This window comes from Rhodoferax ferrireducens T118, from assembly GCF_000013605.1.
GTDB lineage: Bacteria > Pseudomonadota > Gammaproteobacteria > Burkholderiales > Burkholderiaceae_C > Rhodoferax > Rhodoferax ferrireducens.
In genome coordinates this window covers 1-56,556 of sequence record NC_007908.1, presented here as the reverse complement: position 1 = coordinate 56,556, position 56,556 = coordinate 1, and the positions used below count along the sequence as shown (strand labels likewise).

The 56,556-nt window shown below is 59.9% G+C and carries 53 protein-coding genes and 1 pseudogene (1 of these 54 only partly in view); 32 read left to right on the top strand and 22 right to left on the bottom strand.

Translation table 11 applies throughout. The annotated features are described in order from the left end of the window. From RFER_RS00270 to mnmG, 5 genes are all read right to left on the bottom strand, one after another. On the bottom strand, positions 1–386 hold the 5' end (the start) of the coding sequence (locus tag RFER_RS00270) for a ParB/RepB/Spo0J family partition protein (RefSeq protein WP_011462388.1). Its footprint begins 556 nt before the window's first position; only the first 386 of its 942 coding nucleotides appear in the window; its start codon is at positions 384–386; its stop codon lies off the left edge, out of view. A gap of 18 nt (positions 387–404) precedes the next feature. Next, the gene (locus RFER_RS00265) at positions 405–1,040 is read right to left on the bottom strand and encodes an RBBP9/YdeN family alpha/beta hydrolase (protein WP_011462387.1); all 636 of its coding nucleotides are present in this window, start codon (positions 1,038–1,040) and stop codon (positions 405–407) included. Positions 1,041–1,115: 75 nt separating this feature from the next. Further along, positions 1,116–1,901 carry a ParA family protein gene (locus RFER_RS00260; RefSeq protein WP_011462386.1) on the bottom strand — a complete coding sequence of 262 codons (786 nt, stop codon included), beginning with the start codon at positions 1,899–1,901 and terminating at the stop codon, positions 1,116–1,118. A 253-nt stretch (positions 1,902–2,154) separates the two neighbouring features. Further along, complete coding sequence (rsmG, locus tag RFER_RS00255) at positions 2,155–2,829, bottom strand: 16S rRNA (guanine(527)-N(7))-methyltransferase RsmG (protein ID WP_011462385.1); 675 nt, start codon at positions 2,827–2,829, stop codon at positions 2,155–2,157. Continuing rightward, the gene (mnmG, locus tag RFER_RS00250) at positions 2,829–4,868 is read right to left on the bottom strand and encodes a tRNA uridine-5-carboxymethylaminomethyl(34) synthesis enzyme MnmG (RefSeq protein ID WP_011462384.1); all 2,040 of its coding nucleotides are present in this window, start codon (positions 4,866–4,868) and stop codon (positions 2,829–2,831) included. Before mnmG ends, rsmG begins: the two co-directional genes overlap by 1 nt. A 202-nt stretch (positions 4,869–5,070) precedes the next feature. Here mnmG and RFER_RS00245 point away from each other — a divergent pair, with 202 nt between their 5' ends. After that, positions 5,071–6,522 carry a coniferyl aldehyde dehydrogenase gene (locus tag RFER_RS00245; RefSeq protein WP_011462383.1) on the top strand — a complete coding sequence of 484 codons (1,452 nt, stop codon included), beginning with the start codon at positions 5,071–5,073 and terminating at the stop codon, positions 6,520–6,522. A 187-nt stretch (positions 6,523–6,709) separates the two neighbouring features. Continuing rightward, complete coding sequence (gene gstA / locus RFER_RS00240; RefSeq protein WP_011462382.1) at positions 6,710–7,318, top strand: glutathione transferase GstA; 609 nt, start codon at positions 6,710–6,712, stop codon at positions 7,316–7,318. Between the two features lie 103 nt (positions 7,319–7,421). On the opposite strand, the gene RFER_RS00235 is transcribed toward gstA, so the two are convergent. After that, complete coding sequence (locus RFER_RS00235; RefSeq protein WP_011462381.1) at positions 7,422–7,892, bottom strand: hypothetical protein; 471 nt, start codon at positions 7,890–7,892, stop codon at positions 7,422–7,424. Between the two features lie 290 nt (positions 7,893–8,182). Between RFER_RS00235 and ccmA the strand changes: the two genes are divergently transcribed. The 21 genes and pseudogenes from ccmA to RFER_RS00130 all read left to right on the top strand — a co-directional run bounded on the left by ccmA (position 8,183) and on the right by RFER_RS00130 (position 28,773). Continuing rightward, positions 8,183–8,815: a cytochrome c biogenesis heme-transporting ATPase CcmA gene (gene ccmA, locus RFER_RS00230; protein ID WP_011462380.1), complete on the top strand. Its 633-nt coding sequence runs from the start codon at positions 8,183–8,185 to the stop codon at positions 8,813–8,815. After that, entirely contained in the window at positions 8,812–9,495 is a 684-nt protein-coding gene (ccmB, locus tag RFER_RS00225; protein WP_011462379.1) for a heme exporter protein CcmB, read from the top strand. Before ccmA ends, ccmB begins: the two co-directional genes overlap by 4 nt. After that, a complete protein-coding gene (locus RFER_RS00220; protein WP_011462378.1) occupies positions 9,492–10,232 on the top strand; it encodes a heme ABC transporter permease in 741 nt (246 codons plus the stop codon). Before ccmB ends, RFER_RS00220 begins: the two co-directional genes overlap by 4 nt. Then, a complete protein-coding gene (gene ccmD, locus RFER_RS00215; RefSeq protein ID WP_011462377.1) occupies positions 10,219–10,398 on the top strand; it encodes a heme exporter protein CcmD in 180 nt (59 codons plus the stop codon). Before RFER_RS00220 ends, ccmD begins: the two co-directional genes overlap by 14 nt. Further along, on the top strand, positions 10,395–10,838 hold the full coding sequence (gene ccmE, locus RFER_RS00210) for a cytochrome c maturation protein CcmE (RefSeq protein WP_011462376.1): 444 nt from the start codon (positions 10,395–10,397) through the stop codon (positions 10,836–10,838). Before ccmD ends, ccmE begins: the two co-directional genes overlap by 4 nt. 10 nt (positions 10,839–10,848) lie before the next feature. Then, positions 10,849–12,822 (top strand): heme lyase CcmF/NrfE family subunit, encoded by a 1,974-nt coding sequence (locus RFER_RS00205; RefSeq protein ID WP_011462375.1) that lies wholly within the window; start codon positions 10,849–10,851, stop codon positions 12,820–12,822. Continuing rightward, on the top strand, positions 12,819–13,343 hold the full coding sequence (locus RFER_RS00200) for a DsbE family thiol:disulfide interchange protein (RefSeq protein WP_011462374.1): 525 nt from the start codon (positions 12,819–12,821) through the stop codon (positions 13,341–13,343). Before RFER_RS00205 ends, RFER_RS00200 begins: the two co-directional genes overlap by 4 nt. Beyond that, a complete protein-coding gene (locus RFER_RS00195; RefSeq protein WP_011462373.1) occupies positions 13,340–13,807 on the top strand; it encodes a cytochrome c-type biogenesis protein in 468 nt (155 codons plus the stop codon). Before RFER_RS00200 ends, RFER_RS00195 begins: the two co-directional genes overlap by 4 nt. Beyond that, complete coding sequence (gene ccmI / locus RFER_RS22845; protein WP_011462372.1) at positions 13,804–15,204, top strand: c-type cytochrome biogenesis protein CcmI; 1,401 nt, start codon at positions 13,804–13,806, stop codon at positions 15,202–15,204. The genes RFER_RS00195 and ccmI overlap by 4 nt, the downstream gene beginning before the upstream one ends. Before the next feature lie 833 nt (positions 15,205–16,037). Continuing rightward, positions 16,038–16,823 carry a septum site-determining protein MinC gene (minC, locus tag RFER_RS00185; RefSeq protein WP_011462371.1) on the top strand — a complete coding sequence of 262 codons (786 nt, stop codon included), beginning with the start codon at positions 16,038–16,040 and terminating at the stop codon, positions 16,821–16,823. A 75-nt stretch (positions 16,824–16,898) separates the two neighbouring features. Then, entirely contained in the window at positions 16,899–17,714 is an 816-nt protein-coding gene (minD, locus tag RFER_RS00180; protein WP_011462370.1) for a septum site-determining protein MinD, read from the top strand. Between the two features lie 4 nt (positions 17,715–17,718). Then, positions 17,719–17,979 carry a cell division topological specificity factor MinE gene (minE, locus tag RFER_RS00175; protein ID WP_011462369.1) on the top strand — a complete coding sequence of 87 codons (261 nt, stop codon included), beginning with the start codon at positions 17,719–17,721 and terminating at the stop codon, positions 17,977–17,979. A 229-nt stretch (positions 17,980–18,208) separates the two neighbouring features. After that, the gene (locus tag RFER_RS23230) at positions 18,209–18,484 is read left to right on the top strand and encodes a hypothetical protein (RefSeq protein WP_011462368.1); all 276 of its coding nucleotides are present in this window, start codon (positions 18,209–18,211) and stop codon (positions 18,482–18,484) included. Then, complete coding sequence (locus tag RFER_RS00165) at positions 18,447–20,081, top strand: type I restriction-modification system subunit M (protein ID WP_011462367.1); 1,635 nt, start codon at positions 18,447–18,449, stop codon at positions 20,079–20,081. The genes RFER_RS23230 and RFER_RS00165 overlap by 38 nt, the downstream gene beginning before the upstream one ends. A 53-nt stretch (positions 20,082–20,134) precedes the next feature. Beyond that, positions 20,135–21,265: a PDDEXK nuclease domain-containing protein gene (locus RFER_RS00160; protein WP_011462366.1), complete on the top strand. Its 1,131-nt coding sequence runs from the start codon at positions 20,135–20,137 to the stop codon at positions 21,263–21,265. Next, on the top strand, positions 21,258–22,601 hold the full coding sequence (locus tag RFER_RS00155; RefSeq protein ID WP_011462365.1) for a restriction endonuclease subunit S: 1,344 nt from the start codon (positions 21,258–21,260) through the stop codon (positions 22,599–22,601). Before RFER_RS00160 ends, RFER_RS00155 begins: the two co-directional genes overlap by 8 nt. Beyond that, on the top strand, positions 22,598–23,731 hold the full coding sequence (locus RFER_RS00150) for an SIR2 family NAD-dependent protein deacylase (protein WP_011462364.1): 1,134 nt from the start codon (positions 22,598–22,600) through the stop codon (positions 23,729–23,731). Before RFER_RS00155 ends, RFER_RS00150 begins: the two co-directional genes overlap by 4 nt. A gap of 12 nt (positions 23,732–23,743) precedes the next feature. Next, on the top strand, positions 23,744–26,884 hold the full coding sequence (locus RFER_RS00145) for a type I restriction endonuclease subunit R (protein WP_011462363.1): 3,141 nt from the start codon (positions 23,744–23,746) through the stop codon (positions 26,882–26,884). A gap of 196 nt (positions 26,885–27,080) precedes the next feature. Next, positions 27,081–27,427: pseudogene (locus RFER_RS00140) on the top strand (PPC domain-containing DNA-binding protein). A gap of 81 nt (positions 27,428–27,508) precedes the next feature. Next, positions 27,509–28,054, top strand: a complete 546-nt coding sequence (locus RFER_RS00135; RefSeq protein ID WP_011462361.1) for a hypothetical protein — start codon at positions 27,509–27,511, stop codon at positions 28,052–28,054. Further along, on the top strand, positions 28,051–28,773 hold the full coding sequence (locus RFER_RS00130) for a nucleotidyl transferase AbiEii/AbiGii toxin family protein (RefSeq protein ID WP_011462360.1): 723 nt from the start codon (positions 28,051–28,053) through the stop codon (positions 28,771–28,773). The genes RFER_RS00135 and RFER_RS00130 overlap by 4 nt, the downstream gene beginning before the upstream one ends. 66 nt (positions 28,774–28,839) lie before the next feature. Here the strand turns inward: RFER_RS00130 and RFER_RS00125 are convergent, their stop codons facing one another. Next, entirely contained in the window at positions 28,840–31,113 is a 2,274-nt protein-coding gene (locus tag RFER_RS00125) for a heavy metal translocating P-type ATPase (RefSeq protein WP_011462359.1), read from the bottom strand. Between the two features lie 116 nt (positions 31,114–31,229). Here RFER_RS00125 and RFER_RS00120 point away from each other — a divergent pair, with 116 nt between their 5' ends. The 4 genes from RFER_RS00120 (at position 31,230) to RFER_RS00105 (ending at position 32,923) form a co-directional block, all read left to right on the top strand. After that, on the top strand, positions 31,230–31,427 hold the full coding sequence (locus RFER_RS00120; RefSeq protein ID WP_041789950.1) for a heavy-metal-associated domain-containing protein: 198 nt from the start codon (positions 31,230–31,232) through the stop codon (positions 31,425–31,427). Next, a complete protein-coding gene (cueR, locus tag RFER_RS00115; RefSeq protein WP_244095771.1) occupies positions 31,424–31,879 on the top strand; it encodes a Cu(I)-responsive transcriptional regulator in 456 nt (151 codons plus the stop codon). The genes RFER_RS00120 and cueR overlap by 4 nt, the downstream gene beginning before the upstream one ends. A gap of 61 nt (positions 31,880–31,940) precedes the next feature. Beyond that, positions 31,941–32,630 carry a Crp/Fnr family transcriptional regulator gene (locus RFER_RS00110; protein WP_011462357.1) on the top strand — a complete coding sequence of 230 codons (690 nt, stop codon included), beginning with the start codon at positions 31,941–31,943 and terminating at the stop codon, positions 32,628–32,630. Between the two features lie 95 nt (positions 32,631–32,725). Further along, positions 32,726–32,923, top strand: a complete 198-nt coding sequence (locus tag RFER_RS00105) for a YgaP family membrane protein (protein ID WP_011462356.1) — start codon at positions 32,726–32,728, stop codon at positions 32,921–32,923. Positions 32,924–32,972: 49 nt separating this feature from the next. On the opposite strand, the gene RFER_RS00100 is transcribed toward RFER_RS00105, so the two are convergent. The 7 genes from RFER_RS00100 to RFER_RS00070 form a co-directional block, all read right to left on the bottom strand. Next, positions 32,973–34,049, bottom strand: coding sequence for an AI-2E family transporter (locus tag RFER_RS00100; protein WP_011462355.1), 1,077 nt, complete (start codon positions 34,047–34,049; stop codon positions 32,973–32,975). 73 nt (positions 34,050–34,122) lie between these two features. Next, positions 34,123–34,815 (bottom strand): type 1 glutamine amidotransferase domain-containing protein, encoded by a 693-nt coding sequence (locus tag RFER_RS00095; protein WP_011462354.1) that lies wholly within the window; start codon positions 34,813–34,815, stop codon positions 34,123–34,125. 54 nt (positions 34,816–34,869) lie between these two features. Further along, on the bottom strand, positions 34,870–35,904 hold the full coding sequence (locus RFER_RS00090; protein ID WP_011462353.1) for an NADP-dependent oxidoreductase: 1,035 nt from the start codon (positions 35,902–35,904) through the stop codon (positions 34,870–34,872). A gap of 38 nt (positions 35,905–35,942) precedes the next feature. Further along, positions 35,943–37,103, bottom strand: coding sequence for an iron-containing alcohol dehydrogenase (locus RFER_RS00085; RefSeq protein ID WP_011462352.1), 1,161 nt, complete (start codon positions 37,101–37,103; stop codon positions 35,943–35,945). 102 nt (positions 37,104–37,205) lie between these two features. Further along, on the bottom strand, positions 37,206–37,826 hold the full coding sequence (locus RFER_RS00080; RefSeq protein WP_011462351.1) for a TetR/AcrR family transcriptional regulator: 621 nt from the start codon (positions 37,824–37,826) through the stop codon (positions 37,206–37,208). A gap of 397 nt (positions 37,827–38,223) precedes the next feature. Beyond that, positions 38,224–39,651 carry a DASS family sodium-coupled anion symporter gene (locus tag RFER_RS00075; protein ID WP_011462350.1) on the bottom strand — a complete coding sequence of 476 codons (1,428 nt, stop codon included), beginning with the start codon at positions 39,649–39,651 and terminating at the stop codon, positions 38,224–38,226. A 37-nt stretch (positions 39,652–39,688) separates the two neighbouring features. Continuing rightward, the gene (locus RFER_RS00070; protein WP_011462349.1) at positions 39,689–41,041 is read right to left on the bottom strand and encodes a class-II fumarase/aspartase family protein; all 1,353 of its coding nucleotides are present in this window, start codon (positions 41,039–41,041) and stop codon (positions 39,689–39,691) included. Between the two features lie 189 nt (positions 41,042–41,230). On the opposite strand from RFER_RS00070, the gene RFER_RS00065 reads away from it, so the two are divergent. Next, the gene (locus RFER_RS00065; RefSeq protein ID WP_011462348.1) at positions 41,231–41,986 is read left to right on the top strand and encodes a GntR family transcriptional regulator; all 756 of its coding nucleotides are present in this window, start codon (positions 41,231–41,233) and stop codon (positions 41,984–41,986) included. Positions 41,987–42,185: 199 nt separating this feature from the next. Here the strand turns inward: RFER_RS00065 and RFER_RS00060 are convergent, their stop codons facing one another. After that, the gene (locus tag RFER_RS00060; protein WP_041791116.1) at positions 42,186–43,082 is read right to left on the bottom strand and encodes a recombination-associated protein RdgC; all 897 of its coding nucleotides are present in this window, start codon (positions 43,080–43,082) and stop codon (positions 42,186–42,188) included. 186 nt (positions 43,083–43,268) lie between these two features. Here RFER_RS00060 and RFER_RS00055 point away from each other — a divergent pair, with 186 nt between their 5' ends. Then, entirely contained in the window at positions 43,269–43,814 is a 546-nt protein-coding gene (locus RFER_RS00055) for a Spy/CpxP family protein refolding chaperone (protein ID WP_011462346.1), read from the top strand. A 69-nt stretch (positions 43,815–43,883) separates the two neighbouring features. Here RFER_RS00055 and RFER_RS00050 read toward each other — a convergent pair whose 3' ends face one another. Continuing rightward, positions 43,884–44,249, bottom strand: coding sequence for a glutaredoxin domain-containing protein (locus RFER_RS00050; protein ID WP_011462345.1), 366 nt, complete (start codon positions 44,247–44,249; stop codon positions 43,884–43,886). Between the two features lie 92 nt (positions 44,250–44,341). Here RFER_RS00050 and RFER_RS00045 point away from each other — a divergent pair, with 92 nt between their 5' ends. Then, positions 44,342–45,193 carry a DUF2189 domain-containing protein gene (locus RFER_RS00045; protein WP_011462344.1) on the top strand — a complete coding sequence of 284 codons (852 nt, stop codon included), beginning with the start codon at positions 44,342–44,344 and terminating at the stop codon, positions 45,191–45,193. After that, complete coding sequence (locus RFER_RS00040) at positions 45,193–45,405, top strand: DUF2788 domain-containing protein (protein ID WP_011462343.1); 213 nt, start codon at positions 45,193–45,195, stop codon at positions 45,403–45,405. Before RFER_RS00045 ends, RFER_RS00040 begins: the two co-directional genes overlap by 1 nt. Here the strand turns inward: RFER_RS00040 and RFER_RS00035 are convergent. The 3 genes from RFER_RS00035 to RFER_RS00025 are packed head-to-tail and all read right to left on the bottom strand — an operon-like array spanning position 45,398 to position 50,248. Continuing rightward, positions 45,398–48,070: a bifunctional acetate--CoA ligase family protein/GNAT family N-acetyltransferase gene (locus RFER_RS00035; RefSeq protein WP_011462342.1), complete on the bottom strand. Its 2,673-nt coding sequence runs from the start codon at positions 48,068–48,070 to the stop codon at positions 45,398–45,400. The two genes, RFER_RS00040 and RFER_RS00035, sit on opposite strands and share 8 nt — an antisense overlap. A gap of 20 nt (positions 48,071–48,090) precedes the next feature. Then, positions 48,091–48,669 carry an NnrU family protein gene (locus RFER_RS00030; RefSeq protein WP_011462341.1) on the bottom strand — a complete coding sequence of 193 codons (579 nt, stop codon included), beginning with the start codon at positions 48,667–48,669 and terminating at the stop codon, positions 48,091–48,093. Between the two features lie 16 nt (positions 48,670–48,685). After that, entirely contained in the window at positions 48,686–50,248 is a 1,563-nt protein-coding gene (locus RFER_RS00025) for a GGDEF domain-containing protein (RefSeq protein ID WP_011462340.1), read from the bottom strand. A gap of 483 nt (positions 50,249–50,731) precedes the next feature. Here RFER_RS00025 and RFER_RS00020 point away from each other — a divergent pair, with 483 nt between their 5' ends. After that, positions 50,732–51,160, top strand: coding sequence for a CBS domain-containing protein (locus tag RFER_RS00020; protein WP_011462339.1), 429 nt, complete (start codon positions 50,732–50,734; stop codon positions 51,158–51,160). Positions 51,161–51,221: 61 nt separating this feature from the next. On the opposite strand, the gene gyrB is transcribed toward RFER_RS00020, so the two are convergent. From gyrB to dnaA, 3 genes are all read right to left on the bottom strand, one after another. After that, the gene (gyrB, locus tag RFER_RS00015; protein WP_011462338.1) at positions 51,222–53,834 is read right to left on the bottom strand and encodes a DNA topoisomerase (ATP-hydrolyzing) subunit B; all 2,613 of its coding nucleotides are present in this window, start codon (positions 53,832–53,834) and stop codon (positions 51,222–51,224) included. A 104-nt stretch (positions 53,835–53,938) separates the two neighbouring features. Next, complete coding sequence (dnaN, locus tag RFER_RS00010; protein ID WP_011462337.1) at positions 53,939–55,042, bottom strand: DNA polymerase III subunit beta; 1,104 nt, start codon at positions 55,040–55,042, stop codon at positions 53,939–53,941. Between the two features lie 95 nt (positions 55,043–55,137). Beyond that, positions 55,138–56,550, bottom strand: coding sequence for a chromosomal replication initiator protein DnaA (gene dnaA, locus RFER_RS00005; protein WP_011462336.1), 1,413 nt, complete (start codon positions 56,548–56,550; stop codon positions 55,138–55,140). Between the last annotated feature and the right edge of the window lie 6 nt (positions 56,551–56,556).

Here is a 56,556-nt window from a genome sequence, read left to right as displayed (position 1 = left end):
ATGGCAGCGGCGTCTTCATTGGCCACGTCACGCACCAGCACCGGCACGCTGTCGAGCCCCGCCAGTTTGGCGGCGCGAAAGCGGCGCTCACCGGCAATGATCTCGTACTTGCCCTGGCTGACGCCGTCCAGGAGTTGGCGCACCAGAATCGGCTGCATGATGCCCTGCGCCTTGATGGATTCGGCCAGTTCGTACAGGGCCCCCTCGTCCATGCGGGTGCGGGGTTGGTACTGGCCCGGCACCAGGTCGATGAGCAGCAAGGTGGTCGGCAAGCCGGCATTGCCAGCGCCGGGAACCGAGCCGTCCAGCGCAGCTGACTCAGCCACTTTGGGTCCCAGCAGGGCATCGAGTCCGCGCCCCAGGCCTTTGGGTTTCTTGGTAACCATGGTGTTCTCTTTCCTTTTTTAATAGTGGGCGGCGCAGACCGTCAGCCCGGCACTTGACTCGCCTGTTTTCACCTGGGACAGACCTTGCGTTCTGCCCTCTACCAACTGCAACAAAGCATGCCCTTGCGGCCAATCGCCCAGACCCGACTCAGCGTTGATCTGCCCGTGCGGACCGCCGTCGATGAACTCAGCCCCCCAGGCGTGAGCGAACGCCTGCGCGCGCTCGAAACTGCAATCAGGATCGTCACGGCTGCCAAGCAGCATGCTGCTGAACGGCAGGGGCTGCCAGGGGATCGGTGACCAACTCGCCAGCAGCGCCCGCAAGGCTTCGCGCTCGACATCGGTCGGCGCCACCAGCAGCGCCGCTTTCACCAGGTGGGTGTGGCGCGAGTGCGTGGCCCACGCCGCCACCAGCAGGCAGCCCAGGCCGTGGGCGACCAGCGTCAAACCCGGCCCTGGCGCCGACTTTGACCGCAGCACCGCTTCTTCAAGCTGCATCAACCAGTCGCCGCGCAACGGGCGCAACCAGTCGTGCTGTTCCACGCGCCGATAGCCGTGCGCCGCCTGCCACCGGCTCAGCCAGTGTGCGGGGCCCGCATTTTGCCAGCCGGGGAGCAGCAAAACTTGCGGAGTCGGCAGGTCATGGGTCATCATTTGCTACTATTTAAATAGCTATCTACGCAGTGATGACGGGGGCTAGAGGCCAATTCGACATATAAAAGACGGCGATTACAGGGTTTCAATGCGCGCCACCATCTCCTGGGCAAATGCAACATACGCTTGCGCGCCTTTGGCCAAGGGGTCAAACACAACGCCTGGCACGCCGTAGCTGGGCGCTTCTGCCAGCCGCACATTGCGGGGAATCACGGTGTTGAACACCTTGTCGGCAAAATGCGCCTTCAGCTGCTCGCTGACTTGCTGCTGCAGCGTGATGCGCGGGTCAAACATGACACGCAACAGGCCGATGATGGCCAGGTCTTTGTTCAGGTTGGCGTGCACCTGCTTGATGGTGTTGACCAGGTCCGTCAAGCCCTCCAACGCAAAGTACTCACACTGCATCGGCACGATCACACCGTGGGCGCAGCACAGGCCGTTGAGCGTCAGCATCGACAAACTGGGCGGGCAATCGATCAGGATGAAATCGTAATCTTTCTCCACCTCGGTCAAAGCTTCTTTCAGTCGCCTCTCGCGTCGCTCCATGGCCACCATCTCGACCTCGGCACCCGTCAGCTCACGGTTGGCGCCCAGAATATCGTAACCACAGCCGGCCTCGATCAAACGGTCGCTTTTGACCCGGGCCTCTGCCACCGAGGCCGCTTCGAGCAAGACGTCATAGATCGTGAGTTCAAGCTGGCGCTTGTCAACGCCGGAGCCCATGGTGGCATTGCCCTGCGGGTCCAGATCCACCATCAACACACGCTGCCCCACCTTGGCCAGACCGGCGGCCAGATTGACCGTCGTGGTGGTCTTGCCGACGCCACCTTTTTGATTGGCAACACAGAAAATTTTAGCCATGGAGTGCGTGCTGAAGTTGGAGTGAGTTGGTGGACATTATTGCGGTGGCACTTGAGGTGTTTCACGTGAAACAGCGGGCTTCAATCCAGATGGCTTCGGCCGGGACGCCGCAACAAGACGATGATGGCACCTGTACAGACGCCGCAATCAGCCATGTCGGACATAGGAGCGCTCTGGTTGGAAAGGTCCGAGTTTACGTTAGCTTATTGGCAGAATACTTTTTCCGCCGCCAAAAAGTTCCTGCGACACGCCCTCAAACCGCCGATTGACGCATCCAGACAATGCACCGATCAGCACCCAGCCCGGGCACCACCAGGTGTTCCACGTGGAACACCTTAACCGTTGCAGGCAGGGCCGCCACCTCTTCCGCAGGGTCCTTGGCCTTCATGGCCAGCCAGAGCCCCTGCGGCGCCAGCGCGGCCGAGGACAGCCGAGTGAAATCCGCCAGCGAGGCAAAGGCGCGCGAACAGATGACGCGGTACGGGCCGGTCAAGCTTTCCACCCGCGCATGCAGGCCGTGCAGATTGGCCAGCTTCAAGGTCGCCGCCACCTGTCGAATAAACGCCACTTTTTTGGCCACGGTATCAACACAGTCAACAGTGATCTCGGGGCAACAAATCGCGATCACGACCCCCGGCAAGCCGGCGCCGGAGCCAACATCCAGCAGTCGCACGTTGGCGGTATCCGTGTCCGGCGTCTGGTCACGCAGCCCGGCCAGCTGCCTGCGCAGGGGCTGGATCACCGCCAGACTGTCCAGCAAGTGGTGCGTCAACATCTCAGCCGGCTCACGGACCGCCGTCAAGTTATAGACCTGGGTCCATTTTTGAATCAGGGCCAGGTAGTCGAGTAGCAGGGCAATTTGCCTGTCTTCCAGCACCAGTGCAAGGTCCGCCAAGCCACCTCGCAAAGCCTGTTCCAGCTCGCGCATCAGATGACCCCCTGCTGAACATCCCCCGACTCACTGGGCGCAGTCACTTTGCCTGCAGCCGCAAAGCCTTTGAAGTTGCTTTTCTTCAAATGCACCAGCAAGAGAGAAATGGCGGCCGGGGTAATGCCCGACAGGCGCGAGGCTTGGCCCAGGGTTTCTGGCCGATGTTTGGACAACTTCTGCCGGGCTTCAAAACTCAAGGCCGATACCTGCAAATAATCCAGTTCCAGCGGCAATTTGAGATTTTCGTAGTGCGCAGCGCGCCCGACCTCTTCTATTTGCCGATCAATGTAGCCCGCGTACTTGGCCACGATCTCCACCTGCTCAATCACGACAGCGGCAAACACAGCCTCCGGCAATGGCACGGCCGGTGTTTCACGTGAAACAGGGATATTCAATTCTGCGCTGGCATATTTGCCACCCTCCAGCGACATCAGGTTGGCGTAATTCACATCCGGGCGCCGCAACAAATCCGCCAGACTGTATTCGTGCTCAATCGACTTGCCGAGTACCCGCTCCGACTCGGTCGCCGTCAGATTCTTGGGGCTGACCCAGAGCGAGCGCAGGCGCTCTGTTTCACGTGAAACAGCCTCGCGCTTGCGACTGAAAGCCTCCCAGCGCGCGTCATCGACCAGACCCAGCCGGCGCCCAGTCTCGGTCAAACGCATGTCGGCATTGTCTTCACGCAGCTGCAAGCGGAACTCGGCTCGACTGGTGAACATGCGGTAAGGCTCGGTCACACCCTTGGTGATCAGGTCGTCCACCAGCACCCCCAGATAGGCCTCGTCGCGGCCCGGCACCCAGGTCTCTTGCTGCCAGCTGGTCTGGGCGCCGGCCTGCAGCGCCGCATTGACACCGGCAAACAGGCCTTGCGCCGCGGCCTCTTCATAACCCGTGGTGCCATTGATCTGGCCGGCAAAGAACAGGCCGCCAATCGCCCTGGTCTCGAAGCTGCTCTTGAGTTGCTGCGGGTCAAAGTAGTCATATTCAATGGCGTAACCGGGGCGCAGGATGTGGGCATTTTCCAGGCCCGCCATGGAGCGCACCAGGGCGTACTGAATGTCAAACGGCAAACTTGTCGAGATGCCGTTGGGGTAATACTCGTTCGTCGTCAGGCCTTCGGGCTCCAGAAAGATCTGGTGACTGTCCTTGTCGGCAAAGCGATTGATCTTGTCTTCCACACTCGGGCAATAGCGCGGCCCCACGCCCTCGATCTTGCCGGTGAACATGGGGCTGCGGTCAAAGCCACTGCGAATGATCTCGTGCGTGCGCTCGTTGGTGTGAGTGGTCCAGCACGACATCTGGGGCGGGTGTTGCTCGACCCGGCCCATGAAACTGAACACCGGCATGACCGGGCTCATGCCCCCCGGCATGCCGTCACCCGGTTGCTCGCCACATTTACTGAAGTCAATCGAGCGGCCATCCAGGCGCGGCGGCGTTCCGGTTTTCAAGCGCCCTTGCGGCAGCTTCAACTCCTTCAGGCGCGCCGACAGACGCACTGCGGGCGGGTCGCCGGCCCGGCCGGCGGCGTAGTTGTTCAAGCCCACATGGATCTTGCCGTCCAGAAATGTGCCGGCCGTCAACACCACCGTTTTGGCGCGAAACTTGATACCGGCCTGTGTCACCGCCCCCACCACCCGGTCGCCCTCCACCATCAGGTCATCCACCGCCTGCTGGAACAGCCACAGATTGGGCTGGTTTTCGAGCCGGCGGCGGATGGCCGCCTTGTACAGCAGCCGGTCCGCCTGCGCACGGGTGGCGCGCACGGCCGGTCCCTTGCTGGAGTTGAGAATCCGGAACTGGATCCCGCCTTCATCGGTGGCGGCCGCCATGGCCCCCCCCAAAGCGTCCACCTCCTTGACCAGATGGCCTTTGCCAATGCCACCGATGGATGGGTTGCAACTCATCTGCCCCAGCGTCTCAATGTTGTGACTCAGCAGCAGCGTCTTGCAGCCCATGCGGGCGGCGGCCAGGGCGGCCTCGGTGCCGGCATGGCCGCCGCCGACGACGATCACGTCGAAATGTTGGGGATAAAGCATAGCTATGACTCGAAAATGGGGGCGAAATGAGAAGGCGCACGCCCTGGCGCCCGATGAACTGCAGCGTGTGATTTTACCGGGCAGCCAAAAGTCTGGCAGTGCGCCCTGAATAAGGCCTGGCCGGTCGGTTGGAACGAGTTCCCTATTCACCCCGATGAATAGGCTTGATAATGATATTTGGCACTATTGAGGAAGTCAGAAGATGAACACCAATCCCTTGTACCGCGCCGCGCCGCCCACCGATCTCAACCCACTCGACAACGGACTTGAAGCCACGCTCAAGCTCCAGCGTGCTGCCTACTTTGCGCATCCCTACCCCAGCTTTTCAGAGCGCAAAGCTGACCTGCTCCAACTGAAAGCCCTCATCCGTGACAACCGCGACGCCATCGTGGCGGCCATCAGCGCGGACTATGGCAACCGCTCGCGCCATGAAACCCTTTTCGCCGAGATTTTCAGTGTGATGGACGGGGTGGATCACACCCTCAAACACCTGAAACAGTGGATGAAACCGCAGCGCCGGGGCGTCGACTGGAAGAATTTCTTTGGCGCCAGCAACCGCGTCATACCACAACCCCTGGGCATTGTGGGTGCCATCGTGCCCTGGAATTTCCCGATCAATCTCAGCTTCAGCGGCCTGATTGCCACCTTCGCCGCCGGCAACCGCTCCATGGTGAAAATGTCGGAGAATTCCCGCCACTTGGCAAAACTGCTGATTGAAAAATGCCCGGCCTATTTCCCCCGGGAAAAGCTCGCCTTCTTCGACGAAACCGGCGGCGTCGGCATCGAGTTTTCCAAGCTCAAGTTCGACCACCTGCTGTTTACCGGCTCCGGGCTGACGGGCCGCGCCGTCATGGCAGCAGCAGCCCCCAATCTGTGCCCGGTGACACTGGAAATGGGTGGCAAATCTCCCGCCATCATCTGCGACGACTACCCCTTGCGCAAGGCGGCTGAACGCCTGCTGTTTGTGAAGTGCTTCAACGCGGGACAAATTTGCACCACCGTCGACCACGCGTACATCCCCACTGCCAAGGTGAACGAATTTGCGGCCATGGCCAAAGAAATTGTGAGCATGCGCTACCCCACATTGGACACCCCTGACTACACCTCCATGATCGATGAACGCTCGTTCAACCGCGTGGTTGCCGCCCTCGAAGAAGCGCAAGAACGCGGCGCCACCCTGGTGCAACTCATCCCGGGCAAACAGTGGGACAGTGCCAGCCGCAAGATTGCCCCTCATATCGTGCTCAACGCACCCCCAGACTGCGCCTTGCGCACCCGGGAAATCTTTGGCCCGGTGCTGCCGATCATTGCCTACACGTCCATGGAAGAACCCATTCAGGCCATCAATGCCGGACCCCGTCCACTGGCTCTGTACCCTTTCAGCAACGACAAGCCCTTGGTGGAGCACCTGTTGCGCCACGTCATATCGGGCGGTGTCAGCGTGAACGATGGGCTATTCCATGTCGGCCAGCACGATCTCCCTTTTGGCGGCGTGGGCGACAGCGGCATGGGCCACTACCACGGTCACGACGGTTTCGTCACCTTCTCCAAAATGCGCCCGGTGTTCTACCAGGCACCGTTCAGCGCCATCAAGTTCCTGTGGCCGCCCTATGGCAAATTCGCCACCCGCTACCTGGACTTCCTGACCCGCTAGCCCTTGTCCTGCGTTGACATTTAGCTACGTTTTTTATAGCACGCCAACCTGATAGCGATCGGCAATGGCATCCGCAGCGCCTTCCAGCCCAAAGTCTCATACACTCCGGCCCACGCAACGGCGGCCAGCATCGGCGCTGCACCCATTTTTTTCAACCCGTTCACCCGAACATCCACCAAGACCTGGCATGAAACTCTACTACTCCCCGGGCGCCTGCTCGCTATCGCCCCACATTGCACTGCAGGAGGCCGGCCTGGCTTTTGAAGCCATTCGCGCGCCAACCAAAACCCACCAGCTGGCTGACGGAACCGACTACTACACCATCAACCCACTCGGTTACGTGCCGCTGCTGGCACTCGATGACGGCACCCAGCTGCGTGAAGGCCCCGCCATCGTGCAGTACATCGCCGACCAGGTTCCGGCCAAACAACTGGCGCCAGCCAACGGCACGTTTGCGCGCTACAAACTGCAGGAATGGCTCAACTTCATTGGCACCGAACTGCACAAAGGCTTTTCGCCGCTGTTCACCCCCGGCATGCCCGAGGAGGCCAAAACCATCGCCAAGACCCGTCTGAACTCGCGCCTGCAATGGGTCGACGGCGAGCTGGCCAAGACGCCTTATTTGATGGGTGACACGTTCACGGTCGCCGACGGCTATCTGTTCGTGGTGGCGGGCTGGACTAAACATGTCGGCATCGATATCTCCGCCCTGGCTAACCTGGGCGCCTTCATGAGCCGCGTTGGTGAACGCCCCGCCGTGCAGGCCGCCCTGCGTGCCGAAGGCTTGCTCAAATAGCTGGCGCCAACACCTCCATCGCGTCGGGGCGGGCGTAAAAAAGCCGCTGGCTTGCAGCGGCTTTTTTGCAGCGCCCGGTCTGCCCGGGCGACCATGGGCTAACTCAATACTTCAATTGGAGCTTGTCGAGTTGCTCTTTGGTGATGGCAGGAACATCGCCCCGTGCCGTCCAGCGATTGGGGTTCCAGCCGCCTTCGCCCACCCAGGCCTTGATAACCTTCAGATTGGCGGCGCGCTGTCCATCGGTTTCACCCAGATGTTTGTACATATTGCCCGGCTTCTTGTCGGCACTGCCGCTGCCATCGTCAAGGCGGCGCATGAAGGCCCCCGAATCCGGATAGGCAATCAGCTGCAGCAGTGTTTCATACGTGCTCAGACGCGGGCCGGACTTTTCCTTGGTGTATTTTTCCTTGGCCAAATCGAATTCCTTGAGCGTCGGCGCTTCAGCCCCGTGACAGTCATCACACTGGGCTTTGAGAATGGGTTGAACGTCAGCCCGATAGGTAACGTCCGCGGCGAGTGCGGGCAAGGCCATCGTGGCGCAAGCCAGGATTCCCAGAACTTTAAATTTCATGCTGTGCTTCCTTTTTAGTTTGAAGAGGTGGTTGAATATAAAAATTGGAAATCGCTGCCGAATACCATTCGACTCCAATGACCTGCCAACTTTGCAAAGACTTTACTCTTGCCACCTTAAGGCGCCGCGTAAAGAATTGTTAAGAATGTTCATAAGAAACGCCCGTTTAGGGGCGTTTTGTCTCTGAGAGCGTCGGCCATCCACGGGGGGGCTGTTGCCAATCCGCGGCTCACCCGCCGGCGCGTGACCATACCGTAAAATTCCCGCAATCGAATTCACGGCACCACGAATTGAAAACTGTTCCGACCCTGTCCTTTTCCAAGCTCGGCTGCAGCCGGGGCGGTCGGCAACTCTTTCAGAATATTGACTGCGTCCTGGAATCCGGGCACTGGCTTTATGTGGCCGGGGCCAACGGTGTCGGCAAAACCAGCCTGCTGCGCATGGTGTGCGGTCTGGCGCCGATCGAATCCGGTGAAATTTTCTGGAATGGCACCCCCATTCATGCCCAGGCCGATGCCTACCGGCAAGACCTGTGCTACCTGGGTCACCTCAATGCCCTGCAGGAATCCATGACCGTGCACGAGAACCTGGCGTTCACTGCGGCGCTGGGCGGCATGGCCCCAGACATGGCGCAAACGCAGTCGGTTCTGGCGCATTTTGGCGTTGCCGGTCGCGACCGCCAGTTGGTGCGCCATCTGTCGCAAGGTCAAAAGCGGCGCGTCGCCCTGTCCCGACTTGCTTTGAGCCAGGCCCGTTTGTGGGTGCTGGATGAGCCTTTTGTCGCCATGGACGAGGCCGGGGTGCGCATGTTGGCCGACCTGATCGCAGCGCATTTGACCCAAGGCGGCTTGGCGGTACTGACCAGCCACCAACAGGTGGACATCGGCGCCATACCGGCCCAACTGCTGGAGCTGCGCGCATGAAGAAGCTGGGATTAGGCTCGGTCCTGCTGGCCGTGCTGCGGCGCGAGGTCTCCCTGGCATTGCGGCAAAAAGGCGAGGTATTGACGCCGCTGGTATTTTTTGTCGTCATTGCCAGCCTGTTTCCGCTGGGCGTGGGGCCAGAATCAGCACTCTTGTTGCGCATGGCGCCCGGGGTGCTGTGGGTCAGTGCCTTGCTCGCAGCCATGCTGTCGCTGCAACGCCTGTTTGCCACCGATTACGCCGACGGTTCGCTGGAGCAGATGGCGCTGTCCAGCACACCACTCGGTCTGCTGGTGCTGGCCAAGGCGCTGTCCCATTTTTTGCTGTCAGGCCTGCCCCTGGTGCTGATGGCACCCGTGCTCGGCCTGCAGTTCGGTCTGGATGGTCGGGCGCTGGGCATCTTGATGCTGACCCTGCTACTGGGTACCCCCACCTTGAGCCTGATTGGCAGCATCGGCGCGGCCCTGACCTTGGGCGTGCGTGGTGCAGGGGTATTACTGTCGCTGTTAATCTTGCCGCTCTATATTCCGGTGCTGATCTTTGGCGCCGGCGCGGTAGAGGCCGATGCCGCCGGTCTCGGCATGGGCGGCCACCTGTCACTGCTGGCGGCATTGCTGGTGCTGTCGATATTTTTTGCGCCTTTGGCCACCACCACCGCCTTGAGGATTTCCCTGGAATGAATACCCGCGTGATTCACTGGTTCAAATTTGCCTCGCCGCAAAACTTTTATGTGCTGGCCGGGCGCATGCAACCCTGGTTTACCGCCCTGGCCATCGTGCTGATGGCCGTCGGCTTGTGGATTTCGTTCTTTGTCGCCCCGACCGACGCGCAGCAAGGCGAGGGCTACCGCATTATCTTTGTGCATGTGCCGGCGTCGCAAATGTCGATGTTCATTTACCTGGTGATGGCCGCCTGGGCCGGCTTTGGCCTGGCTTTTAATACCCGGCTCTCGGGCATGATGGCCTCGGCGCTGGCGCCCACTGGCGCCCTGTTTGCGTTTCTCTCGCTGATCACCGGCTCCCTGTGGGGCAAGCCGATGTGGGGCGCCTGGTGGGTCTGGGATGCACGCCTCACGTCCGAGCTGATCCTGTTGTTTTTGTACCTGGGCTTTTTGGCGCTGCAATCAAGCATCGACGACCCGCGCCGCGCCGACAAGGCCTGTGCCGTGCTGGCGCTGGTGGGCGTGGTGAACGTGCCCATCATCTATTTTTCAGTCAAGTGGTGGAACACCCTGCACCAGGGAGCGTCGGTGTCCTTGACCCGTTCCCCAACCATGGCCAGCACCATGCTGGCCGGCATGCTGATCATGGTCGTCGCGTTCTGGATGTACACCATAGCGACGACGCTGGCACGCGTGCGCAACATCATTCTCGATCGTGAACGTCATACGGAGTGGGTCAAAAATGCAGTGGAATAGTGTTTCCGAATTTTTTGCCATGGGTGGCTACGCCTTCTATGTCTGGGGCAGCTTTGGGGTAACAGCCGCGGTGATGGGCATTGAGACACTGGTCATTCGCCGCCAGCGCCAGGAACTTCTGCGCAATCTTCGCAACGAATTACTTTCCGAAGGAGCATCTTCATGAAACCTCGTCACAAACGCGCGGCCATCATTGCGGGTGGCTTGGCTGCTTTGGGCATCGCGGCCTACCTGGTCCTGAATGCCTTCCAAAGCAACCTGGTCTTTTTCTTCTCGCCAACACAGGTTTTTGCCGGCGAGGCGCCCAAAAATAGGGCGTTTCGCATTGGTGGCCTGGTCAAGGAGGGTACGGTCAAGCGTGACAACCTGACGGTGGCCTTTGTGGTGACCGATACCGCCAAGGAGGTGCCAGTCTCCTACACCGGCATCCTGCCGGACCTGTTCAAGGAGGGCAAAGGCGTGGTGGCACAAGGCAAGCTGGACGAGAACGGCCACTTTACGGCCACCGAGGTGCTGGCCAAGCACGATGAAAACTACATGCCGCCCGAGGCCAAGGCGGCGCTGGATCAGGCTCAAATCCAGAAAACCATCAAGTCACTCAAGTAGGAAACACATCATGATTCCTGAAATTGGTCATTTTTCGCTCATTCTTGCCCTTTTTGTGGCGCTGGCCCTGGGTACTTTAAGCGTCGTGGGTGGACAGCAGGGGCGCGCCGACTGGATGGCAATGGCACGCCCCGGTGCACAAGCGCTGTGGTTGCTGACGGCACTCTCCTTTGGCTGTCTGACCTATGCTTTTTTTACCAATGACTTTTCCGTCTCTTACGTCGCGCAGCATTCCAACACCAAACTGCCCGATATCTACCGCATTGCCGGCGTTTGGGGTGGGCACGAGGGCTCGCTGCTGCTGTGGCTGATGATGTTGTGCACCTGGATGATGGCGGTGTCGCTTTTTTCCCGCCAGTTGCCCGAGGTGATGGTATCGAGAGTGCTGGGTGTTTTGGCTCTGGTGGCGGTTGGTTTCCTGCTGTTCATGTTGATCACCTCCAATCCGTTTCTGCGCCTGAGCGACATTCCGGCCGATGGGCGCGATTTGAATCCGCTGCTGCAAGACCCGGGCCTGGTGTTTCACCCGCCCATGCTGTACATGGGTTACGTCGGTATGTCGGTACCGTTTGCTTTTGCCATCGCCGCACTGCTCAACGGCCGGCTTGACGCCGCTTGGGCGCGCTGGTCGCGGCCCTGGGCCACTGCGGCCTGGATTTGCCTGACGATCGGCATTGCGATGGGTTCCTGGTGGGCGTATTACGAACTGGGCTGGGGTGGCTGGTGGTTTTGGGACCCGGTCGAAAACGCATCCTTCCTGCCCTGGCTGGTCGGCACCGCGCTGATCCATTCCTTGGCCGTGACAGAAAAGCGTGGACTTTTTCGCAACTGGACCATCATCCTGGCCATCACGGCGTTCTCCCTCAGCCTGCTGGGAACGTTCCTGGTCCGCTCCGGTGTGTTGACCTCAGTCCACGCCTTTGCGACCGACCCCAAGCGCGGCGTGTTCATCCTGCTCTTCTTGTCCGTTGTGGTCGGTGGTTCACTCACCTTGTTTGCCATGCGCGCCAGCAAAGTCCGCGCTGGCGGCGCTTTTGCACTGGTGTCGCGCGAGACTTTTCTGCTGGTTAACAACGTCTTGCTCACCACCGCCGCGGCAGCGGTGTTGCTGGGAACCTTGTATCCGCTGATTGTGGACGCGCTCAACCTGGGCAAGCTGTCGGTCGGGCCACCGTACTTCAACTCGGTGTTTGCACCCATCATGCTGCCGGTATTGTTTTTTATGGTGCTGGGTTCGTTTGCGCGCTGGAAAAATGACAGCGTGGCGGAACTCACGAAAAAGCTGCGCCCGGTGGCCATTCTCTCGGTGCTCCTGGGCTGCAGCGCCCCGTTTCTTGCCGGCGAGTGGTCGCCTTTGGTGGCGCTCAGTTTGACGCTGGTGTTCTGGATTGTGCTGGCATCGATACAACAAATTTACCGTCAGCTCAAGGACACCGTCAACTGGAGATCCACCCCGATATCGTTCTGGGGCATGCATGTGGCGCACATTGGCATTGCCGTTTTTGTGGTCGGTGTCACCATGGTCAAGGCTTATGAGAACGAAAAAGACGTGCGCATGGTGGTGGGCGACACGGTGGAAGTGGCTGATTACACCTTCCGCCTGACGGGTATTCGTGAGGTGCCGGGTCCCAATTACACCGCCGACCAGGGTGATGTGGAAGTGCTCCGTGGCGGCAAGCTGCTCAAAACCCTGCATCCCGAGAAGCGCACTTATTTCTCATCCACCATGCCGATGACGGAGACCGCGATTGACAGCAATTTGCTGCGCGATGTCTATGTATCGCTGGGTGAGCGTCTTGAAGGCGGCGACAAACCGGCCTGGGCGATGCGGGTCTACCACAAGCCCTTTATCGTCTGGATCTGGCTCGGCAGCCTGATGATGGCCTTGGGCGGCGGCATGGCCGCGTTGGACCGCCGTTATCGCCGCAAAGTGACCGCCAGCGCGGGCGCCGTCAATCCAAAAATCAAGGGCGTTGCAGCATGAAGAAGAAGCTGATTCCGCTGGGGATCTTTGCTGTTTTGGTCGTGTTTCTGGCGATTGGCCTGACGCGGGACCCGCACGAGATTCCATCACCGCTGATCGGCAAGGCGGCGCCGATGTTCAACGCCCCGCTACTGCAGACGCCCGAGCAGCAGTTTTCTGCCAAAGACATGCTGGGCCAGGTCTGGCTGCTCAATACCTGGGCGTCCTGGTGCGTCGCCTGCCGGCAGGAACACCCCATCTTGATGGAATTTGCCAAGACCAAAACGCTACCTATCGTCGGCCTGGACTACAAAGACCAGAACCCGGAGGGCCTGAAATGGCTGGCCCGCTTTGGCAACCCTTACGACCACGCCATTACCGACAAAGATGGACGCATTGGCATTGACTTTGGCGTCTACGGCGTACCCGAAAGCTTTCTGATCGACAAGGCCGGTGTGATTCGCTATAAGCAGATCGGCCCGGTCACCGAAGAAGCCTTGCGGGACAAGATCGTGCCGCTGATACGGGAGCTACAAAAATGAAATACTGGTTGGCGCTTGTCCTGGCGCTGCAATGTGCACTTTCATCCTATGCGGGAGAAGCCACGCCGTTGGCCGAAGACCCGGTGGTGGAGCAACGCATGATCGCCATTTCCGAAGAACTGCGCTGCCTGGTCTGCCAGAACGAGTCGCTGGCCGGCTCCCGCGCCGATCTGGCGCAGGACTTGCGCCGCGAGTTGCGCGAATTGATCAAGGCCAACAAGACCGATGCCGAAATCATGGAATACATGGTCAGCCGCTACGGCGACTTCGTGCGTTACCGCCCGGCCGTCAAACCGATTACCTGGCTGCTGTGGTTTGGTCCTTTCTTGCTCCTGATCGGTGCCATCGTGATGCTGGTGCGCATGGTGCGCCGCAATCAGCGCAGCGCTGAATCGCCGGTGCTCGACGCCGCCCAGCGCAAAAAAGCACAGTCTCTTCTCAAAGATTCGGAAACTCCCTCATGACCGTCTTTATTGCAATCGCAGTGCTTTTGACACTGTTGGTAATGGCCTGGATCGTGCGTCCCTTGCTGCGCCCGGCGCCGGCGGCGGGCGTCTCCAGCGAGCGCCTGAACGCTTCCATTTATCGCGATCAACTCGATACGCTGGAGCGCGATCTGGCGCGCGGCGTCATCAGTCCGGCGGACTGTGAAGCCACCCGGGACGAATTGCAGCTGCGTCTGCTCGACGACACCGAGGAACCGGCGCCAATTCAGCACACCAGCGGCACCAGCATCTGGACCGGGCGATTGACCGCCGCGCTGATTGTTGTGCTGATGCCGCTCGGCTCTGCAGGCATGTACTGGCTGCTGGGCACGCCTGCGGCCATAGATCCGGCAGCGTCACAAAAAGCCAACGAAGATCAGGCCATGAAAATGGTTAACAGCCTGGCCGCTCGCTTGCAGGCCAACCCCGACAACCCCCAGGGTTGGGCCATGTTGGCGCGTTCCTACAAAGTGATGGGCCGCTTTGACGAGGCCGAACAGGCCTTCAAGAAGGCCGGTGACTTGGTCAATACCAATCCGGACCTGATGGTGGACTACGCCGACCTGTTGGCTGTACGCGCCAACAACAACATCGAAGGCAAGTCGCTGGAGCTGGTGAATAAGGCTTTGAGCATAGACCCACAGCATCCCATGGGTCTGATGATGGCCGGTGTGGCGGCCTATCGCCGCTCCGACTTCAAGGGCGCCGTGAATCGCTGGGAAACATTGCTGACGCTGCTTGAGCCCGGGTCACCCGATGCGCAGCAAGTGGAAACCGACATTGCCGATGCGCGCGCCAAAGCCGGCCTGCCAGCGGCACAAAAAGTAACTGCACCACCGGTGACCCCTGCGGCTGGGCCCGGCGCTGAAGCGGGCAAGCTGCCGCCGGTCGATCCCGCGGCGGCGGCGGCCATGACCCCGGAAATGATCAATCAAATGGTGGATCGCCTGGCTGCGCGCCAGAAAGCCAATCCGGATGACCTGCCGGGTTGGGTCCGGCTCGCACATGCCTACAAGGTGCAGGGCCGACTGGCAGATGCAGAACAAGCCTATGCCAAGGCCAGCAAACTGGTGGACAGTGATCCCGACTTGTTGACCCAATATGCCGATGTACTGGCCACACGCGCCGACAACAAGATTGAAGGCCGTCCACTGGCCCTGGTGAACAAGGCACTGGCCTTGAACCCCAAGCACCCGACGGCTTTGATGATGGCCGGTACCGCCGCTTACCGGCGTGCTGACTATGCCCAAGCCGTGGCCCACTGGGAAAAAGTGTTAAGCGTACTGCCGCCCGGTTCCAGTGACGCGACACAGGTACAGGCTGAAATCGCCGATGCACGAGCCAAAGGCGGGCTGGGCTTGCTGGCCAAACCCTAATTGCTATAAATTAGATAGTTGCTTCCCAAATAAATACGGAGGCTAGCGGCCAGTTTTCTATAAATTTTCGGCGCTCTTGACGTTCAAAATGCAGGAGGCGAGCGCCTCACCTTGCGGCCGGACCCTCATCCACACACTGGATCGCACGGGTCTTTGCCGGCCACCAGGCCGATGTAGGACGTCAAAGCGTCTGACGCCTTTCCATCGGCATCCCCCACGACACTTTTTTTGCGCGGCCACCAACCCCAGGGGCTCGTGACTTGCGCACCGCTGCCGCAGCACGTCCATGGTTGCGTTTCAGCCCCCTTGTCCCCTCACTGCGCTCCGGCACCAGCGCAGCATGCTCGGCGCAGACAAGCTGGTCACGCACATCCACTGTCATTTATCAACTTCTGTCAAAGGATAAAGCTGTGCATAGTGTTGGCACAATTACCGACTTATCCACATCAATATTCACATCCAGAAGTTATCCAGATCCCGGGTACAAAACAAAAGCACAGTCACCCACATGGGTCGACCACATCCAAGTATTTGATTTACTTACATAAAATTCGCTTATCCCCATGTCGACCCAATCCCTATCTACTACTACTATTTATAAACAGTAGAAAGATAGAAGATAAGAGTGAAGAAAATATTCTGTGCCTCCTGATCCAACCCGGACGCAAGCACTCCAACTTTTGTTCCGCTTGGCGTAACGCACGGGCCGAACCAGTCAATCAAGTAAAATTCAGGCTCGCCACATGCTGTTTCTCAATCTCGGATCGTGTCGGCACTGCCGCTCTTCGAATCGTCCTCAACTGATAAAAAGTTTTCCTTAGCCATTGCCTTTCATGTCTGTTTCTTCCGCAGCCAATCCACCCAGCTCCGTACCGGCGTCTTTTGAAATCAAAAGTGCCCAATTACCGCTGGTAGCACTGCTGCTCAAGACCCCTGACTGGGACCTGCTGGCTTCTGATCTGTTGAAGCAATTTGGCCCACAGGGCGAAAGTCCCGATTTTTTTGACAACGACCCCCTGGTGCTTGATTTCTCATCTCTGCCGCCAGACAGCCCCGTGCAGGACCTCAAACCCCTGCTGCAGACCTTGCGGGCTTGTCGCCTGCTGGCAGTGGCGGCGCGTGGCGCCGGCGCCGTGTGGATGCAAGCAGCGCTGGCGCTGGGTTTGGTGGAGGCGCCGCTTGATTTGCCGCGTGTGCGCCCGGCGCGTGCCGAGCCCGTGCGGCAGGCGGCCGCTGTAGAGCCGGTACGCGAGGCGGCGCGTAAAGTCCCCGGCCCGGCCACACTGGTGATCGACAAACCGCTGCGATCCGGCCAAAAAGTTTATGCCCGCGGGGGTGACCTGGTGGTGCTGGCCATGGTCAACCAAGGGGCCGAGGTGGTGGCCGACGGCAATATCCATGTTTATGCGCCCTTGCGTGGCAAGGCCATGGCGGGCGCCAGTGGCAACACCCAGGCCCGCATATTTTCTTTGTGCCTTGAGCCCGAGCTGATCTCGATTGCCGGGGTCTACCGCACCAGTGAGAATCCGCTGGCACCTGACATCCACGGCAAGCCGGCGCAAGTGCGTTTGAGCAACGACGGGCAGGACAAGTTACTGTTTGAAGCACTAAACACCTGAGCGTCACGCGCGTGCCATCACGCAAGCAGCGCTGACAATGTTTTAATTTGAATTTTCGTGAAAGACAGCTTTCCCATGGCAAAAATAATCGTAGTGACCTCCGGCAAGGGCGGCGTGGGCAAGACCACCACCAGCGCCAGCTTTGCAACCGGTCTGGCCTTGCGCGGACACAAGACGGCCGTGATCGACTTCGACGTCGGCCTGCGTAACCTGGACTTGATCATGGGTTGCGAGCGCCGCGTGGTGTATGACCTGATCAACGTCATCCACGGTGAAGCCAACTTGAACCAGGCGCTGATCAAAGACAAACAGTGCGACCACCTGTATGTGCTGGCCGCCTCGCAAACCCGCGACAAAGACGCCCTGACGCAAGACGGCGTCGAAAAGGTGCTGAGCGATCTGACTGCCATGGACTTTGAATTCATCGTCTGTGATTCACCGGCGGGTATTGAAACCGGCGCTTTGATGGCGATGCACTTTGCCGACGAAGCTCTGGTGGTGACCAACCCCGAAGTGTCTTCGGTGCGCGACTCGGACCGCATTCTGGGCATGCTGTCGAGCAAGACCCGGCGCGGCATGGAGGGCCTGGAGCCCGTCAAGGAGCATTTGCTCATCACCCGCTACAACCCGGCCCGCGTCGACCAGGGCCAGATGCTGTCGCTGGAGGACATCCAGGACATTTTGCGCATCAAACTGATTGGTGTCATTCCCGAAAGTGAAGCCGTGCTGCAGGCGTCCAACCAGGGCGTGCCGGCGGTACACATGAAGGGCAGCGATGTGTCAGAAGCCTACAAGGACGTGATTGACCGCTTTTTGGGTGAAGAAAGACCCATGCGCTTTACCGACGCACCCAAACAAGGGTTTCTAAAGCGGCTCTTTGGGGGGAAATAGCATCATGTCTTTTTTCTCATTTTTTGTTGGCGAGAAGAAAAAATCCGCCAGCGTCGCCAAGGAACGGCTGCAGATCATCCTGGCGCATGAGCGCAGCGGCCGCAACGCCGCCGAGCCCGACTACCTGCCCGCTTTGCAACGCGAGTTGATGGCGGTCATCAGCAAATACGTCAAGATCAATCTGGAAGACATCAAGGTCAACGTGGAGCGCCAGGACGACCTGGAGGTGCTCGAAGTCAAAATCGAGCTGCCCGACTCGCGTTAACCAGCCCAAGCGCCGCTACGCCGTCATCGCCGCCTGTCATGCCTGGCGCACACGCGATTGGAAGGCGGTGCGCGGCAACTTTCTGCTCTACGGGTCGCACTGATCCGAAGCGAAATTAATACAGAATTGATAGCTACTAAAGCCTAGTAGACGGGGGCTACAGCCCGATTTTGTCAATATTTCTGGTGATTTGGCACAGGCCCTAGAATGGTTGCCAAAGGGAGACGGCATGTCGCCAGAGCAAAAAGCCAGGGTCAGTATTGACGCGCTGCTGCAGCAAGCAGGCTGGCACGTCTGCCACATGGCGGACGCCAACATCCACGCCGCCCGTGGTGTGGCCCTGCGCGAATTCCCGCTCAACACCGGCTACGGCTTTGCCGACTACCTGCTCTACATCGACGACAAAGCCGCTGGTAGCAGCCAAATAGCCAGCAGGCCGAGATCAAAACGCCAGTCACATCAAAAATATGAACGACGAAGAACAACAATATCTCAACAACCTTGACAAGCAACTCTGGGCCGCCGCCGACCGCCTGCGTGCCGCCGTCAACCCCAGCGAATACATGCACGTCGTCTTGGGGTTGGTGTTCCTCAAGTACATCTCCGACGCCTTCAAGGAACGCCGCCTTGAGCTGCAAGCCGCCTTCCAAGACCCCGCCAACGACTATTACCTGGGCACTGATGCGGATGAGCTAATTGCGCAAGAGCTGGAAGCGCGCGATTACTACACCGAGACCAACGTCTTCTGGGTGCCCGCCCTGGCCCGCTGGGACTTTCTCAAAGACAACGCCAAGGTCGCCATCGACACCGTGCTCACCGTCAAAAACGGCAAAACCTTTGAATACAAGTTCAAAGGCATCGGCCGCCTGCTGGACGACGCGTTGGAGGCGGTGGAAAAGGACAACCCCAAGCTCAAAGGCGTGCTCGACAAAAGCTATGCCCGCTGGCGCGTGGACGAAGCCTTGCCCGGCCTGATTGACGAGTTTTCCAAAATCCCGTTCAACCACGGCGCGCTCAAGGCCAAGGACATCTTGGGCCACATCTACGAATACTTTTTGGGTGAGTTCTCCATTGCCGCAGGCAAACGCGGCGGCGAGTTCTACACCCCCAAAAGCATCGTCAGCGTCATTGTGGAAATGCTGGAGCCGTTTGAAGGTCGCGTCTACGATCCGTGCTGTGGCTCGGGCGGCTTCTTTGTGCAAAGCGAGCGTTTTGTGCTGGAGCACGGAGGCAAGATCGGCCAGCTCAGCATCTACGGCCAAGAGTTCAACCCCACCACCTGGCGCCTGGCCAGCATGAACATGGCCATTCGCGGGCTGGACTTTGACTTTGGCAAAGAGCCCGCCAGCACCTACACCCGCCCCCAGCACCCCGATCTGCGCGCCGACTTCATCATGGCCAACCCGCCCTTCAACATGAAGGCCTGGAAAGAAGGCGTGAAAGACGACGATCCGCGCTGGAAGTATGGCGTGCCGCCCGACGGCAACGCCAACTTTGCGTGGATGCAGCACATGATCCACCACCTGGCCCCCCACGGCAGCATGGCCCTGCTGCTGGCCAATGGCTCCATGAGCAGTAACACCAATAACGAGGGCGAGATTCGCAAAGCCTTAATCGAGGCTGACCTCGTGGAATGCATGGTGGCGCTGCCCGGACAGCTATTCACCAACACGCAAATCCCCGCCTGCATCTGGTTCCTTACGCGTAGCAAGGCCGAGCGCAAAGCCAAACGCAGCCGCCATGGCGAAGTGCTGTTCATCGATGCCCGCCAACTGGGCTACATGAAAGACCGCGTGCTGCGCGACTTCAAACCCGAAGACTTGGCCAAAGTCGCCGACACCTTCCACGCCTGGCAGCGCGGCGTGGGCTATGCCGACGAAGCAGGGTTTTGCAAGGCCGCCACACTGGCGGACATCGGCAAGGCGGACTACGTGCTCACACCCGGCCGTTATGTGGGTGCCGCCGCACAAGAAGCGGACGCCGAACCCTTTGAGGACAAGATGGCCCGCTTGACCGCTGCCTTAGGCGACCAGTTTAAGGAAAGCGCTCGCCTGGAGGCAGCCATTCGAAAAAACCTGGCGGGGCTGGGTTATGAAGTTTGATGCGCGCACTTGTGCAATGACCCATTGCACAACCTCGGCTCTGGATTGATGCCATGAACACAGATACCGCCTTCAACTTCTCCAGCCTGGTGGAGTCCATCCGGCAGGCTGACACCGCCCTGGCCGAGCAGGCCAGCCGTGCTGTCAACATCAGCCTGACCCTGCGCAACTGGTTCATTGGCTACTACATTGCCGAATTCGAGCTACAAGGCGCAGACCGTGCCAACTACGGCGACAAGCTGCTGACCGAACTGGCCAAGGCCTTACGCGGCCAGGCCATCAGCAATAGTGGCCGACGCCAACTCTATGGCTATTTGGCCTTTTACCGGGCCTACCCGCAGATAGTGCGGACAGCGTCCGCACTATCTGCCCAGGTGGTGCCTCACCCGCTGCTGGAGCAAAAAGTGCGGACACTGTCCGCACCATCCTCCAGCATTGCAGGCACAGACCCGGAAACGCTGATCGCTCGCCTGTCTTATAGCCATATGGAAAAACTGGTGGAGCTGGGCGACCCACTACAGCGCGCCTTTTACGAAGGGGAGGCCCTGCGCGGCAACTGGTCGGTGCGCGAACTCAAACGCCAAATCGCCACCCAGTATTACCAGCGCACCGGCCTGTCAACAGACAAGGCAGCCATTGCCGCATTGGCACATGGCACCGCCGAGCAGGCCAAGAGCAGCCAGATCATCCGCGACCCCTATGTGTTTGAATTTTTGGGCCTCAAACCCCAAGAGGTAATGAGCGAAGGGCATTTGGAAGATGCCTTGCTCGACAAACTGCAAACCTTTTTGCTGGAGCTGGGCCACGGCTTTTGCTTTGAGGCGCGGCAAAAGCGCCTGCTCATTGGTGGCGAGCACTTCTTTGTGGACCTGGTTTTTTACCACCGCGTGCTCAAGTGCCATGTGCTTATTGAGCTAAAGAACGACGCCTTCAAACACGAAAACCTGGGCCAGCTCAACAGCTATGTCAGCTACTACAAGCAGCACCACATGACCGAGGGCGATCAGCCTCCCATCGGCATCTTGCTGTGCACGCGCAAAAACGCCGAGCTCGTGCAATACGCCCTGGCCGACATGAGCAACCAGCTCTTTGTGTCGCGCTATCAGGTGCAACTGCCGGGCAAGGCCGAGATGGCGGCCTTCTTACACAAGGCGGTGGAAGAATTGGGGGGCGGGGATGAGTGAGTGGATCGAAACCACAGTTGGCGAAATTGCAGCAAGTTCACGCAACGCTCTAGTCGGCGGCCCATTTGGCTCCAATCTCGTGTCTAAAGACTATGTTGATCAAGGTGTGCCCGTTATTCGTGGGCAAAACATGGGCGGACGTTGGGTAGCTGGCGATTTTGCGTGTGTGTCCACTGAGAAAGCGGCAGCACTGTCTGCAAATACGGCTCGGCCGGGCGATATCGTCTTTACACAGCGTGGCACATTGGGGCAAGTGGCGTTAGTTCCCGACAGTCCATACGAGACATATGTTGTGTCACAGAGCCAGATGAAGCTGACCGTTGACCCGGAGAAGGCCGATTCCCTGTTCCTCTATTACCTGTTTAGTTCACCGATTCAACAGGAGTACATTCGCCAGAACTCGATACAAGTTGGCGTGCCTCACACCAATCTTGGAATCTTGCGAGATACGCCTGTCGTCCTTCCGAAGTCGGTTGATGTTCAGAAGGACATTGCTCGGCAACTCGGCACCCTCGACGACAAGATCGAACTCAACCGTCGCATGAACGAAACGCTGGAAGCCATGGCCCGCGCCATCTTCCAGTCCTGGTTCGTCGATTTCGACCCCGTGCGCGCCAAGGCCAGCGGCGAGAGCGCCGATTCCATCTGCCAACGCCTCGGCCTCACCCCCAAACTCCTCGCGCTGTTTCCCGATAGCTTTGAAGACTCGGAGCTTGGGGAGATTCCGTCTGGCTGGATGATCGGATCCATTGGCACTTTGGCAAATGTGACGGGTGGAAGTACGCCCAACACCAAAGAGCCCAAGTATTGGGATGACGGTGTCCATTGCTGGGCTACTCCAAAAGATCTTTCGCGCTTGTCATCCCCAGTCTTGCTGGAGACTGAACGCAAGGTTTCTGATGACGGGCTTGCTCAGATTGGCTCTGGGTTGTTGAAGCCTGGTGCCGTCTTGCTGTCTTCTCGCGCACCCATTGGGTATCGCGTCATCAATGAAGTCCCGGTGGCGGTGAATCAGGGTTTTATTGCGATGACCCCTAATTCGGGCGTATCCAAATATTTTTTGTTGTATTGGGCTGAGTGGGCGCATGACGAAATCGTGAGCCGGGCAAATGGATCAACTTTTTTGGAAATCAGCAAGGCGAACTTCCGACCTATTCCTGTCGTGCGCCCCACAGATGCGCTGTTTGAAAAATTCGACCAGTACGTGGGGCCACTCTACAAGCGGATCGTCTCCAATGAGCAGGAGAAGCAGCTTCTGGTGGCACAAAGAGATTCCCTATTGCCAAAACTTCTTTCAGGAGAAGTGATGGTTGCAGCTGAGGAGGAGGCATCTTGAGCGAGATTGATCAAAACGACCGGCGGATGCTGGAAACAGCCATTGCAATACTGACGGATCAATACCAAGAAAATGGTGAGTTCAACGAGCACATTGATGCAGAAGAGCCTGTAGTCATCGGTGAATCTGAATATTTGCGTAGTTCCGTATTGTTCTGGGTAGACCCGGAGGCCTATGAAGTAGAGAAGGAAAACTGGCAGCGCAGCGAGAGCGACGCCAAACACGAAAAAGCGCTTGAGTTGATTCGCTCCAATGGGGTCGTCGGCCTTGTTGAAGACATGTTGCTGGCGGTCGAGCGCGGACGTGTGGTTCCTTTTGTGGGAGCTGGCCTATCTAAACCACTGGGAATGCCCTTGTGGGGAGACGCTCTTACCCAGTTGCTGGGGCGGTTGCCTGGTGCTGATGCTCCCAAAATCCAGGCTTTGATCGCATCTGGCCAGTATCTTGAGGCTGCGCAAGAACTGGCAGCGTATGACAAGGTTCAGACTTCGCACTTTGTGAAAACCACCTATAGAGCAAGCCAGTTGAAACTTAAGGCGGGGCCGTTACAGCACTTGCCGCGATTTGCTAGAGGCTGCATCGTTACTACCAATTTTGACGATGCCATCGAAAAAACCTACGAAGGGGCAACTCATCAAGGTAAGCAACTTGTGTTCGATGCCTATATGCACGGCACTCAAGAAAACAAGTTCTTCTCTCGTTTGGTGCGCGGTGATCGATGCCTGCTGAAATTGCATGGTGATGCGGAGAGTGAAGCGACCCACATCTTGACGGCGGAGCAATATGAGCTCGCCTATGGACAGCCCTTCGATTTCCAGAAGTCGCTGCCTAAAGCGTTGCGCCAGATTTACATCTCCCAGTCGCTCTTGTTCTTGGGCTGCGGTCTTGAGCAAGATTGGACGATGGAGCTGTTTAAAGCGGCGAGGGATAGTGATGGCTATCAAGTGCCAAACCACTACGCCATCGTTGAAGCACCTGTAGATGTGAAAGTCAAACAGCAGAAAGAGACTCGCCTGTTGGACCTCAACATTCAACCTATTTGGTATCCGAATGGCGAACACCAAATGGTCGAGAACGTCATCGACTTGGTCGCCGATGTTGCCGAAAAACGGTTTGTCTTCAAGGGCTGAGGAGCATACGACATGGTTGAATCCGACCTCGAGCAACTCGCCCTCACTTGGTTTCAGGACACCGGCTGGGACTACCGCGCTGGCCCCGACATTGCACCTGACAGCGACAGCCCCCAGCGCAGCGACTACCGCCAAATGCTGCTGCAAGGCGAGCTGCGCGAGGCGCTCTCAAGGCTGAACCCGCAAGTCCCCGCCGCTGTGCTGGACGATGTGGCGCACCAGTTGAGCAAGCCAGACCACCCTTCGCTCATCCAAAGCAACCGTGCGTTCCACGAAGCGCTTGTGGGCGGTGTACCGGTAGAGGTGGAAGTGAACGGCGAGCGCCGGGGCGACCGCGTGGTGTTGGTGGACTTTGACACGCCCGAGCGCAACCGCTTCTTGGTGGTGAACCAGTTCACCGTGCAAGGCAGCAAGCAGCCGCGCCGGCCCGACCTGGTGTGTTTCATCAACGGCCTGCCCATTGCGGTGATAGAGCTGAAAAATTTGGCTGCGGAGCAGGTGGGTGTGCAAGATGCCTTCCACCAGTTGCAGACCTACAAAGACGAGCTGGCCGACCTGTTTGTAACCAACGAGGCCTTGGTGGCTTCCGACGGTTTGCATGCGCGCATAGGCTCGCTCACCGCCAGCTTTGAGCGCTTTTTGCCCTGGCGCACGGTCAAGAACGAGAACGACCGCCCGCTGCTGGAGTTTGAGCTGGAAAAAGTGGTGCGCGGCTTCTTTGCGCCCGCGCTCTTACTGGACTACCTGCGCTACTTCGTGCTGTTTGAGATGGCCGACGGCCAGGTAGTGAAAAAGATTGCTGCCTATCACCAGTTTCACGCGGTGCGTGCGGCGGTCAAGGCGGCGGTGATTGCCGCCACGCCACCCGCCACCAACGCGGCGCAAGAGCAATGGGCCAGCTATGCCGAGCGGGTGAAGCCCGGCTCGCGCATGGGTGGCATTGTGTGGCACACGCAGGGCTCGGGCAAAAGCATTTCCATGGTGTGCTTTGCCGCCAAGCTGATGCAACAGCCAGAAATGCACAACCCCACGCTGGTGGTGGTGACGGACCGCAACGATCTGGACGGCCAGTTGTTCCAGACCTTTGTGGGTGCACGCAGCCTGCTGCGCGAGCAGCCGCAGCAAGCGGGCAGCCGCGACGAACTGCGCGCGTTGCTGGCCGGGCGGCCATCGGGCGGCATCATCTTCACCACGGTGCAGAAGTTCACGCCCGATGCTGGGGAAGAAGTGTTCCCGCTGCTGAGTGAACGCAACAATATCGTGGTGATGGCCGACGAAGCGCACCGCTCGCAATACGGCTTTCGCGCGGTGCTGGACAAGAAGACCGGCAAATACAAATACGGCTTTGCCAAGCACCTGCGTGATGCGCTCAAGAACGCCACCTTCGTCGGCTTTACCGGCACGCCCATTGAGGCGGGCGACCACGACACCCGCGCCGTGTTTGGCGAGTACGTCAGCATTTATGACATTCAAGACGCGGTGGACGATGGCGCCACAGTGCCGATCTTCTACGAGAGCCGCCTGGCCAAGCTGAACTTGAACCAGGTGGAGATGGAGAAGCTGAACGCAGATGTGGAAGATGTCTTTGAAGACGAAGAAGACGCAGCGCTGATAGAGGCCGAGAAAACCCGTTGGGCGGCGTTGGAAAAACTGGTGGGTGCCAAGGAGCGCGTGGACCTGGTGGCGGCAGACATCGTGCAGCACTTTGAGGCGCGCAATACGGCGGTGGCGGGCAAGGGCATGGTGGTGGCCATGAGCCGCGAGATTTGCGCTCGACTTTACGCAGCCATCATCAAGCTGCGCCCCGACTGGCACAGCGACGACCCCGCACAGGGGGCTATCAAGGTGGTGATGACCGGCTCTGCAGCAGACGCTACGCTGTTGCAGCCGCACATCTACAACAGCGCTGCCAAGAAGCTGCTGGAGCGCCGCTTCAAAGACGCAACGGACCCGCTGAAGCTGGTGATCGTGCGCGACATGTGGCTCACCGGTTTTGACGTGCCCTGCCTGCACACCATGTACATCGACAAGCCGATGCGCGACCACAACCTAATGCAGGCCATTGCCCGCGTGAACCGCGTGTTTCGCGACAAAGAGGGCGGCCTGGTGGTGGACTACATCGGCATTGCCGCCGAGCTGCGCAAGGCGCTACGCACCTACACCGAGAGCAAGGGCAAGGGCCAGCCCACGCTGGATGCCACCGAGGCACTTGCCAAGTTGCAAGAGCTGATGGAGGTGGCGCGCCACCTGCTGCACGGTTTTGATTTCAGCGCCTACCGCACCCAGGCCACCACGCTGCTGCTGCCTGCCGCCAACTTTGTGCTGGGACTGGACGACGGCAAGAAGCGCTGGGCCGATGTGGTGCTGGCCATCACCAAGGCGTTTTCGCTGTGCGGCACGCTGGACGATGCGGCGCTGCTGCGCGAGGAGATTGCGTTCTTCCAGGCTATCAAGGCGGTGATTGCCAAGGCCACCACGTCGGACGCCAAGCTGTCGGAAGAAGGCCGCAACGCGGTGCTCAAGCAGATTCTGGACAACGCGGTGGTGGCCGAGGGGGTGGAAGACATCTTCAAGCTCGCCGGGCTGGAGCGGCCCGACATTGGCATCCTGTCCGATGCTTTTTTGGAAGAAGTGCGCCAGCTACCGCAACGCAACTTTGCGGTGGAGTTGCTGCAAAAGTTGCTGAATGACCAGGTGAAGTCGCGCATGCGGACCAACGTGGTGATGGAGCGCAAGTTCAGCGAGCGCCTGCAGGCTGCGCTGAACCGCTACCTGAGCCGCGCCGTGGAGAGTGCGCAGGTGATTGAAGAATTGATTGCCATGGCCAAGGAGTTCCGCGAAGCCGCGCTGCGCGGTAATAAGCTGGGCCTCAACACGTCGGAACTGGCTTTTTACGATGCGCTGACAGACAACGAAAGCGCCGTGCGCGAGATGGATGATGAGGTGCTAAAGAAGATCGCGGTGGAGATCACCGAGAAGCTGCGCAACAGCACCTCGGTGGACTGGCAAAAGCGCGAGAGCGTGCGCGCCCGCCTGCGTAACCTGGTGCGTATCACCCTGCGCCGCTACAAGTACCCGCCCGATATGCAGGAAGAAGCCATCCGGCTGGTGTTGGAGCAAGCGGAGCGGCTGTCAGACGCTTGGACAAAGTGAAAATGTCTGGTTCACACTGGGGTTTGCGTGCCAACGAACGCTTGGCCCGCCCCAGCGTGCTGAACTCTGACCGGCAAGCCTGTAAAACGATATCGTTTTAATAGCTGTTTGCACATATTCCACGAGGGCTAGAGGCTGATTTAATATGGAATCATCATGAAATCCCTTCCCCCTTCCCCTAACCCCTGGCCAAGACTTGCCCCCTCTGCCCTGGAGGCCGTCATCCATAGCCAAAACTGCCATGCAGCCTTTGTGCTCTCCGGCATCGGCAGCCTATCTACCGCAGGCCTTCGCTTTGCCGGGGCGGATCAGCCAGAGCGCCTGACGGGCGATATTCAGATCCTCAGCCTGTCTGGCACTGTAGCGTTTGATGGCGTCAAGAGCAGTTCGCATTTGCACATGGCGCTGTCCACGTCCACCGGCCAGGTGCCGGGCGGGTACATACCGGCGGGCTGCATCGTGCGCACCACTGCGGAAGTGCTGGTGTTGTTGCTAGAGTGGGCATTTTCCCGCGAGCCAGACGCGCTGACGGGGTTTGAATAGCTGGTGACATGGCCAGCTCTCGATTGATTTTGTTTGTTATTCGCTATTCGCAAATAGCGAATGATGCTCTAAACTCCGCCTATGTACCGTTCCAAATCCAACCCGCAAATCGTGCTGCGCCCGCAGGATGTGGTGGTGCTGTTGCGTTTGTCACTCCAGCGCGGGCCCGCGCCCACGTATGCCGCTTTGGCCGAGGAACTCAAACTCACAGCATCCGAGATTCATGCGGGGGTAGAGCGTGCCATGGCGGCGCAATTGCTGCGTAAAGATGCCGCAGGCAAACCGGCTGTATTGCTGGAGCCATTGCGCCTGTTTGTGCTGCATGGTGTGCGTTATTGCTTTCCTGCAACGCGTGGCGAAATGACGCGTGGTGTTCCCACCAGCTACGCGGCACCGCCCATGCTCGCGCTCATCGTGCAACCCAATGAGGCACCGCCGGTTTGGCCCCACAAGGCGGGCACCGTGCGCGGTGCAGCTTTCTATCCGCTGTACCCTACCGTGCCCGACGCTGCTCTGGCCAACCCCGCGCTCTACGAGCTTCTGGTGCTGGTAGATGCCATACGCGGGGGCAGCTTGCGAGAGCGCGCTTTGGCGATTGCCGAGCTGGACAAACGGTGGTCGGCATGACGCGCCCGCTCAATCCGAACGACCCCAATGTGGTGATGCTGGAGCTGGTTGCGCGGCGGCTGGGTGCTGATTTGTGTAGCCGGTTTGCCTTTGTGGGTGGCTCGATTGCAGGTTTGCTGATTACCGATCCGGCCAATCCACCCATCCGGTCAACGGAAGATGTGGACATCGTGGCCGAAGTGCTGGCCCTGTCGGGTTACCACGGCATCGAGAAGGCGCTGCGCGAACGCGGCTTTACCCAGGACATGAGCGCCGACGCGCCGATCTGCCGCTGGCAGGTGGAGGGTGTCACGGTAGACGTCATGCCCACGCTGGAGGAGATTCTTGGTTTTGCCAACCGCTGGTATCCACTGTGCGTGTCGACCGCCGAGTCGCTGGAGTTGCCCAGCGGTGTTGCCATCCGTGTCGTTCAAGCGCCGGTCTTTATCGGCACCAAGTTGGAGGCATTCCATGGGCGCGGTGGGGGCGATTATTTATTCAGCCACGATCTGGGCGACATCATCAGCGTGGTGGATGGGCGCGACAGCTTGCTTGGTGAATGCGAGCAGATGCCCGAAGAGTTGCGAGGCTATCTTGCCGAGCAGTTTTCAGCATTGCTGGCTGATCGCCGCTTTTTGGACGCCTTGCCGGGTCATTTGCCGGGTGATGTCATGAACCAAAGCCGCCTTCCCGACCTGGAAGCCAAAATTCAACAACTTGCGACCCTGTCCAAAATATGAACTGAGCCACCATCGGCTGATTGCCAGGGATGTCACCGGAACCAGCTTCGTTGGTCTCAAAATTTTTTATTTCCTCGGCTTCCAGCGCTTCAGCAACAGCGCATTGCTCATCACACTGACCGAGCTCATCGCCATCGCCGCCCCGGCCACGACCGGATTCAAAAAGCCCAGCGCCGCCAGCGGAATGCCGGCCACGTTGTAGGCAAAGGCCCAGAACAGGTTTTGCCGGATTTTGGCCACGGTGCGGTCGGAGATGTCCAGCGCGGCCGCCACCAAGCCTGGGTCGCCGCGCATCAGCGTGATGCCCGCGGCATGCATCGCCACATCCGAGCCGCCGCCGCCCGCGTTGGCCATCGCCATGCCGACGTCGGCGGCGGTCAAGGCGGGCGCGTCGTTGACGCCGTCACCGACCATGGCTACGGTATGGCCCCCGTTCTTGAGCGCCAGCACCTGCGCGGCCTTGTCGCCGGGCAGCACCTCGGCGCGCACTTCGTCACTCTCAGGGCGAAAGCCCAGACGCCGCGCCATGGCTCTAGCGGCGCCCTGGTTGTCGCCGGAAATCATCACGGTCTTGATCGAGCGCGCGCGCAAAGCGGCCACGGCGGCCTGGGCGCCGGGTTTGGGTTCATCGGCAAACGCCAGCAGCGCCAGGATCTCAATGCGTTCGGCTTGCGCGGCTGTGGCCACCCAGCGCCGCGCCAGCAGCGACACGGTGGCGCCGCTGCCCTGCAGCGTGGCGGCGGGCGCTGCCAGCGCGCGCCAGTCCACCCCCAGCTCGTCCATCCAGCGCAGGCTGCCGATCAGGTAGCTCGGTTGCGCTGCCTCGTTGCCATCGGTGGCGCGCAGTTCGCCCTCGGTGCCGCGCCCCGGCACGGCCCGCACAGTTATGGGCGGATGGATGGCCAGGCCGCGTTCGCTGGCCACCGCCACCACGGCGCGTGCCAGCGGGTGTTCGCTGCCGCTTTGCAAGCTGGCCGCGGCGGCCAGCAGCGTCACCTCATCGCCACCCGCCACGGCTTGAAATGCCGTCAAACGCGGCTGGCCCACGGTCAGGGTGCCGGTCTTGTCAAACACCACCACGTCCACCTTGTGCGCCAGCTCCAGCGCCTGCGCGTCCTTGATCAAAATGCCGTACTTGGCCGCGACACCGGTACCGGCCATGATCGCGGCCGGCGTGGCCAGCCCGAGCGCGCAGGGGCAGGCAATCACCAGCACCGTCACGGCGTTGATCACGGCCACTTCAAACGGGTGGCCGCTCAGCCACCAGCCCAGCAGGGTGATCAGGGCAATACCCAGCACCACCGGCACAAACACCGCACTGACCTGATCGACCAGGCGCTGAATCGGCGCTTTGGCCGCCTGCGCGTCTTCGACTAGGCGGATGATGTGGGCCAGCACCGTCTCGCTGCCGACCGCCTTGACCTGCATCACGATGCGGCCGTCACCGTTGATGGAGCCGCCGGTGAGCGCCGCGCCGGGGTCTTTGACGATGGGCAGCGGCTCGCCGGTCAGCATCGATTCATCAACCTGGGTTTGACCCTCCTGCAGCAGGCCGTCCACCGGCAAACGCTCGCCGGGTTTGACCACCAGCCGGTCGCCCACCAGCACCTCGGCCACCGGCACATCGACCTCACCATCAATGCTGATCAAATGCGCGGTGGCCGGGCGCAGGCCATGCAGCGCCCGAATCGCCGAGGTGGTTTGCCGCTTGGCGCGGGCCTCTAACCATTTGCCCAGCAGCACCATGGTGATCACCACGGCCGAGCCTTCAAAATACAGGTGCGCCATGACACCCGGCGCGGCGTTCAGCCACAGCCACATCGACAGCAGCCAGCCTGCCGTGGTGCCCAGGGCCACCAGCAAGTCCATATTGCCAGCCAGATTTTTCAGCGCGTGCCAGCCGGCCTTGTAAAAGCGCGCGCCGAGAATGAATTGCACCGGTGTGGCCAGCGCAAACTGCAGCCAGGCCGGCAGCATCCAGTGCCAGCCCGCCAGGTTGCCCAGCATCGGCAGCACCAGCGGCGCCGACAGCGCCAGGCCAATCGCCACCGGCATGAAACCCGCCCAGGGCGAGGCATCGGGCGCGTCGATGGTGGCGTCTGCGGCCAGCGGCTCGTAACCCGCATCGCGCACCGCCCGGCGCAGGCGCGCCTCCATTTGCTCGGTCGGCGCGTAGGCAATACGGGCCGACTCGGTGGCCAGATTAACCGCCACACTTTGCACGCCCGGCACTTTTTTCAGGGCGCGCTCGACCCGGCCCACGCAGGAGGCGCAGGTCATGCCACCAATGCCTATGTCCAATGAACCAGGGGAGATCGCGGGGGCTGCAGCAGTATTCATAAATTAGAGCGTAATCCTTCCCATCATGGCAAGGTCAAGTCCTGAAATGGATCATTTGACCTTCCCACGGTGGCAAGGTTCAGGATATGCTCTTGACCATTTAAAGGAGTTCTTCCATGAAGCAAACATTTACAGTTACCGGCATGACCTGCGGCCACTGCGAAAAAGCCGTCACCCGCGCCGTGAAACAGGCCGACCCGCAAGCCGAGGTCAGCATCGACCGCGCAGCCAACAAGGTCGACGTGCAGTCAGAACAGCCGCGCGAGTTGCTGGCCCAAGCCATTGCCGAAGAAGGCTACACCGTCGCCGCATGAAGATGACCCTGCCGGCGCCGATGGAGGCCGCCACGCTGGAGGGCACGCTTTGGCCGGTCGCCATTGGCGTCGCGGCGCGTCTGTCCAATGTGTCGGCCAAGATGGTGCGGCACTATGAATCGCTCGGCTTGCTGGCGCCGGTGACGCGTACCGACAGCGGTTACCGGCAATACAACGCGGCCGACGTGCGTACCCTGCAGTTCATCAAGCGCGGGCGCGATTTGGGGTTTTCGATGGCCGAAATTGCCGAACTGGTGAGCCTGTGGCGTAATCGCCAACGCGCCAGCGCCAGCGTCAAGCGCATTGCCCAGAAGCATGTGAACGAGCTGGCGCACCGCATCGAAGCCATGCAGGCCATGCAGCGAACCCTGACCGCCCTGCTGGACCACTGCCAGGGTGATGAGCGACCCGATTGTCCGATACTGGACGATCTGGCGGGGACTTGTTGCTAATATTTATATAGCATACTGTCCATATTTCACGGGGGCTAAGGCCACTTTTTATCATGAACATATGCTCTGTCAGCCGCAAGCCCGCGCAGCCGCAAACGTGATGATGGCCACCGCCCTGCGACCGACCGAACTCTATCCCGCGCTGGCGCAAGTGCAGCCGTCCCTGGCCGAGCTGGGTCCGGGCGCGGCGCCCATGAGCGTGCCGGCTGGCACCGTTTTATTCAGTGAAAACACGCCCTGCCAGGGCTTCCCGCTGGTGCTGGGCGGCGAGATCAAGGTCTCGCGCAGTTCGGGTGACGGCCGCGCGCTGGAACTGTACCGGGTCGTGGCGGGCGAGTTGTGCCTGGTGTCGTCGAGCTGCCTGTTTCGCTCACAACCCCTGTCGGCGCACGGCATCACCACCCAAGCCAGCACCCTGATGCTGATTGCGCCCGACATTTTCCGGCGCTGGCTCGAAACCCCGGCTTTTCGCAACGAAGTGCTGGGCCTGTTTGCCGAGCGCATGGCGGACCTCACCAGTTTGATTGACGCGGTGGCGTTTCACAAGCTTGACCGGCGCCTCGCCGCCGCGCTGCTGGGCCACGGCCAGCAGCGCAAGGTCACGCACCAGATGCTGGCCGATGAACTGGGCACCGTGCGCGAGATCGTGACCCGCTTGCTGCGTCGCTTTGAGCGCGAGGGCTGGGTGACACTGGGGCGCGAGCAGATACAGATCGTCGATGGCGCGGCCCTGCGTGCGCTGGGCAACTGAACGTCGTCTATCGGCAGGCTGCGTGACTTTTGTCACAGACACAGGCGCTGGTCACGTGCCTAATCCAGCCTTCTCAAACCTGACAGGAGTTCCTCATGAAAACAAACGAAGGCGGCATTGACCGCATCTTGCGCATCGTCGCGGGTTTGGTGTTGATGGGCCTGACATTGACCGGCACCATTGGCGCCTGGGGCTGGATCGGCGTGGTGCCACTGGCCACCGGTCTGATCGGCTGGTGTCCGCTGTACACCCTCTTGGGCATCAATTCCTGCCCGATGAAAAGCAACAGCTGACGTTGGGGTCACCGGGCCGGGCCGGACGCTGTGCCCGGTGCCGAAGCCATCAGGGCGCGGGATCGATCCGTGTCGTCACGTAAATCTCCCAGACTGCCATAAACATCGCCGCAATCGCCGGGCCGATGACAAAACCGTTGATGCCAAACACCACCATGCCGCCCAGCGTGGTGATCATCACTACATAGTCCGGCATGCGCGTGTCCTTGCCGACCAGAATGGGCCGCAGCAGGTTGTCGATCAGTCCGATCACCAGCACGCCCCAGGCGCACAGCGCAATGCCTTGCCAGGTGGCACCGGTGAGGAAGAAGTAGATCGCCACGGGCAACCACACCAGTCCGGCGCCAACGGCCGGTAGCAGCGACAGAAACGCCATCAGCACAGCCCATAACAAGGCGCCGCCGACGCCCAGAAACCAGAACGCGATGCCGCCGAGTGCGCCCTGAATGACGGCCACCAGCAAATTGCCTTTGACCGTGGCCCGGATCACGGTGGTGAATTTGCCGATCAATTCCTTTTTATGCTCGGGTGCCAGCGGGACCGCGTGGCGCAGGGCGCGTGCCACGCTGTCGCCGTCCCGGATCAGAAAGAACGCCAGGTACAAGGTGATGAAAAGGCTGGTCACGAATTCAAACGTGATCTGGCCGATGCCCATCGCCTGCGTGGCGAGGAACTGGCTGCCTTGCGCCAGCGCGGCGATCAGGCGACGTTGCAGGGCGGCGAAGTTGACCAGTCCGAAACTGTCCAACAGTGCCGTCAGCCAGTCCGGCAGGGCGTCGAACAGACCCTGGAAGTAAAGCGATGGATTGAGCTCACCCGACTGCAGCTGCTGATAGACCTGGGCGGCTTCGCGCGCCAGCGCGGCGGTCAGCAGCGCAAACGGCAGAACAAGGAGCAGCAGCACGAGCAGGAGTGTCAGCAGCGCGGCTGGCGTGCGCCGCCATTTGAGCCGCGCCAACAGCCGCCGGTACACCGGCGTGAACAGCAGCGCGATGATGGCGCCCCACATGATGGTGCCGTAGAACGGCAGCAAGATCCACCCCAGCGCGATGGAGACGGCAACCATCAACGGCAAAAGCGCCTGGTTTTTGAACGAGGCAGACACGGGATTGTCAGAGGGGTTCATGGGCTATCTCGGGAGCACGCCGGGAGCGGCGACAGCCATCGTAGCAGCCTCACGCTGGCTGTTGCTTGTGCCCTTAACTGGAAACTTGACTGAGCTTTTCCAGCAATGCCTTGGCAGCGGGTTCGGACGATGCCGGGTTTTGCCCGGTGATCAGCAGGCCGTCGGTGACGACGAAGGCTTGCCAGTCGGCCCCTTTCGAATAGCGGCCCCCGTTTGCCTTGAGCATGTCTTCCACCAGAAACGGCACCACCTGGGTCAGCCCGACAGCCGCTTCCTCGGTGTTGGTAAAGCCCGTCACGGACTTGCCGTGCACCACCGGCAGGCCGTCAGCCGCCTTGGGGTGTCGCAACGCGGCGCTGGCGTGGCAGACGGCGGCGACCGGTTTGCCGGCCGCCAGCGTGGCTTCGATGAGCGCGATGGAGTAGTAGTTTTCGGCCAGATCCCACAGTGGACCATGACCGCCGGGGTAAAACACGGCGTCGAAATCAGCCGCCGACAACTCGCGCAGCGGATGCGTGCTGGCCAGCAGTGCCTGGGCGGCGGGGTCTGCCTTGAAGCGGCGCGTGGCATCTGTTTGCGAGGCCGCTTCGTCACTCTTGGGGTCGAGCGGCGGCTGGCCACCCAGCGGAGATGCCAGTGTGATGGCGGCGCCCGCGTCCTTGAATACGTAATAAGGCGCGGCGAACTCCTCCAGCCAGAAGCCGGTTTTGGCACCGGTGTGGCCGAGTTGGCTGTGCGAGGTCAAGACCATGAGAATCTTCTTCATTTCACTTCCTTCAATGTTGGGGTGAGTAGTTTGTTGAATCAAGGAGGGCGCGGGTTAGTCGTTGGCGACGCGCACGATCAGCTTGCCGAAGTTCTTGCCTTCGAGCAGGCCGATGAAGGCCTGCGGCGCGTTCTCCAGGCCGTTGACGATGTCTTCGCGGAACTTGATCTGCCCGTTGGCGAGCCACTGGCTCATGTCTTTGGCGAACTCGGGGTAGCGATGGCCGTAGTCGTCAAAAATGATGAAACCCTGCATGCGGATGCGCTTGGTCAGCAGGGTGCGCATCAGCAGCGGGCTGCGGTCCGGGCCTTCGGGCAGCGCGGTGGCGTTGTACTGCGCAATCAGGCCGCACACCGGCACACGGGCTGCGGTGTTGAGCAGCGGCAGCACGGCGTCGAACACCTTGCCGCCGACGTTTTCAAAATACACGTCAATGCCCTTGGGGCAGGCGGCTGCCAGCAGCGCCGCCAGATCGGGGTTGTGATGGTCAATGCAGGCGTCAAAGCCCAGTTCTTGCACGGCCGAGCGGCACTTGTCGGCACCGCCGGCAATACCCACCACGCGGCAGCCCTTGAGCTTGGCGATCTGCCCGACCACGGAGCCGACCGCGCCGGTGGCCGCGGCCACCACCACCGTTTCACCGGCCTTGGGCGCGCCAATGTCCAGCAGCCCCATGTAGGCGGTGAAACCGGGCATGCCCAGCACGCCCAGGGCGTAGGACGGGCGTGCCAGGCCTGGGTCCAGCTTGGTCAGGCCGGTGCCATCGGACAGCGCGTAGTCCTGCCAGCCGGTATAGGCCAGCACCCAGTCGCCGACGGCGAAACCGGCGTGCTGGCTGCTTTGTACGCGGCACACGGTGGCACCCACCATGGTGGCGCCGATGGCAACCGAGGCGGCGTAGCTGGCGGCGTCGCTCATGCGGCCCCGCATATAGGGGTCCAGCGACAGATACACGGTGCGCAGCAGCAGCTGGCCCGGTCCGGCGACGGGCACGGCCGTGGTCGCAAGGTGAAAGTCGGCGGCGGTGGGCGTACCGACCGGGCGCGCGGCCAGTTGGACCTGGCGATTCAAAGTGGTGGTTTGTGTCATGGGATTGGCTTTCAAAAAAATGGAAGGTCACGAAAGGGTCAGAGTGCAGCTTCCAGCACGCGCCGGCTGACCGCCGGTGTCACGTCACGGTGTTCACCGAGCTGGGTCATGCCGTGCGCTTCGAGTTGGCGGATCACCGCGTCAATGGCCTCGGTGCCAAGCCCATAGGCGCCCAGCCGGGTGGGAATGCCCATGCGCTCGAAGAAGTCGCGGGTTTGATCGATGGCGGCCGTGATGCGCTCCTCATCGTTGCCACTGCGAATGCCCCAAACGCGCTCGCCATACTGCAACAGCTTGGCGCGTTTTTGCACGCGGCGCTCGTTCAGCATGGCCGGCAAAACGATTGCCAACGTGCGGGCGTGGTCGATGTTGTGCAGCGCGGTCAGCTCGTGACCCATCATGTGGGTGGCCCAGTCCTGCGGCACACCGGCGCCAATCAAGCCGTTCAGCGCGAGAGTGGCCGCCCACATCAGGCTGGCACGGTCGTCGTAATCGGGCTCGGGCGCCGCCAGCAGGCGGGGCCCGATGTCAACCAGCGTTTGCAGCAGGCTCTCGGCAAACCGGTCTTGCAGCGGCGCATTCACCGGGTAAGTCAGGTATTGCTCCACCGTATGCACAAAGGCATCGACAACGCCGTTGGCCAGCTGCTGTGGCGGCAGGGTGTAGGTCTTGGTCGGGTCCAGTACCGAGAACTGGGGGAACAGGAGGCGGCTGCGAAACGGCAACTTGGCGCCGATGTCACGGCGCGTGATCACGGACCCGTTGTTCATCTCCGAGCCGGTGGCGGGCAGGGTCAGCACCGCGCCAAACGGCAGGGCGGCCTTGATGTTGCGCCCGCCCTGAAGCAGGATGTCCCACGCATCGCCCTCAAACGGCACGGCCGCCGCGATGAATTTGGCGGCATCAATCACCGAGCCGCCGCCCACGGCCAGCAAAAAGTCAAAGCCACCCTCCCGCACTTTTTGCACGGCCTGCATCGAGGTGTCAAAGCCGGGATTGGGCTCAATGCCGCTGAAGGTTTCGTGCTGGCGAGTGCCCAGGGCCTGGCGCACCTCGGCCAGTGTGCCGGTTTTTTCCGCGCTGGCGCCACCGACCAGAATCAGAACCCTGGCTTCGGCGGGCACCAGTTTGGCGAGATCGGCGATTCGGTCTTTGCCGAAAACAATCTGGGTCGGGTTGTAGAAATCAAAATTCAGCATGGCAATCCTTGTCGTGGGGGGTGTGGGCTTGAGGTCAACAAGCAGTAGGAGTAGACCGGTCGGCTAGTCAATTGGAAGAAAAGATCTGGTTGAGCTGTGTTCTCAAATGCGGGGTGAACCGAGCAGCAATTCGGTGCTGCGCAGGGCGTGCTCAAACGGGCTGCCATCGCGGCGCAGCTTGGCCAGCAGGCTGGCACCGAGCCAAAGCTCGTATAACGTCAGGGCGGTCGCGTCGGCCACCAGGGTGGGCGGCACGGAGCCATCAAAGCGGGCCTCTTCCAGGCACTGGGCAATGCGCTGCACGACCCGGTCGGTGCCGTCGCGCAAGGTCAGGCGCATGGTCTCCGAGATGTCGGCCACCTCGGCGCTGAGCTTGACAATCAGGCACTTGGCGCCCGCTTGGGGCTCGCTGCAGCCGTCCGCTGCAGTGCCGCATTGCGTGATGTTCCAGTAAGACCAATAACGCATCAAACGCGCCCGCGCCGGTGTTCCATCTGCCTGGAGCAAGGTGTCAAGGCGGCTCAGGTACTGGCCCAGGTAGCGAACCAGCAACTCTTCGCCAAAGCGTTCTTTCGAACCGAAATAATGATAGAAAGAACCTTTGGGCACGCCGGCGACGCTCAGGATCTCGGCCAGCCCGACGCCGACAAACCCTTTGCTCGCGACCAGGCGCTCGCCGCAATCGAGGATGTGGTGTTTGGCGCCGGATTGATCAATAAGCATGGCATGATTATGCCACAAGTAGACCGGTCGTCTAGCGACTTGCGTTCTTCAGTTGAAGCCGCCTCAGTCAAGGTGGGGTTCCACGGCTGCTGGGGTGGGCGCCCGCAGCCGACCAAGAGCCAACGATGGTGGCGTGTACTCCATTGCTGACGTTGGACGATCAAGATCAACCCGCGATTGCAACAAGTCCAATTCTTTATTTACCAATGGAGTAGGCATCAAGAGACTCGAAACGCTGGATCTCGCGCGCAATTCACGTTCGTAAATGGCAATTTTTTGTTTGACCCTAAGTCAATCCCATGCGTTCAGCAACAGCGTGCCATGAAACGGCCTCAGGATTAGAGCGTTTAATCAGAACTGTCATCCGGCCTCACTGTGCCGGATGACAGACGCCTGTTTAGTAATAGCCGAGCACTTTCCACCATACCCCCCCGACCATGAAGGTCAGGATGACGTTGAACGTGACCACGAAGAAATTGATCGTGTAGAACCTTGGTCGCTCGAAATAGCCCTGGGCAAAGTAGATCGGGCCCGGCCCACCGCCATATTCGGTGTTGCCCCACATCAGGTTGCTGAAAATACCGAAGCAGATGGCCACCATCATGGGTGGTGCGCCGGCTGCGATGGCGGTTGCCGCAAACGGTGCATACAACGCAGCAACGTGACCGGAGGCAGTTGCAAACAGGTAGTGAACATAGATGTAGAGCAGACCCAGAATGACGAAGGTTTCCATGGCGCCCATACCCGTCAATGAGCTACCCAGGGCACCGGTCATCCACTTGATGAAGCCCAAATCCGACAGTCCGCCGGCCAGGCTGATGATGGCGCCGAACCAGATCACCGTGTCCCAGGCGGCATGGTCTTTCAAGAGATCTTTCCAGGACACCGCATTCGTGGCAAAAAGGTAGGCCGCCAGTCCCAACCCAACCGTGGTGGCGCCAAGGCCAGTCATCAGGCTGGTACCCCAGCCGATCAAAGCGAGTGCGAACCCGAAGGCCACCTTCTTTTCTGTGCGGGTCATCGGGCCGAGTTCGCTCAAAGAGCGACGTCCCATTTCCTTGGCCTCCGGTGTGCGTTTCAGATCTGGATTCAGGATCTTGTAAACCAGCAGCGGCATCAGGAAGAAGCACACGAGTCCAGGAACAACGGCAGCCGTGAACCAGCCGACCCAGGTCACCTCAACGCCCAGCGCGCTCTTGGCCAGGTTGCCAACCAAAGGGTTGGCCGCCATGCCGGTTAGAAACATGGCACCGGTAATCGGTGTGAACTGGAAGCAGACCATGGTCAGGAAGTCACCGATCTTTTTGCCGCTCGGCCCAGGGCCTGAGCCCAGCACTTCATTGATAGAGCGCACGATCGGAAAAATAATACCCCCCGAACGCGCCGTCACAGAGGGCATGGCAGGCGCCATGATCAGATCCGACACGCCGAGCGAATACGCAATCCCCAGGCTGCTGCCACCGAATTTGGACAGCATCTTGTAGGCGATCCGCTTGCCCAGTCCCGACGTGACGAATCCAAGCGACAGGATATAGGCACAAAAGATCAGCCAGACGGTGCCGCTGGCAAAGCCGGACAAAGCCTTTGCCTCGGTCAGCGTCTTGGTAAAGATCGTGACACAGATGGCGATCAGCATGACCGCACCCGACGGGAGTGGCTGTGTCAGGATCCCTGCGATCGTGGCAGCGAAGATGGCGAACATGTGCCATGCCTGCAGTGACAAGCCCTGTGGCGCTGGCGTGAACCAGATCGCCAGGCCCAAGATAATGGGGACGGCGGCAGCGATGACTTGCTTCCTGTTGGACGTTGTTCCGTTGGACGACATATCGACTCCTATCGGGTTAAGTGATGTGGGTTTGCGATCAGCCCAACCTGGCCGAACTTGCCAATACCTGGTCAACCATTTGCGAGGCGCTTCCGAGGTAGTTCGCCGGATCGGTCAGACGCTCGATCAGCTCTGGTTGGAGGCGGCTGGCGACGCTGGGTATCGCGTTGAGCGCGTCGGCGAGGCGGCCGCCTTGCTCATTGACGACGCGGCAGGCGTCATATACGACGTCGTGCGCGTCCTGGCGCCCGATGTGCGGTGCCAGACCCATCATCACGGCCTCCGCGACGATCAAGCCGTTGGTCATGCCAAGGTTTTTCAACATCGCTTTTTCGTCAACGATCAAGCCACCCAGCATGAACTTCGCCTGGTTGAGTGCACCAGCGGCGAGGATAAAGGCTTCCGGGATCGCAATCCACTCGGCATGCCACGGGCCGGTTGCACGTTCCAGATCCTGGACCATCGCGTCAAGCATCAGCCCGGCGTTCTGACGCACGCCTTTGGCGCAGGCCAACATCAGCTCGCTGGAAATCGGGTTGCGCTTTTGTGGCATGGTGCTGCTGGCACCCCGACCCTTGACGAAGGGCTCATAGAGTTCGCCAAATTCGTTGGATGCCATGATCATCACGTCATAAGCGATCTTGCCCAGCGAGCCGGTGATCAATCCCAGCAGGTTCACAGCCTCGGCAAACCCGTCACGGGCAACGTGCCAGGTGGACACTGGCACACCCAAACCAAGTTCCTCCATCATGGCTTTCTGTACCGCCAAACCCTTGTCGCCCAGCGAGGCCAGCGTACCTGCAGCACCTGCGAATTCACCAACCATGATCCGCGGGCGAGCCTGCGCGACACGCTCAGCGTGGCGATCAAACATGTCGAGCCAGATTGCCACCTTGTAGCCAAAGGTTATCGGCAAGGCCTGCTGCAAGTGGGTCCGGCCCGCCATCGGCGTATCGCGGTAACGCTTGGCCAGACCTGCCAGCGTGTGACGCAAGGTTTTAATGTCGGCCTCGACCAAATCGAACGCGTCACGCAGTTGCAGCACCACGGCAGTGTCCATGATGTCCTGGGTCGTGGCGCCCCAATGCACGTAGCCACCGGACTCACCGGCTTGCTTCGAGATTTGATGCACTAGCGGCAGGATCGGGTAGCCCACGATCTCGGTCTCGTGGCGCAACAGGTCAAAGTCGAGGGTGTCGCCGTTGCAGCAGGCGGCGATCTCCTCTGCCGCCGCCACCGGGATGACGCCGCAGCGAGCCTCAGCCTTGGCGAGCGCAATCTCGACCTGTACATATTTACGGATCAATTCGTTGTCGTCGAACACGGCCCGCATGGCCGGTGTGCCGAAGGCGTCGCGAAACAGGATTGAGTCAAAAACAGTGGATGCCATATAAATCTCCAGTAGGTAGTTAACAAAAGTGTTGTTGAAGCCTGGATGGATGGAGGCGCCCCAGCTCATCTGCTTCAGCTTGTACGTACATGCTAACATGTACGTACAAGTAATGCAAGCAGAATGCTAGGTTGGTTAACATGGTGTTTGTCCTAGAGCAAAGTCGATCCATGTTTCAAATTTTCAAAAATGCGTGAACCTCTCTATGCCCAGATCGCTCGTGAGCTCGCACAGGGCATCGCTTCAGGAAAGTTTCCTGAGGGCTCCTTGCTGTCATCCGAATTTGACTTATGCAATCAGTACCAGGCCAGCCGACAAACCGTTCGCGCAGCGCTGCGGGAGTTGATGGATCTTGGGTTGGTGTCGCGCCGCAAAGGTGTTGGTACCCGAGTCGAGGCGCGGACGAAAGCGCAGGGCTACGATCATTCCTTGGGATCGCTGGACGACCTGGTGCAACTTGCGATGACAAACCCTCGCGTTGTGAAGCGGACCAATGAGGTTGTGGCTGACCGCGAACTGGCAAAGGCTATTGGTTGTGCGCCTGGGTCACGCTGGCTGCATATCGCCAGCATCCGCCAAGACAGCGATAAGAGCGCTCCGCCGGTTTGCTGGACCGATACCTATGTCAATACCGCCTACTCGGATTTGAGCCAGCTTGTGCGCCAGGATCCGACTCCCTTGATCAGCGAATTGATCGAAAAACACTATGGTCGGCGCAGCGCCGAGGTGCATCAGACCATTTCAGCTGTCACCATTTCCCCTCTTCTGGCTGAAGAGTTACAGGTTGAACCGGGGTCGCCGGCGTTACGTATCGTGCGGCGCTACATCGACCGCGTGGGCGAAACCATCGAAACAACCATATCCGTTCATCCAGCAGAGCGGTACACGTTCTCAATGGTATTGAAGCGCTCAAGCATCGGGCAAGACGCCAATCTAACGACGTAGTTACGTGTGAACGACCGCTTTCTCTTGCGAAGAATTGGACGCGAACGCCGAGGCTCTGCCATCACGCCCAGCACCCGCTCCGTGGTTGATAGCGAATGTGCTGGCAAATGGCTTCTCAAAGTGTTGCGATACAAAGTTTGGGCCAACAGCGTTGTAAAACCCTGACGCGTGTCGGGGTGCCGTTTCAGAACCTGTCCGCTCAGGCCAGCGCCACCTCGCCGCCCAGCGCCTGCAGCAGATCGGGCAGGAGTTTGCGCAGTTCACCGGTGGCGATGGCCGTATCGGCGTCAAAGCCATCGTCCTTGCCAGCCGCGGCGCCTTCAAACACAACCTCCAGAAATGTCAGCTTCTTGAGTTGCAAGCCTTCGGTCAAGACAAACGACACGCGACTATCCCAGGTCAGCGCCAAGCGGGTCGGCAGTTTGCCGCCCACGACGTGCTGCTTGACCTCCTCGTTGTCCAGCGGGTGGCGCGCATAACGCACCACGGCCTTGGATTCATCTGCGGCCTTGAGTTCGCACTCGCGGTCAACCGTGAAGCCCGCAGGCGGCTCCTGGCTGATCAACCACTCGGACATGGCGGCCGTGGGCGAGACCTGGGTGTTGAGCAGCGTCACCGCCAGCCCGGTGAGCGACTTCACCAATAGCGTCACCACTTCATCGGCCCGTGCCTGGCTGGACGCGTCGATCACCAGCCAGCGTGCTTGTGGGTCAATCCAGATCAGAACCGCGGCCTGCTTGGTAAATGCCATCGGCAAGAGTTCCAGCCGGATGTCATCCTTGAGATCGCGTATTTCCTTCTTGCCCGGTTTGCGCCCGGTGCTGGCCTCGATCTGCGCCACCCGTTCCTTGACTTTGCGCGTCACCACCGAGCCCGGCAGGGCGCGGGACTCCACCATCAATTTGAGAATTAATTGACCGCCCACAGCCTCCACCAGCAGACCATGCGCCTCGCCGCGGGGCTCAACCCATCCGACGGATTTTTCCTGGGACGCGCCACACTCGACAAAACGGTCGGCTTCAAGGCCCTCCTCCATTTGCGCCACGGTTGCCGACCAACCGGCCCCAATTCGATACACGATGATGTTCTTGAACACTTGCACTCTTTCCAAAAAAATTCAGTTCCTAAGGCGTTGATCATCCCATCAAATGACGTATCAACTGTGTAACTTAACTTTACAAAACCTCTGTCCAGCATCATGCAGCCGATACACCGGGGGTAGAAACTTGGTCCAAGCTGATGTGCAAGTTCTGCCTGTCAGACTTACCTTTAAGGAAACACCATGAAATCATTTTTCAAACCTGTTCTGATCGCCAGCCTGTTGGCCACGGCTGGATTTGCCGCTTTCTCACAAGTTCCGGCCGCCGGCCAGGACTGCATGATGGGCCAGGGCGCCATGTATGGCGGCATGCACCACGAGCGCATGGGTAAATTTGACCCTGCCAAAATGCAGGCCCGGATGGACCAGCGCAGTGCCGCCCTCAAGGCGCAACTCAAGCTCACTCCGGCGCAGGAGACCGCGTGGACAACCTTTACCGCTGCCATGAAGCCGCCGGCGGCCATGATGGCGAATCGTCCGGATTACGCCGAACTCATCAAGCTGCCCACCCCTGAGCGCATCGACAAGATGAAGGCCTTGCATACCCAGCGCATGGCCGACATGACTGCTGCCATGGAGCAGCGCGGCGAAGCCACCAAGGCCTTTTATGCCGTACTGACGCCCGAGCAGCAGAAAGTGTTTGACGCCGGCACCGCGCGACACTTTGGCTCAGTCGGGCGCAAGGGTGGTCACATGGGCCACATGGGTGTGCCCGCACCCAAACAGTAAGCCGGCAAAAACCCAGGTGTAGAGAGCCCGGGCCGGCGTCTGCGTGCCGCAGACGCCGGCTTTTTTGCGTCAGGCCAACAGCTTCGTCAATTCGCCGTTGTCAATCAGTTTGATCAGATCGTCGGCACCGCCTACCAGCACCCCTTTGACGAACACCATCGGCAGGGTCGGCCAACCCGTCCACAGCTTGAGCGCGTTGCGTTGGCGCCAGTTGCTGAAATAATTGCCGTATTCAAGGTAGTGATGGGCGACGCCGGCGGCGTCCAGCGCCTTGCGCGCTTTTTTGGGAAACGGGTTCAGGCCCATGCCCACCACCACAACGGCGTGCTTGGCCACCGCCGCCTGCACCTCACGCACAATGCCTTGCTCGTGCGTGGCAATCTTCTCCCGAATGGCGGGGTGAATGTTGGATTCGGCAAGTATCGGGCGCGGCATGGCAATCTCCTGGAGCAGCAAACCTGGCATTATGCTTGGTCCATCTCCACCGTCGGCACCGACCGCGCGCACGCCATAAACTGCCAGAACCCATGCACCTATCAACTTTACCGGCGGCTTCCCCCGTCAGCGCAATGCCCGCCGTGCGCTGCATACCCCTGACCCGGCCGCTGCACTGGCTGCGGCTCGCCTGGCGCGACCTGGTCCGCTGTGGCTGGACCAGCCTGGCCCACGGTTTGGCGCTGGCCCTGGCGGGGGCTGTCATCGTGGCCATCACGTACAACCGTTTTTGGCTGCTGGCCGGGGCGATCTCGGGTTTCCTGGTGGTGGCACCGGTGCTGGCGACCAGCCTGTACGCCTTGAGCCGCGCGCTGGAGCGCGGCGAAACAGCCGATGCCCGCGTGGTGTTAAAAACCTGGCTGAACTGGCAAAACAACCATTTCAACAAATGGGGCAACGACTACTGGTGCCTGGTGCAGTTCGGCGCCCTGCTGGCCCTGGCGGGCACCGGTTGGGTGCTGACCTCGGCGGCTCTCATCACCTTGTTGGCGCCGCTGCCCATCAATAACCCGGTCGACTTTGTCCAGCATGTGATGTTGGCCGACCGTGGTTTTCTGTTTGAGTTGTGGCTGGTGCTGGGCGGCGTGCTGGCCGGACCTATTTTTGCCTCGACAGTCATTACCATCCCCCTGCTGCTGGATCGGCGGCTTGGCCTTCTGCAGGCGGTGCTGACCAGTTGGCGGGCCGTGCTGGCTAATCCCTTGCCGATGGCTTTCTGGGGCGCGCTGATCATGGCTTTGACCTTGCTGGGCATGGCGACTGCTCTGATGGGGCTGGTGCTGGTGATGCCGCTGCTGGGTCATGCGAGCTGGCACGCTTACCGCGATCTGGTGGACGCCTCTGGCCTGCCGCCACGCGACGCACCGGACCAGGAGGCCAGTTGATGTTCGGCTATTCGGAAGAACAAATTGCCGCTTTCGGCTTGAGCTTTGGCGTGGGCGGCTTCATGCTCTACATGCTGTTCATCATCGGCCATCTGGCTTGGGAATCCAAAGCGGGCAAATTCGGTACTTTTGTCATATTTCTGGGCCTGGCCTTCGGCATGACCGGTTTTGTGGCGAAGTACCTGATCCAGTGGGCGATCGGTATCAAGTGAGCGGCAGAAAAATGCCTTTCGTGCCTTCGCCATTTTTGCTCGTCGGGTCTTCCTGGAAGCCCATGTCCCTGGCCAATTTGAGCATGCGCTCGTTGTAATCCAGCACGGTGGCCACCAGCCGCTGGGTGCCCTGGGCACGCAGGTAGGCAACCAGCTTTTCCATCAGCAAGCGCCCCAGACCCGTGCCTTTGAGGTCTGAACGCACGATCACACCAAACTCGGCGTCCACGTTGTCGGGGTCGGCCATGGCGCGCGCCACGCCCAAGGTCTGCAACTGACCATCCGGCCCGGTGGCTTGCGCCACAAAGGCCATTTCACGCGCATAGTCGATTTGCACCAGACGCGCGAGCTCGGAGCGTTCGATGTTGCGCCGGGTGTAGAAAACCCGCATACGAACGTCTTCCGGGTCCAGTTGCTGCAAAAACGCCATGTGCAAAGCCTCGTCCTCAGGCCGAATCGGGCGCAAAAACAAGTCACGCCCCTGCCACTGGACGGTTTCCTCCAACTGGGCGGGATACGGCCGGATGGCGAAGTTGCTCGCCCCGGCCGGGGCCGCTGCACTGAGGCGGATGCGCGCATCAAGCGCCATCGCGCCTTCAAAGTTGACGATCAGCGGGTTGATATCGAGCTCGGCAATCTCCGGAATTTCCGCCAGCAACTGCGAAACCGCCACCAGCACCCGATGCAGCGCCGCCTCGTCCACCGCGGGCGTGTCGCGCCAACCGGCCAGCAGGCGCGCCACCCGGGTTCGCGACACCAGCGCCCTGGCCAGCGGCTCATTCAGGGGCGGCAAGGCTATTGCGCGGTCGGCCGTGACCTCGACGGCAGTGCCGCCCTGGCCAAACAGAATCACCGGGCCAAACACGGGGTCAATGGTGCTGCCCACAATCAGTTCCTGGGCATGCGGGCGCCGCACCATGGCCTGCACCGTGAAGCCCTGAATACGCGCGTTGGGCTGTTGGCGCTTGACGCGGGCGAGCATGGTTCGGGCGGCCGCACGCACATCGTTTTCGTCCTGCAAATTGAGGGCCACTCCACCGACGTCTGACTTGTGTGAAATGTCATCCGACAAGATTTTCAGTACCACCGGAAAACCAATGGTCAACGCGGCCTTGACGGCCGCCGCTGCGGTGGCGCGGATCCGCCGCGTCGGCACCACCGGAATGTGGCAGGCATCCAGCACCGCCTTGGCCTCGGGCTCGGTCAGCATCTCGCGGCCACTCGCCAACGCGTCCAGCACCAGCGCCCGGATGGTCGCGGTGTCGGGACGTAACTCCGCCAGCAAGGCCGGTGGCGCCTCCATCAGCTCGGCCTGGTTGCGCCTGTAGCGCTGCAGCATGGAGAACGCGCTGATGGCCTGCTCTGGCGTGTCAAAGCTGGCAATGTCCGCGTCCTGGAATAGCTGGCGTGCCTGCTGGACCGCCTTGTCGCCCAGCCAGCAGCTCATGAGCCGGGGCGGCATGCCGGGTTGATGCTGGGCTAGCGGCACCAGTGCCCGAGCAATGTCGGCACTGGGCACAATGGCCGTGGGCGCGTGAATAAACAACACGGCCCCGCTGCCGGGATCGTCCTTGAGCACTTGCAAGGCTTGCTCATAGCGCGACACCGGCGCGTCACCGATGATGTCCACCGGGTTGCCGTGCGACCAGTTGGCGGGCAACACGGCATCGAGCTTTTGTCGTGTGCTGCCGCTGAGTTGTGTCAGCTCGACCTCGGCAAAGGCGGCTGCGTCAGCCGCCATCACGCCGGCCCCGCCGCCATTGGTCAGGATGGTGATGGTTTCGCTGGTGTTGGTGCGAAAGCGCGACAGGGTCTCGGCCGCCAGAAACAGCTCTTGCAATGTATTGACCCGCAACATGCCGGCGCGGGCAATCGCGGCTTCAAACACCATGTCGGAGCCGGCCAGTGCGCCTGTGTGCGACGCGGCCGCCAGTTGGCCCAGCGCCGAGCGCCCTGCCTTGACCACAATCACCGGCTTGTTGCGCGCCGCCGCGCGCGCCGCCGACATGAATTTGCGCGGTGATTCGATCGATTCGGCATACAGCAGAATCGCCCGTGTTTTGGCGTCGCTGGCCAGATAGTCGAGCATGTCGCCAAAGTCCACGTCGGCGTGTTCACCCAGGGATACAAAATAGGAGAAGCCGATGCCGCGTCCTTGCGCCCAGTCCAGCATGGCCGTGACCAAGGCGCCGGACTGCGACACAAAAGCCACCTCACCGGGTTGCGCGTCAATGTGGGAAAAACTGGCATTCAGGCCTTGATGCGGTGCCAGCAGCCCGATGCAGTTGGGCCCCAAAATACGCAACAAGTGCGCGCCTGCCGCGTCCAGCATGGCTTGCTTTTGCTGGTCGTTCATGCCGGCGGTCATCACCACGGCGGCGCGCGTGCCCAGGCGGCCCAGAGTTTCAATCAAGCCCGGCACGCTGGCAGGTGGCGTGCAGATCACGGCCAGGGCGGGTACTTCAGGTAGATCAGAGGCTTTGGCCACCACCGGATGGTTCCCAAGCTTGTGGTGCTTGGGGTTGACGGCGTAAAGCGCGCCCTGGTAGTGGCCTGAACTCAGGTTGTGCCACACCGTGGCACCGACACTGCCGACACGCAGGGAGGCGCCAAACACCGCGATCGAGGCGGGGGCAAACAGTGAGTCGAGGTTGCGGATACTCATGATTTGACCCTCCTTGTGTTTCAGCCCAGTGGTCGCACACCGATCAGCAGGCCATGCAGCCAGAGCGCAAACGCAATCCATGCGCCCACGCCCAGTGCCACCGTGATGCCGGTGGCACCCGCGGTGCCGCCGGGGTAGCGCGTGCCGAGTGTGCGGTCGCGCCGCCGTGACGCGGTGAAATCGACGATTGCCCAGGCCAGGAATGAGCCAAACAACACCACATGGCCGAGGTTGCCATTGGCCAGCAAATGCGCCAGCGCCCACAGCTTGACACCGAGCACCATGGGATGGTGAATGCGTTCCTTGATGATGTTGCCTGGCACGTAGGCCGCCGCCAGCAGCACGAACGAAAGCAGGGTCAAAAGTGAGGCCAGGTGCCGCAGCGCTACCGGTGGACTCCACAACTGCACCGGCTGCTGGCGCGCCAGGCCAAAGCCCCATACGATCAGCGCGAAACCAAGCAGGGAGAGAACCGAGTACAAGCCCTTCCAGGCCAGCGGGCCGATGCGCGCTCTGGTTTGGGTGCGCCAGTCATCGGCCACGATACGCACCGAGTGCACACCCAGGAAAACAATGAGTCCGAGAATGAGATAGGTCATAAGAGCCTCAGTGCGGTTAAGCGCCCAACACGCGATTCTTGCCCGCGCGTTTGGCCAGGTACATGGCCTGGTCGGCGCGCTTGATGGCGCTCTGACCGGTCTCGTCAGTGGCCAGTTGCGCCACACCGGCGCTGAAGGTAATCAGCACCTTCTCGGTGCCTGCCAGAAAGAAACGTGTGGTCAGCTCGCGCTGCAACCGGGTCATGGCTTCAATGCCATTATCCAGGGCGGTGTCGGGCATCAGAATCACGAACTCTTCACCGCCGTAGCGCGCCAGCGTGTCATGCGGGCGCATGACCTCACGCGTTACCGTGGCCAGATGCGCCAACGCGACATCCCCGCTCGCGTGACCCAGGGCGTCATTGAGCTTCTTGAAGTTGTCAATGTCCAGCAGGGCCACACACAGCGGCGTCTCTTTGCGTCGCACATTGGACACCTCCCGGTTGACGGCCTCCTCCAGCCCCTTGCGATTAAGTGCCCCGGTCAGCGGGTCATGCCGCGCCTGGGAGCTGACGCGGTCAAGCTCCTGGTGCAGCTTGACGAGCTCGGCCTCGGTGCTTTGCGCCTTTTCGCGCATGCCACGCAGTTCATCACGTGCCGTCAGGCTGTCGTGGGCCATGGTGCGGGTCGCGCCGACCACTTCTTTCAAGACCGGCGCAATTTCAGCCAGGGTCCTGGCTTGCTCGATCAGGCGTGCGTTGTCATCGAGCTTGCCGCGGTAGGCGCTGGTGGACTCGGTCATTTGCGACAGCCGCTCGATGAAGGTGGCGAGCATCTGGCGCATCTCTTCCTGCGCCTCCAGGGCCCGACCCTTGGCCTCGGTCTGTTTGAAGATCACGTCCTTCAGGCGCCGCTCCACGTCGTCGAGACGGCGCAAGGTGAGCGGAGGCGTCGACGCCGTCATCAGGGCCTCAATCTGGCCCTTGAGCCAACGATCATCCAGACTGAGCTCACCGATGTTTTCGATGATCAGGTGCAGCAGCTTGAGTAGCGTGACCTTGATCTCGGCCTGATCTTCCGCGGCAAAGGAAAGACGGTCGCTAAAGCTGCCCAGCATCAATTTGAGCGCCACCACGTCAGCCCCAGGTTGGCGCATGGCTTTGAGCAGGGTCTGGGTCTGCTCGTTGAAGCGGGCATCATCGGAACCGAGTGCGGGCAGTGTGAACTCAATCAACCGTGCCATTTGCTGCAAAAAATCAAAGGTCAGCGCGGGTGCGCTCACGTCGCCCGGGGCGCTGGCGCCCGGCATCGGCAGCCCGGTCGATGGCGTGGCCGTGGCCGGGTCCGCTGCCGGTGGGCTGAAGCCGCCGTAAGCCATGAGGGCGCTCTTTACGCCGTCCCAGTTGAGTTGCCCGATGGCGGAATCCAACAAAGCACGCTGCTTTTGCTGCCCGGGTGTTTTTGTCGGCAGGGCCTGGGCGATATCGCGCAAGCGGTCGGTCGGAAAAGGGGGGTCGGTGGCCACCCCCGCAACCTCGTTGTAAATAGCCTGGTAATTGATCGGCGTTGGAGCCAACTTGCGTGCGGTGAGTTGCCTGAGCGTTTCACGGGCAATTTCAAAAGGCTTCTTGGCGATCATGAGTGATTTTCGCTATAAAAAATAGCTTCATCGATAAGGTCAGCGGGGACAAGACCTAAATGTAACCATGAATCCTGGCGGCTTTCATGTTAATTTGACGATCCGTAGCGCACGCCGTTTGAACGCCAGGATTCCGGAAACGGGCCCCGGGCAAGGATGCCGCGAAGATGCCGGATCCAACAGCCAGCTTGCCCCGCGTTCTCCTCTGGGCTGCAGAATTCAGTATTTGTTTGTGGTGTTTTCGCGCGTTAGCCCCCGTATCTATTGGCTAAATAGCTATAATTATAATAGCAAACATCGCTGACCCCAATTTGCACTTGCGCCTACCCGCACTGGCCTCAATGAGTCATGGGCCTTGTCAATAGAGGCTGCTGGGGTTGACGCGGCGAGTCCGCACATTGTTACTGGAAGTTGGCTCCTATTGCGTTGCACCCTAGTTTGTTTACACTGCATCTCTCATGTAAAAAATTAACTGGAGTTTTGATGAAACCCGTTTTGGAATTGTTAAAAAATCGTAATTCAACGGTTTTTCAGGTGAGTCCTTCAGTCACTGTCTTTGAGGCGCTCAAGCTATTGGCCAACTATGGGGTGGGCGCCCTGACGGTCATGGAGAATGGCAAACTGGCGGGGATTGTGTCCGAACGCGACTACACCCGTAAAGTTGCGTTGATGGGAAAAAACTCCAAAGAAACCACGGTGGCCGACATCATGACCCGTGATGTCATTACGGTCACACCCAACACCGGGACCCATGCCTGCATGGCGTTGATGAGCCAGAAGAAAATCCGCCACTTGCCCGTGCTGGATGGCGCTGAGGTCGTTGGCCTGATCTCGATCCGTGACCTGATGGACGACATCATCGCCGATCAGGAACAAACCATTTCTCAGTTAACGAGCTACATCAACAGTTAGTCAGCTGGGCACGGTGCCGTGGCCGACTTCGTGCGGCCTCGACCTGTCCCGCAGCGCTGTATCAGACGTCAATATTGCCAGCGCGCAGCGCGTTGGCTTCGATGAATTCACGGCGTGGCTCCACCTCATCGCCCATCAGCATGGTGAATACGCGGTCGGTTTCAATGGCGTCATCAATTTGCACCCGGAGCAGGCGGCGCACGGTCGGGTCCATGGTGGTTTCCCACAGTTGCGCCGGGTTCATTTCGCCCAGTCCTTTGTAGCGTTGACGTGAAGTGGCGTGTTCGGCCTGGGCCAGCAGCCAGGTCATGGCTTGCCGGAAGTCGCTCACTTTTTCCTCTTTTTGACGCTCACCTTCGCCCCGCATCACGATGGCTCCCGGGCTGAGCAAGTCCTTGAACGTGCTGGCGGCATCGGCCAGAACGGCGTAATCGGCGCCATGCACAAAGTCTTGTGTCAGCACGCTGCTCTTGATGTTGCCGTGATGGCGGCGACTGATGCGCAGAATCGGCTTGTCGGAGGCGACGTCGAATTCACCGGCCACTTCGGCATCGGGCAAGCGCGCTTGCAGCGCCGCGGCCGAAATTTCAGCGTCCGCCACCGTGTCCAGGTTCAGAGCGACGCCGTCGGCCACCGAGCGCAGCGCTTCAGCGTCCAGGAAGTTACGCAGGCGTGCAATGACGGCCTGGGTTGTCTGGTGCTTGCGCGCCAGTTCGGCCAAAGTCTCCCCTTTGAGGGTGGTGCCGTTTTCGCCACCCGTAAAGACAGAGGCGTTCACCAAGGCAATGCGCAGGAGGAAGCGGTCGAGCTCGTCACCGTCCTTCAGGTACAACTCTTCTTTTCCGGCTTTCACCTTGTACAAGGGCGGCTGGGCAATGTAAATGTGGCCACGTTCCACCAGCTCGGGCATCTGGCGGTAAAAGAAGGTGAGCAGCAGCGTGCAGATATGGGCGCCGTCGACGTCGGCATCGGTCATGATGATGATGCGGTGGTAGCGCAGCTTGGCAACGTTGAAGTCGTCGCTGCCGGTGCTGCCGCCGGCATTGCCGATGCCGGTGCCCAGGGCGGTAATGAGCGTCAGAATTTCATTGCTGGTCAGCAGCTTTTCGTAGCGGGCCTTTTCTACGTTCAAAATTTTTCCGCGCAGCGGCAGAATCGCCTGAAACTTGCGGTCGCGCCCCTGTTTGGCGGAGCCGCCGGCGGAGTCCCCTTCGACAATGTAGATTTCGCACAGCGCCGGGTCTTTCTCCTGGCAGTCGGCCAGCTTGCCGGGCAAGCCCATGCCGTCGAGTACACCCTTGCGGCGTGTCATGTCGCGCGCTTTGCGGGCGGCTTCGCGCGCACGCGCCGCTTCAATGATCTTGCCGACGATGATTTTGGCATCGGCCGGACGCTCCTGCAGGTAGTCGTAGAGCAGCTTGCTGACAATGTCTTCCACCGGGCCGCGTACTTCGCTGCTGACCAGCTTGTCCTTGGTCTGGCTGCTGAACTTGGGCTCGGGCACCTTGACCGAGAGGACGCAGGTCAGGCCTTCGCGCATGTCATCGCCGGTGACCTCGACCTTGGCCTTCTTGGCCAGCTCACTGTCGTCAATGTACTTGTTGATGACGCGCGTCATGGCAGCACGCAGGCCGGTCAGGTGGGTGCCGCCGTCGCGCTGCGGGATGTTGTTGGTGAAACACAGAACCTGTTCGTTGTAGCCGCTGTTCCACTGCATGGCCACTTCAACGCCGATGTTGGTGTCCTGGTCGCTTTGGCGGTCCCCCAGCGCATGGAAAATGTTGGGGTTGAGGACGGTTTTGCCTTTGTTGATGAAGTTGACAAAACCACGCACGCCCCCGGCACCCGAAAAGTCGTCTTCCTTGCCGCTGCGCTCGTCTTTGAGCCGGATACGCACGCCGTTGTTGAGGAAGCTCAGCTCACGCAGGCGTTTGCTCAGGATTTCGTAGTGAAAATCACTGTTTTGCTGGAAGATTTCAGAGTCCGGCAGAAAGTGCACCTCGGTGCCGCGCTTTTCGGTTGTGCCAATCACCTTCATGGGCGAAACTTCCACGCCGTTCACCACCTCGGTGACGCGGTTCTGCACAAACCCTCTGCTGAACTCCATCACATGTACCTTGCCATCGCGGCGGATGGTCAGGCGCAACATTTTGGACAGGGCGTTGACGCAGCTCACACCGACGCCGTGCAGGCCACCGGAGACTTTGTAGCTGTTTTGATTGAACTTGCCGCCTGCATGCAATTCGGTCAGGGCAATCTCAGCCGCACTGCGCTTGGGCTCGTGCTTGTCGTCCATTTTGACGCCGGTTGGAATACCGCGCCCGTTGTCGACCACGCTGACTGAGTTGTCGGAGTGGATGGTGACCAGAATGTCGTCACAGTGCCCGGCCAATGACTCGTCAATCGAGTTGTCCACCACCTCGAACACCAAGTGGTGCAAGCCGGTGCCATCCGAGGTGTCGCCGATGTACATGCCGGGGCGCTTGCGCACCGCCTCCAGCCCTTCCAGAATTTGAATCGAGCCTTCTCCATAGGCCTCGGAGGCACCGATCTGGTGTGCATCAATGGTGGGCTGAAAGTTGGAGCTGTCGCTGGCGCCTTCACCTGTATGAACGGCATCTTCGCCGTTGACCTCGTTCTCGGGGGGCTGAACTGGCTTGTTTTCTTCGGTCATGGCTAACTTTTCAACGATTTCTCAAATTTTTGAATGACCCAACCTGCACTGGACTTCTTCTCCACTGCGGGTTTGGATGTTGTGCTGCTACAAACTTTGCAGCGTCAAATTCGCATCGGCATCACCACGTATTTGAAGGTGGCGTTGTCGGGAATGGTGAACAAGGCTGAACTGTTTCCGTCAGACAGTTCCAGCCGCACCATGTCCTGGCTCATATTGGCCAGCGCATCAATCAGATAGGTCACATTGAAACCGATCTCGATGCTGTCGCCGCCATAATCAATATCGAGCTCATCTACCGCCTCTTCCTGCTCGGCGTTGTTGGACGCCACCCGCAGCGTGCCGGGGTCAATGTTCAGGCGCACCCCTTTGAATTTTTCACTGGTCAGGATGGCGGTGCGCTGCAATGTTGCCAGCAAAGCGCTGCGGCCCAGTGTGATGCTGTTCTGGTGGTTTTTGGGAATAACCCGGTTGTAGTCCGGGAACTTACCTTCGACCAGCTTGGTAACAAACTCCATGCCATCGAAGCTGAACTTGGCTTGGTTGTTGGCAAACTGCATCTCAATGGCGCCCTGGGTGTCAGAGAGCAAACGCTGCAGTTCAATGACGGTTTTGCGCGGCAGAATCACTTCCTGCTTGGGCACTTCCACATCCAGCGTGGCCGAAGCGAAGGCCAGGCGGTGACCGTCGGTGGCCACCAGACTGAGTTGGCTACCTTCGGCGACGAACAGAATGCCGTTCAAATAGTAGCGGATGTCATGCACCGCCATGGCAAATGAGACCTGGCTCAGCAGGTCTTTCAACGTTTTTTGCGGCACACTGAACACCGGGCCGAAGCTGGCCGCTTCCTGCACCAGCGGAAAGTCCTCGGCGGCCATGGTTTGCAGCGTGAACCGACTCTTGCCACCCTTGAGGATGAGCTTGGCGGCACTTGACTCCAGTGACACGGTTTGATCCGCGGGCATGGTGCGCAAAATATCAATCAACTTGCGCGCCCCCACGGTGGTGAAATCGCCTGTGTCACCATCGAGCTCTGCCGTGGTGCGAATCTGAATTTCGAGATCGCTGGTGGTCAGTTGCAGCGAAGTGCCTGTTTTGCGGATCAGCACATTGGCCAGGATAGGCAGCGTGTGCCGACGTTCAACGATGCCCGCTACCGATTGCAAAACCGATAAAACCTTGTCTTGTGTTGCCTTCAGAACGATCATGTCAACCTCTTTTTAATATCTGCAATTCAAATCATTAACAAATAGGGGGGGCAAAAATTTTTAACTTTGCCATTTTCCCATTTTTATTCCCGTAGTCAGCCTTTGAGCGTCTGCTCCAGCACATGAAGCTGCTGGTTCAACTCGGTCATTTGCTGGCGCTCACCGCCGATCTTTCGGACCGCATGCAAGACAGTGGTGTGGTCGCGTCCACCAAACAATTCGCCAATTTCGGGAAGACTTTTTTGTGTCAGTTCCTTGGCCAGGTACATGGCAATCTGGCGCGGCCGGGCGATGCTGGCCGGCCGTTTCTTGGAGTACATATCCGCAATTTTTATCTTGTAGTAGTCAGCCACAGTTTTCTGGATGTTTTCGACTGAAATCTGGCGATTCTGGATCGAGAGCAGGTCGCGCAACGCCTCGCGTGCCAGCAAGATCGAGATATCTTTCTGGTTGAACCGGGAGTAGGCCAGAATTTTGCGTAACGCGCCTTCGAGTTCGCGCACATTGGAGCGCACATTCTTGGCCACGAAAAAAGCCACCTCTTCCGGCATCACAATGCCCTCAACCCGTGCCTTGTTGATCAAAATAGCGACCCGCATTTCCAGCTCGGGGGGTTCGATCGCCACCGTCAGTCCGGAATCAAAGCGTGACACCAGGCGTTCATGGATGTCCGTCAGGCCTTTCGGATAAGTGTCGCTGGTCATCACGATGTGCGACTTTTTGGCCAGCAAAGCCTCGAAGGCGTTGAAAAATTCTTCTTGCGTACGTTCTTTATTGGCAAAAAACTGGACGTCATCAATCAGCAACAAATCCAGTGAGTGGTAACGCTCTTTAAATTCATCAAAAGTCTTGCGCTGATAAGCCTTAACCACATCAGATACAAATTGCTCGGCATGGATGTAGAGAACTTTGGCATTTGGCTGATCAGCCAGCAGCCGATTGCCGACGGCGTGCATCAAATGAGTCTTGCCCAAGCCAACACCGCCGTAGATGAAAAGCGGGTTGTACAGGTGTCCCGGCATGCCCGCGACGTGCATCGCCGCTGCACGTGCCATGCGGTTAGCGGTCCCTTCAATCAGGGTGTCGAAGGTCAGGGCCGTGTTGAGCCGGTTTTTAAGACTGCTCGGGTTTCGGTCCTCTCCCAATTCGGCCACGCCGTCCATCGGAATGGGTTCCATCGAACGATGAGTAAGTTGGCTCCTGACAAAAATCTCGCGGGGAGCAAGCGCTAACTCCAAATGTATGGTTTGGCCCGAAAACATTTCCAGCAGGCTGGTGATACGTTTGCTGTATTGGGCTCTGATCCAATCCAGCTTGAACCGGTTGGCAACAAAGATGGTGATTTGGGCAAGGTCGTCTGTGACCTGCGCCGATAGTGGTTTGATCCAGGTGTTGAACTGCTGTTCCGGGAGTTCCTGCGCCAGTTGATCAACACACGTTTGCCACAGGCTTTGTCCATCGCCAGTGCCCTTGAAGTCGGGATGGTTGGCGTATTGTCCCTCTGTCATATTGTT

What these genes read in the sequence shown, in the direction of transcription:
- RFER_RS00205 (WP_011462375.1), top strand. Translation starts at nt 10,849, where the DNA reads ATGATTCCTGAAATTGGTCATTTTTCGCTCATTCTTGCCCTTTTTGTG.
- RFER_RS00090 (WP_011462353.1), bottom strand. Translation starts at nt 35,904, where the DNA reads ATGACACAAACCACCACTTTGAATCGCCAGGTCCAACTGGCCGCGCGC.
- RFER_RS00195 (WP_011462373.1), top strand. Translation starts at nt 13,340, where the DNA reads ATGAAATACTGGTTGGCGCTTGTCCTGGCGCTGCAATGTGCACTTTCA.
- minD (WP_011462370.1), top strand. Translation starts at nt 16,899, where the DNA reads ATGGCAAAAATAATCGTAGTGACCTCCGGCAAGGGCGGCGTGGGCAAG.
- RFER_RS00130 (WP_011462360.1), top strand. Translation starts at nt 28,051, where the DNA reads ATGACGCGCCCGCTCAATCCGAACGACCCCAATGTGGTGATGCTGGAG.
- RFER_RS00160 (WP_011462366.1), top strand. Translation starts at nt 20,135, where the DNA reads ATGAACACAGATACCGCCTTCAACTTCTCCAGCCTGGTGGAGTCCATC.
- RFER_RS00145 (WP_011462363.1), top strand. Translation starts at nt 23,744, where the DNA reads ATGGTTGAATCCGACCTCGAGCAACTCGCCCTCACTTGGTTTCAGGAC.
- rsmG (WP_011462385.1), bottom strand. Translation starts at nt 2,829, where the DNA reads ATGCGCGAGCTGGAACAGGCTTTGCGAGGTGGCTTGGCGGACCTTGCA.
- RFER_RS00220 (WP_011462378.1), top strand. Translation starts at nt 9,492, where the DNA reads ATGAATACCCGCGTGATTCACTGGTTCAAATTTGCCTCGCCGCAAAAC.
- cueR (WP_244095771.1), top strand. Translation starts at nt 31,424, where the DNA reads ATGAAGATGACCCTGCCGGCGCCGATGGAGGCCGCCACGCTGGAGGGC.
- RFER_RS00105 (WP_011462356.1), top strand. Translation starts at nt 32,726, where the DNA reads ATGAAAACAAACGAAGGCGGCATTGACCGCATCTTGCGCATCGTCGCG.
- gstA (WP_011462382.1), top strand. Translation starts at nt 6,710, where the DNA reads ATGAAACTCTACTACTCCCCGGGCGCCTGCTCGCTATCGCCCCACATT.
- RFER_RS00260 (WP_011462386.1), bottom strand. Translation starts at nt 1,901, where the DNA reads ATGGCTAAAATTTTCTGTGTTGCCAATCAAAAAGGTGGCGTCGGCAAG.
- RFER_RS00025 (WP_011462340.1), bottom strand. Translation starts at nt 50,248, where the DNA reads ATGATCGCCAAGAAGCCTTTTGAAATTGCCCGTGAAACGCTCAGGCAA.
- RFER_RS00075 (WP_011462350.1), bottom strand. Translation starts at nt 39,651, where the DNA reads ATGTCGTCCAACGGAACAACGTCCAACAGGAAGCAAGTCATCGCTGCC.
- RFER_RS00125 (WP_011462359.1), bottom strand. Translation starts at nt 31,113, where the DNA reads ATGAATACTGCTGCAGCCCCCGCGATCTCCCCTGGTTCATTGGACATA.
- RFER_RS23230 (WP_011462368.1), top strand. Translation starts at nt 18,209, where the DNA reads ATGTCGCCAGAGCAAAAAGCCAGGGTCAGTATTGACGCGCTGCTGCAG.
- RFER_RS00085 (WP_011462352.1), bottom strand. Translation starts at nt 37,103, where the DNA reads ATGCTGAATTTTGATTTCTACAACCCGACCCAGATTGTTTTCGGCAAA.
- RFER_RS00050 (WP_011462345.1), bottom strand. Translation starts at nt 44,249, where the DNA reads ATGCCGCGCCCGATACTTGCCGAATCCAACATTCACCCCGCCATTCGG.
- RFER_RS00030 (WP_011462341.1), bottom strand. Translation starts at nt 48,669, where the DNA reads ATGACCTATCTCATTCTCGGACTCATTGTTTTCCTGGGTGTGCACTCG.
- RFER_RS00245 (WP_011462383.1), top strand. Translation starts at nt 5,071, where the DNA reads ATGAACACCAATCCCTTGTACCGCGCCGCGCCGCCCACCGATCTCAAC.
- RFER_RS00035 (WP_011462342.1), bottom strand. Translation starts at nt 48,070, where the DNA reads ATGAGTATCCGCAACCTCGACTCACTGTTTGCCCCCGCCTCGATCGCG.
- RFER_RS00045 (WP_011462344.1), top strand. Translation starts at nt 44,342, where the DNA reads ATGCACCTATCAACTTTACCGGCGGCTTCCCCCGTCAGCGCAATGCCC.
- ccmI (WP_011462372.1), top strand. Translation starts at nt 13,804, where the DNA reads ATGACCGTCTTTATTGCAATCGCAGTGCTTTTGACACTGTTGGTAATG.
- dnaN (WP_011462337.1), bottom strand. Translation starts at nt 55,042, where the DNA reads ATGATCGTTCTGAAGGCAACACAAGACAAGGTTTTATCGGTTTTGCAA.
- RFER_RS00120 (WP_041789950.1), top strand. Translation starts at nt 31,230, where the DNA reads ATGAAGCAAACATTTACAGTTACCGGCATGACCTGCGGCCACTGCGAA.
- ccmB (WP_011462379.1), top strand. Translation starts at nt 8,812, where the DNA reads ATGAAGAAGCTGGGATTAGGCTCGGTCCTGCTGGCCGTGCTGCGGCGC.
- RFER_RS00200 (WP_011462374.1), top strand. Translation starts at nt 12,819, where the DNA reads ATGAAGAAGAAGCTGATTCCGCTGGGGATCTTTGCTGTTTTGGTCGTG.
- RFER_RS00040 (WP_011462343.1), top strand. Translation starts at nt 45,193, where the DNA reads ATGTTCGGCTATTCGGAAGAACAAATTGCCGCTTTCGGCTTGAGCTTT.
- RFER_RS00235 (WP_011462381.1), bottom strand. Translation starts at nt 7,892, where the DNA reads ATGAAATTTAAAGTTCTGGGAATCCTGGCTTGCGCCACGATGGCCTTG.
- RFER_RS00080 (WP_011462351.1), bottom strand. Translation starts at nt 37,826, where the DNA reads ATGCTTATTGATCAATCCGGCGCCAAACACCACATCCTCGATTGCGGC.
- RFER_RS00070 (WP_011462349.1), bottom strand. Translation starts at nt 41,041, where the DNA reads ATGGCATCCACTGTTTTTGACTCAATCCTGTTTCGCGACGCCTTCGGC.
- RFER_RS00165 (WP_011462367.1), top strand. Translation starts at nt 18,447, where the DNA reads ATGAACGACGAAGAACAACAATATCTCAACAACCTTGACAAGCAACTC.
- RFER_RS00095 (WP_011462354.1), bottom strand. Translation starts at nt 34,815, where the DNA reads ATGAAGAAGATTCTCATGGTCTTGACCTCGCACAGCCAACTCGGCCAC.
- RFER_RS00155 (WP_011462365.1), top strand. Translation starts at nt 21,258, where the DNA reads ATGAGTGAGTGGATCGAAACCACAGTTGGCGAAATTGCAGCAAGTTCA.
- ccmD (WP_011462377.1), top strand. Translation starts at nt 10,219, where the DNA reads ATGCAGTGGAATAGTGTTTCCGAATTTTTTGCCATGGGTGGCTACGCC.
- RFER_RS00065 (WP_011462348.1), top strand. Translation starts at nt 41,231, where the DNA reads ATGCGTGAACCTCTCTATGCCCAGATCGCTCGTGAGCTCGCACAGGGC.
- RFER_RS00265 (WP_011462387.1), bottom strand. Translation starts at nt 1,040, where the DNA reads ATGATGACCCATGACCTGCCGACTCCGCAAGTTTTGCTGCTCCCCGGC.
- ccmE (WP_011462376.1), top strand. Translation starts at nt 10,395, where the DNA reads ATGAAACCTCGTCACAAACGCGCGGCCATCATTGCGGGTGGCTTGGCT.
- minC (WP_011462371.1), top strand. Translation starts at nt 16,038, where the DNA reads ATGTCTGTTTCTTCCGCAGCCAATCCACCCAGCTCCGTACCGGCGTCT.
- RFER_RS00110 (WP_011462357.1), top strand. Translation starts at nt 31,941, where the DNA reads ATGCTCTGTCAGCCGCAAGCCCGCGCAGCCGCAAACGTGATGATGGCC.
- dnaA (WP_011462336.1), bottom strand. Translation starts at nt 56,550, where the DNA reads ATGACAGAGGGACAATACGCCAACCATCCCGACTTCAAGGGCACTGGC.
- RFER_RS00055 (WP_011462346.1), top strand. Translation starts at nt 43,269, where the DNA reads ATGAAATCATTTTTCAAACCTGTTCTGATCGCCAGCCTGTTGGCCACG.
- mnmG (WP_011462384.1), bottom strand. Translation starts at nt 4,868, where the DNA reads ATGCTTTATCCCCAACATTTCGACGTGATCGTCGTCGGCGGCGGCCAT.
- minE (WP_011462369.1), top strand. Translation starts at nt 17,719, where the DNA reads ATGTCTTTTTTCTCATTTTTTGTTGGCGAGAAGAAAAAATCCGCCAGC.
- RFER_RS00135 (WP_011462361.1), top strand. Translation starts at nt 27,509, where the DNA reads ATGTACCGTTCCAAATCCAACCCGCAAATCGTGCTGCGCCCGCAGGAT.
- RFER_RS00100 (WP_011462355.1), bottom strand. Translation starts at nt 34,049, where the DNA reads ATGAACCCCTCTGACAATCCCGTGTCTGCCTCGTTCAAAAACCAGGCG.
- gyrB (WP_011462338.1), bottom strand. Translation starts at nt 53,834, where the DNA reads ATGACCGAAGAAAACAAGCCAGTTCAGCCCCCCGAGAACGAGGTCAAC.
- RFER_RS00020 (WP_011462339.1), top strand. Translation starts at nt 50,732, where the DNA reads ATGAAACCCGTTTTGGAATTGTTAAAAAATCGTAATTCAACGGTTTTT.